Origin of the sequence: uncultured Gilvimarinus sp., from assembly GCF_963975215.1 — a bacterium.
Lineage (GTDB): Bacteria > Pseudomonadota > Gammaproteobacteria > Pseudomonadales > Cellvibrionaceae > Gilvimarinus.
Genome location: NZ_CAXBFW010000017.1, coordinates 1 through 56,572, shown reverse-complemented (window position 1 = coordinate 56,572; position 56,572 = coordinate 1). Strand labels below are relative to the sequence as shown.

The window sequence follows — 56,572 nt, the reverse complement described above, 5'->3', positions numbered from 1 at the left end:
GGGCTTTACGAGAAAGGTGGTTTCTCGGCCCGTTTGGCGTACAACTGGCGCGATGACTGGGTCATTACCACCGCCGGTAATGGTACCGGCAATCTACCCATCTATAACGATGCCTACGGTCAGCTGGATGCCTCGATCAGCTACGACTTTAGCGAGATCTGGAGCGTTTCTATCGATGCCGTCAACGTGCTCGACGAAAACAACTTTACCTATCAAGCCTACCCCAACCGCCCCCGCGATTACGTACTCAATGATCGTCGCTTTGGGGTTCGGTTACGGGCTAATTTCTAGCGCAACCTGTTAGTCGTGTTCGCTTCGCTTTGGCACCCACTGGGTGCCTTTTTTTGTTTTTTGGCGCCAAAGCTTTACTTTTTTATATAGAAATATATTTGCGCCAATAAAAATAATGGGTTATAAAGTAATCATATATAAAAGCAGTTTTGGTGTCATGCGTGCGGTGGGTAATGCCCTATTGTCCATATCCGACCTTTGCCTTGCATGACGCCAATCGCAAATCTGACCAATAGCGGTTGCCAGCCGCATGATAATAAAAGAAGAGGAGTATTTTCGTGATAACACATGCTAATCAGCAGCAATTTTTTGGTGCCCAACGATTTATTAAAACCAGTGTTTCGGCCGTGGTATTAACTGCGCTCGGTGTGGTTGCCCCGGCTATGGCGCAAACGGATGACAGCAGCGCGGAACAAATGGCGTTGGAAGAAATTGTCGTCACCGGCCAGCGCGCCAGTATTGAATCCGCTCAGGCCATTAAGCGTAATGCGGATGGTATCGTCGATTCCATCGTTGCCGAAGATATTGGCAAACTGCCTGATCGCAGTGTGACCGATGCTTTGCAGCGTGTACCGGGTGTGGCTGTGTCGCGCTTTGATACCCCGTCCGACCCCGAGCACTTTGCCGGTGAGGGCGCTGGTGTGAATATTCGTGGTTTACCACAAGTGCGCGGTGAGCTTAACGGTAGGGATATTTTCTCGGCAGATGGTGGCCGGGGGCTTAGCTTTGATGACGTACCGGCCGAGCTGATGGCTGGTGTGGATGTACACAAAACTCCCACAGCCGACATGATTGAGGGTGGTCTGGGGGGTATTGTTAACCTGCGCACTCGCATGCCTTTTGACTCTGACGGTCAAGTTATTAGCGCAACCGTAAAAGCTAACTATGGCGATTTAATCGAAGAGGGCAACCTAGAGTATTCTGGTTTGTACAGTAATCGCTGGGACACTGATTTTGGTGAGTTTGGGCTACTATTAGATTTCTCCTCTTCAACGATTCAGTCTCGTGCTGACAACTTTTATGTTCGCGCTTTTCACCCTCGTGTGCCGGGTACCGAGACCGAGATTGAGGCAGACCGTACCGTGTACGTGCCACGCGGGGCCGATTGGCGCCGCAATGATTACGAGCGTAAGCGCGACGGTCAGTACATCGCTTTACAGTGGGCGCCCAACGAAGATGCCGAGTTCTTTCTTACAGCTTTTCGCAGTGAGGCTGAGCGCTCTTGGTTAGAAAACGGCTTTTTTGTTGACGCTGGCGGCAGCTTCGCCACCTATTTACCATCTAAAGGTGCGGACGACTGGACCTATGACGGCAACGACGCCTTGATTAGTGGCACCATCACCACCGCACAAGGTAATGGCGTACCCTTTGGTACCAGTACCCGTCTGTCCGATAACACATCTGAAACAACCGACATCTCAACCGGTTTTAAATGGCATTTGTCGGATCAGCTGTTAATCAGCGGTGATTTTCAATACGTAGACTCAAGCTCTGAAGGCGAAGACAACACGCTGGGTCTGGTCGCCTACCCTGATCAGATTACGGTGTCCGACCTCAATACGACCGACGGCACCCCTTCGGTTGGTGTGCAGGACGGCTTCTTGTCGGATTACCGCAATTATAGCTACGGTCAGATGATGCAAATCCTGTCAAAGAACACCGCCGACTCTACCGCAGGGCGCTTAGATGTGGAGTATAGTTTTGACGACTCTATCGTTAAGTCTGTTAAGGCCGGTGTGCGCTTTTCCGAAAAATCAGCGGATAACCGTGGTGGTAATACCTGGTCGGCCCGTTATCAGCCTTGGATGGTCGGCACCTCCTGGGAGCCTTTCCCCTCAAGTGACGCACTACCTAAAATCGATAACCCACAATACCTGACAGAGTTTTCGTTCGACGACTTTCAGCGCGGTGACACCAGTGTTCCTACCACCGGGATGATGTTCCAGCGCGAATTGTTGAATGACTTTGAGAGTATTACCGACGCTATTGTGGCGGCCACCCCAAGCGGTAGCTCGGCACCCGATTACAGCTTTGTGGACTTTGACTCGCCCGATAACATCAATACTCAAGAAGAAGAAACTCAAGCCGCTTATGCCCGTATGGATTTCGGCTTTGATGAGCTGAGTATGCCTATCCGCGGTAATATCGGTGTGCGCTATGTGCAAACCGACAACCTGGCCAAAGGTCAGTTAAGCTTCCCGACGTTTTCGGTGCCAACCGGTGAGTCCGATGATCAGGGCGCTGCCATCAGCGAAGAGCCTTTCTACCAACCCGATCAGGTGTACGAAGGCCAAAACAGTTACTCCAACGTCCTACCTAGCTTGAACTTACAAATGGAGGCGACCGATGAGCTGATGTTTCGTTTCGGTGCTTCAAAGGGTATTTGGCGGCCTGAGTTCTCCCGCCTGAAAGCCGTTTTAGCACTAAGCGCGGCATTTAAAGATAACGTCGAGCAGCCCGAGACAATTGACGACTTTGACGAGAGCATGGTGAATTTCACGCTCGACTCGCAGGAAACCAACCCCTACTTAGAGCCAATGGAGGCCAATCAATACGATTTGACCGCCGAGTGGTACTTTAATGAAAACGGCGGCATGGTGTACGCAGCGGTATTCCGTAAAGATGTATCTGATTTCTTCCGGGTCTCGACCACGACGCTGGACGAATTTGAAGGTTTTCAGGATGTAACGGCTACTCAGGTTATTAATACCGGCGAGGCAGAAATCAATGGCCTTGAGGTGGGGCTGACAAAGTTCTTTGATGAACTCCCGGAGCCTTTTGACGGCTTTGGTGTGCAGGCGAACTATACCTACCTGGATTCAAGTGCTGACGTTGATGAAAGCACGGCCCCGGTGGATACTGACGGTGCGAGCTACGGCGAGCAGCCTCTGGAGGGCATCTCTGAGCACACCTACAACCTGATGGCGATGTACGAAAAGTACGGTTTTTATAGTCGGCTGGCCTATAACTGGCGCAGCGAGCAGCTATTATCGGTAGGCCCAAATGGCTGGAACGGCACCAATGAGGGTGTCACCTGGAACTTGCCGGTCTATTCTGACGATTACGGCCAGCTCGACTTCACCATGGGTTACAACTTCAACGATAACTGGTCGATTAACTTTGAGGCCTACAACCTCAGCCAATCTAAGCAACGTGGCATTATTAAGCAGACCGGCGCAGGCGAGCACACCGCCTTTGTTTACAGTCAGGATACCCGCTATTCTCTGGGCATCAGAGCTAGTTTTTAGCGTATTCGCTCGCCCGGCCTAGTGCCGGGCGCACTGTATAAGCGGTGATCGTATGCTTTATAAAGTGAATAAAGTAGTGATCGTTGGTGGCGGTACTAGTGGGTGGATGGCCGCTGCGACACTCGCCGAGCGCTACCGCCAGCACAACTTACGTATCGAGCTAATCGAATCCGACCAGATTAGTACCGTGGGGGTGGGAGAGGCAACCGTTCCCGGGCTGATGCGGTTACATCAAAACTTAGGTATTTCTGAGCGCGAATTCATTAAAGCCACTCATGCGACCTTTAAGCTCGGCATAGAGTTTATTGATTGGCAGTCAGTCGGTAAGCGCTTTTTTCACCCGTTCTCGGCGTTTGGCGCGCCCATCAATGGTCAGCCTTTTTATCCCTGTTGGCTTAAGTCCCACGACAATGGGTGTGCACATGAGCTGGAGGCTTTTAGCCTGTCTACCACCATGGCGCGTCAAGGTCGTTTTGCTCAGCCCGACGAGGCGGCTACCAACCCACTGGCTTTTTATGATTACGCCTACCACTTTGACGCCACTCGTTACGCACAGTTTTTGCGCAAGTACGCAGAGTCGCGCGGCGTAAAACGCACTGAAGGTAAAGTCACACGTGTCGACAACCACGCCAGCACAGGGGCGATTACGGGTGTGCAGCTTGAACAAAGTGCGTTTATCGAGGGGGATTTGTTTATCGACTGCACAGGTTTCGCCGGTGTGCTGATTAAGCAAAATCTGGGCGTTGATTTTGATGATTGGTCACACTGGCTAGCTTGCGACCGGGCCGTCGTGGTACAGACACAAAACACCAGTGCACCGATACCTTATACCCAATCGATAGCCCGCGACGCTGGCTGGCAATGGCGGATTCCGTTGGAGCAGCGCAAAGGTAATGGCCTGGTGTACTCCAGTGACTACTTGAGTGACGATGAAGCGGCTGACAGTTTGCTTAAAAATCTCGATGGCACCTTGCTAACCGAGCCACGGCAGTTGCGCTTTAAGGCAGGTATGCGCCGCGTATTTTGGCAGCAAAATTGTGTTGCGCTGGGCCTTGCCGGCGGGTTTATCGAGCCACTGGAATCTACCTCTATTTCACTGATTCAAACCGGGCTTGAAAAGCTTATGCAGTCTATGCCCGAGCTGGAGGTCACCGAGTCGGCAGTAGCTCAGGCAAATCGCCTCAATCGCGCGGAATACGAGCGTATCCGCGACTTTATTATCCTGCATTACAAAGCCAGCGGCCGGCGCGATACGGCGTTTTGGCGTGACGTCAGTGCCATGGATGTGCCGGACACATTGACCGAAAAGATGCGTGCCTTCACCGAGGACGGATGCATTTTGCTTGGCGAGCAAGAATCGTTTACCGAGCAGAGCTGGATTGCGTTGTTTCATGGCTTGGGGTTACGTCCGAGGGTGCTGCCCGCTCCGGTACAGCGGCTCGATACCCAGAAACTCACCCACATGGTGGATGGGATGGCTCGCTCTATTATTCTCGGTGCCCAGTGTGCGCCGTCACATCAAGAGTTTTTACGTACACTCTAGGCTACTACTTATTCGTGGGACGAAGCTTGCCCGGTCCGTCTCGGCCCGGGCTTTTTTGTAAATCTTACGCACCTGTTCGCTGACCGCCATGCTATTTTGTTGATCTCGTTGCTAGCACCACCGCTTAGGCGCGGCCGATTACACCGCTGCGCAACCGCTTAAGTGTGCTGCGCGTGATTGTCAGCAGCCTAAAGCGGCAAACGGGCGTAAACTTTGCTTTACTAGAGGCCTATACTCACTTATGTAATCATTCTACAAATCAATGAGCCAAGGGAGACAACCGTGAGCGACAGTTTTCGTGCGAAAAGTACCCTCACCGTCAATGGTCAAGACTACACCTACTACCGGTTAGGTGCGCTAGCCGATCAGTACGACTTAAAGCGCCTGCCGTACTGCTTAAAAATCTTGCTTGAGAACCTACTGCGCAAAGAGGACGGCAAAAACGTAACGCGCCAGGATATCGAAACCCTATGCCGCTGGAAGGGCTCGGACGAAGCCTCCGAGCAAGTCAATTTTACCCCGGCGCGGGTGGTACTGCAGGATTTTACCGGGGTGCCGGCGGTGGTCGATTTAGCCGCTATGCGCGCGGCCATGCGCGATTTAAAAGGCGACCCGGCCAAAATCAACCCGCTGGGGGCCGTCGATTTGGTTATCGACCACTCGGTGATGGTCGATTATTTTGGCAGCCCCGACTCACTGCAAAAAAACACCGAGAAAGAATTTGAGCGCAACAACGAGCGCTACCAGTTTTTGCGCTGGGGCCAGCAGGCGTTTTCCAACTTTCGCGTGGTGCCACCGGGCACTGGCATCGTGCATCAGGTAAACCTCGAGTATTTGGCCAAGGTGGTATTGCTCGAGGAGCACGGCGACGAGCGGGTGGCACTGCCCGATACCTTGGTAGGCACCGACTCGCACACCACCATGATTAACGGCCTGGGCGTACTGGGCTGGGGCGTGGGCGGCATTGAGGCCGAGGCCGCCATGTTGGGCCAACCCATTACCATGCTGATTCCCGAGGTAGTCGGGTTTGAGCTAAAAGGCGAGCTGCCGCCGTCTGCTACCGCCACCGATTTGGTGCTCACCGTGACCCAAATGCTGCGCGAGCGCGGCGTGGTAGGCAAGTTTGTTGAGTTTTACGGCCCGGGCCTGGCAAAGTTACCGCTGGCCGATCGCGCCACCATCGCCAATATGGCGCCCGAGTACGGCGCCACCTGCGGTATCTTTCCGGTGGATGGCGAAACCCTGCGCTACATGGAGCTTACCGGTCGTGACCAGGAGCAAATTGATTTGGTCGAGGCCTACGCCAAAGAGCAAGATCTGTGGCGCAACGACGACGACCCGGTCGCCGACTACAGCGATACCCTGCACCTTGATTTGGGCGATGTGGTACCCAGCCTGGCCGGCCCCAAACGCCCGCAAGATCGCATCGCGTTAACCGATGCCAAATCGGCGTTTGCCACCTTGCTGCAAAGCGAGTTTGACGAGGCCGACGAGGTGATTACCACCGACGCCGATTCGCGCTTTGTGGGCGAGGGTGGCCAAACCGCCATCGACAATACCAACCTGCACGAGCGCGGCGCGGTGCCGGTCGAGATGAACGGCCAGGAGTTTATGCTCAATCACGGCGCCGTGGTGATTGCCGCTATTACCTCGTGCACCAATACCTCTAACCCCGCCGTGTTGGTGGCCGCCGGTTTGGTGGCCAAAAAAGCCCACGCGCTAGGGTTAATGACCAAGCCGTGGGTTAAAACCTCGTTTGCCCCCGGCTCGCAAGTGGTGCCGGCCTATATGAAAAACGCCGGCTTACTCGACCCGCTGGCCGAGCTGGGCTTTGATATCGTCGGTTTTGGCTGCACCACCTGTATCGGTAACTCGGGCCCCTTGCCACCCCCGGTGCAAAACGCCGTGCGCGCAGGCGATTTATTAGTCGCCGGCGTACTGTCGGGCAATCGCAACTTTGAGGGGCGCATTCACCAGGATGTAAAAGCCAACTACCTGGCCTCGCCGCCATTGGTAGTGGCCTACGCGTTAGCGGGCAACATGAATGTGGATTTACTCAACGAGCCGTTGGGGCAAAGCAAAGACGGCGAGAATATCTACCTGCGCGATATCTGGCCCACCCCGCAAGAGGTGGCCGACACAATCGCCAGCGCCATGACCGAGGGCATTTACGCCGATAAATACGCCGATGTGTTTAAAGGCACCGAGGCCTGGCAAGCGCTGCCTGTGCCGGAAGACGAAATCTACTCCTGGCCGGAATCCACCTACGTGAAAAAGCCGCCGTACTTTGATGGCATGACCATGGAGTTACCCGAGGCCAAACCCATCAAGGGCGCGCGCTGTCTGGTAAAAGTGGGCGACTCGATCACCACCGACCATATCTCGCCCGCCGGTGCCATTAAGCCCGACAGCCCCGCCGGGCAATACTTGCGCGACAAGGGCGTCGAGCCCGAAGACTTTAACAGCTACGGCTCGCGCCGCGGCAACGACGAAGTTATGGTGCGCGGCACCTTTGCCAACGTGCGGCTTAAAAACCAACTGGCCCCCGGCACCGAAGGCGGCTGGACCACGTACCTGCCCACCGACGAGCAAATGAGCATCTACGAGGCATCGCAAAAGTATCAGGCCGATAAGGTGCCCTTAATTGTGCTCGCCGGTAAAGAGTACGGCACCGGCTCTAGCCGAGACTGGGCCGCCAAAGGCACCAATTTGCTGGGTATTAAAGCGGTAATCGCGCAAAGCTTTGAGCGTATTCACCGCTCTAACCTGGTGGGCTTTGGTGTGTTGCCGCTGCAGTTTAAAGACGGCGACAGTGTGGAATCGTTGGGGCTGGAAGGTACTGAAACCTTCGACTTTGAGCCCATCGACGGTGAGCCCAAAACCTTAAAAATCACGGCGCAAAAAGACGGTAAAGATACAACGTTTGAGGTGCGGGTACGCATCGACACCGCCGTCGAGTGGGACTACTACCGCCACGGTGGCATCCTGCATTATGTGTTAAGGCAGTTGGCGGGCTAAGTCAATTCGCACCCCGTATGCTCGCTAAGCTTAGGCGTAGCGAGCATATTCTTCCCGAACACCGTCAAAAGGGCTTATCACGCCTAGCTTTCCTTGCTTCACGACATGCGTATAAATTTCAGTAGTCTTTACATCCGTATGACCCAACAACTGCTGTATGGTTCTAAGATCATAGCCCTGCTCTAAAAGCCTTGTGGCAAATGAGTGTCGGAAGGTGTGGCAAGATATATGTTTAGCAATCGAGGAGCTATTAACACAGGTGGTTAAATGCTTTCGTACCGCGCTGTGGTGCAAATGGTGTCGACGAATAACGCCCGTGCGTGGACAAGGCCCTGGCCTACTGGATGGAAATAAATATTGCCACTTAGTTTGAAACGCTGCGCGGGGATACTTTCTGGCGAGTGAGTCGGGTAAATAAACCTCGCCAAAGCCCCGTTGCAAGTCCATCGCATGAATAGCGCTGACGTGTTCTATTTGCTGCTGGATATCAATTAGCAGCGCTTTAGGTAACAGGGTTGTTCGGTCTTTACGCCCCTTGCCATGGCGAACTACTAACATAAGGTTTTCAATATCTATATCCAGTATGCGCAATGACAAACACTCTGCTTGTCGCAACCCAGCGCCATACATCAGTGCAAACATAAGCCGATAAGGGTTAGTGGCTAAATCAATAATCGTCTTAGCCTCCGTATGTGAAAGCACGGTAGGGACTCGCTGCGACTGCTTAGCTCGCTTAAAATTCATATTCTCAAGTGGCTGACGTAAAAATTGACGATAAAGAAACACTATCGCATTAAGTGCAATTTTCTGGGTTGCCACCGCGTTGTTTCGTTCGGTGGCTAAATGGGTAAGCCAAACTTCTACCGCTTTTTCATCAAGGGTCGATGGATGGGCCTTATTGTGAAAGCGTATAAATTTTAAAATCCAGTGAACATAAGTTTGCTCGGTGCGGTAAGAGAGCTGCCTAAATCGCATAAATGCACGTAGCTGATCCATAAATCTGGCCGATTTTTCAGGTACATACACTGGGATATCCGAGGGTCTCTCCATGATTAGCTCCGTGCTTATGCTGTGTTTATATACAGTTTAGTTGGGGGTCACACTCCGGTCAAATCCGTGTTCAGGGGAAACCCTTGAACAATGTGAGAAGATAAGTTGAGTGCAAATAATATTTTCTTAATTAATTCAATGGGTTGAGCGGCGCTTGCGCAGTACAGAAAAAGACATTACATTAGGCTTTCAATTAAAGTCAGTCGCACTTTCCCCAGACAAGGAGCTGTCAGAATATGTCTATTTCCCCTGTGCTTTCAACAGCTTCCATCTCCAACTTCATCCAGTTTCTACTGGGGATAGGGTGACAGGCGAAAGTGCGACTGAGTCGCATGAATTAGCTGTTAGGCTAGGGAGCTTCTGACTAAATGGCCAAATTGGCTAAGTACTTGACAATTGCTGGCATGCTGTTCAACGTTGCGTGGTTCCTGTGGAATCCTGCGGACTGGACATTCGAGTGGGAGCCTGTGGTGGCTTTTACGCTTACTCTAGCGGGCTTCATTGCCGCAGACGTCCACGATTCGTCGAGCATTAGCGGAAATCTCGCTAAGCAAGGGCACCCTAACGACGTTGCGTTGGCGAAGAAGCTGCTGGATGCTCTTCCCTCCAACGGCATCATAAAGTTTCTGAAAGAACATGACTTTCTAGGTAGCTTTAGAAGCGAAGAGATACGCCCCATCAATCAGTTTCTCTACGAATGGGATAACCCAGAGCATGAGTTTCTTGACAGCGATCTCGAGTCCTATAGAAAAAGCTTACTAGAAAGCGCTGTCGAGTTCGGTATGGCCGTGGCTAAATACACAAGTCCAAATCTGGCGGGGCTGCAGGCTGTGATCGTAAATGGGCATAGAAGCGACTCTGAGCATATGCAGCGCTTCGAAGAGGAGGCAAAGATCATCAACGAAGCAGCAGATTCAGTAGTGGAAGCTCACATATCTTTTGTTCGTGCTGCTCGTACTAAACTTAACTTAGCCAAGGCCTAACAAAGGTATTATGGCGCCGCTGCGCGGCTCGGACGGCTTCCATTTCGGTCGTTCCTCCCTACATTTCAGCCGCCGCATATACCGGCGTTATGGCTACAAGGAAACTCCGAATGTTTAAATGGATATCTTCGCTCTTCAGTAATAAAAAAAACGAACAGCAAGATGCAAAAAGCCCATATGCCTCTGTAAAGGTGTGGTTTGACGAAAATAATGCGTGGGTGCATTGGCCAGAAAAGGAGCCTCAGTCTATTGCGTGGAATGGACTTATTGGCGTTGCAGTCGAAACAACTGATGAAGGTCCATTTGTTGAAGATGTGTGGTGGCATTTGGCAACTAAAGACGGCGTTATAACTTATCCCAGTGAGGCCACTGGAGCCGGTGAATTACTGCAGCGCCTTCAGGATATTCCAACTTTTAATAATGAGCGACTCATAAAATCAATGTCATCCACAGAAAATCAAACCTTTATTCTTTGGGATCATGAAGGGCGTCATGTGTAAAGCCATAACAAGGCAAGGCAAAATCGTTCCGCTTCGCTCCACTGGACGCGCTAACGCGCGCCTTTGCTTGCGGCGTTAGCAGTTCACCCGTTCATTCACCGAGGCTGCATTCAAGGCCTCCTACGCAATAGGAACTACGACATGGAAGAGTTTTGCAAAGCTTGCTTTAAGAACAAGATGGGAATTGGTATTGCCACAGGTGTAGCCGTTGGGGCAGGTTTCGGTGCTGCCTCCGGTGACATGGCACAAGCTATGGGGTTTGGCACCGCATTCGGCGTAGTGTTAGGTGCAATCTGGACCCGCCGTGCAAATGGCAAAGTCTGCTAACAATCACATTAAGTCCGCTCACTTCGTTCGCCCGACGCTCGTACCTCGCGCGGCTTATGTGAGGCGTTATGCGATAAATTGAGAATTGAGCATGGAAGAAAAACATTGGTTAGATTTTGTTACTGCAATTGGAAGTATTGCAACGCCTATAATTGTCCTAATAATCTCATCTATTGGCTGGAAAGCAAAAAATAGCATCGAGAGAAAAATAGATCTCGAAAATAAGCTACGAGACGATCGGATTGAGATTTACAACAAAATACTAGAGCCTTTCATAATCTTACTAATGTCAGATGCTGCCTGGGAATCTGACAAGAAGAATAAAGGCAAGGATAAAGGCGATGTTGCAACCAGCGCCATGTTGACCCTTGAGTATAGGCGTCACGGCTTTAAACTTGCGTTAATGGCAAATGATTCTGTCGTTAAAGCTTACAACAACCTAATGCAGTACCTCTACAACATGGAAGAGGCTCAAAAATCAGGTGAACTAGACTTTCTCAAAGATATGATGGAGCTATTAGGTAACTTCCTAATAGAAATCCGCAAGAGTATGGGCAATGAGGCTACTAAATTGGACTTTTGGGATATGTGTGAGTGGTGGATGTCCGATACTAGGAAAGTTAAAAATGGCACGTACAGCGCATAACAAGGCAATGAAAAATCGCCCACAAAAAACGTGGGCTGGACTCGCTAACGCTCGCCTTTTATTGCGGCGTTATGAGTCCAAGTTACCCACAAAAAGTAGACACCCTGTATAGTTATATTTGCCCTATATGGAGGTGTCCAAAATGGCACGTAAAAAACATCAGCATTACACTGAAGAGTTTCGTAAAGAGGCCATAAAACGGTCTGAGAAGCCGGGTGTCACGCAAGCCCAAGTGGCCAAAGAGCTGAAACTTTAGGGTCAGGCCTTACATTTTACACTTCGGTGTGAATTGTAAGGCCTGACGCCGATGCGTTCGATTTTTTAGTGAAAAGACGATAAAAAGGTGCCGGAGTTTGTGTTGTTTAAACGAAATTCCGCCTAATACACTGTTAGAACGAGTCGAGTATGAGCATAGAGCAGGAATTATTTAACTCGGCCAAAGAATTAATCGAGTCGAGATATCCAGTTGGATTTGGTGGCGCCGCTTCGGTTCGTCTCAAGGACGGGCGTATTTTAACAAGCGTTGCACCGGAAGTTGAAAACGATGCATTGTCGTTGTGTATGGAGGTTGGGGCACTGCTTGAAGCGAATAAGCTCAATGTGCCAGTGACTCATAGCTTGTGTCTGTGCCGCGAAAGCGAAGCGGATGACTTTATGCTATTAAGTCCATGCGGCATTTGCCAAGAAAGGCTTATATACTGGGGGCCAGATGTCCTAGTAGCTATTAGCAATCCAGGCAACGCAATTAAGTTTGTCCCTTTAAAACAGCTTATGCCACATCACTGGTCACAGGTAAACGGCAATGTGTTCTAACAAGGTGTTCCTGTTGAAATTATTTCCGTTGCTCCTTTTGTGTTTGGTAACACAAAAGCATCCACTCCAAAAATTCAAAAGAACACGGCGTTAGTGTTACAAGACTTCGAGCCATCCATGGAAGACAGAATATTCATAGCGAAATATGTCGTAGGTAAATTAAATACTGAAGATTTGGTCCAATTTGCAGACCAAAAACTTACAGACGGTGTTTACTCGGAGCATTTACTTAATATCATGGATGACGGACCTGAGCACTGGAATCCTGTATCAGAGTATTTCGAAAGCTTTGTAGAGGAAAAAGGTTATGCGGTTCCAAGTTTCGAGCAGGCAGTGTGGGTATTGTTGAGATATCACATATTGCTTATTAGCCAGGGAAATGTAAGCCCTTCAAAGCAGTTTCGGCAACTGCTTGATGACATTGAAAGTTTCGATCTTCACAAAGGCATTAAGAAGTACGTGGGCGACAACATAGGAATAGAAAACATGTACGGCTGGTATCACTCAGACTGTTCCACTATCGAAGAGACTGATTCAGGTATATTCAATGAAAGTCTTGATTGGGTGGAGAAATTTAAAAATGAACACTAACAAAGCAACCCAACACCGCCCGGCAAAAACACGCCGGGCTGGACTCGCTACACGTTGTTTCGCTCGCCGTTGGTTGCGGCGTTAAGCCTCTGAGAGCAACGTATGCTATCTAAACTATTTGGCAGGAAGAAGCATGAAAAGGTTATCTACACGCTTTTTGATAAACCTATGCATCGTGAAATTCTCGGTGTGTGGGAAAAGCATATGTGGCATTACACTGAGGTAATTGGGTACTCAGCAACAGGGGCAATATTTTTATTCTCTCCAGAGTCTAGTGAATATTTGGTTTTTTACCCAAGTATGCCGGGAAACAACTGCAAAGGTTATGGTGTATTCGAGAGCCTGCAAGAATTTAAAGAAACCATCCTAGATGAGGAGAGTTTTCCTGAGTATTGTTTGTACCCAATTAACCCTAGAGACTTAGAAATTCTGGAGAATAGGTTAGGGCCTTTAGGTGAATTACAAATCTATTACCCTAAACTAGACCCCGCACTTGGAGGGTCGTTCGACCTAGAAGGTTTTGACAAAGGTAACATTTGGATTCGAACTGAAATATTAGGTCAAAATCGTGGCATCGAATAAAGGCTTAACAAAGCTATCAAAAATCGTTCCGGCCAAAAAGATGGCCTTCACTGGACGCGCTAACACGCGCCTTTTATAGCGGCGTTAAACGTCAAGTAGAAATCGATGCGAATAGAAACATCAGAAAGCCCAAAAATCGAAGTCGCAGAATACAGTATTTCATTTGTCGCTAACTTCGAGTTTACTTATGCGGCTCTTTTGCTTAAAAAAAGATTGGTCGCTCTATTTATTGATGGCTGGAGCGGAGATCTACCTTTTGTAGGCAAGGTGTATGACTTTCAGGGAAATGAGATAGTTCAAATACCTTTTCCATCAAATGGTGTGGGTGGCCGGCAAAATTCTTTTTGGTATGCTAGCGAAACTGAAGAAGGACTCTGGATTGGTTTTCACCAGCAAAGCGAAAGAGATTTCGGTGGGGTATTCAGTCTCAATGAAATGGAGTTTATTTCTTTTAATGAAGCACGGTAAGCGTTTAACAAGCGCAGTCACAGCGATGGCTTTTCCGTTGCGGCTTCGCCTTCATGAACTTGCACCACTTTCACGGACAGTAACTCACTGTTCAATCTAAGTGGTGATAACATGGGAGTAACAAGGAAAAACCAGTACGACAGCTACACATTGGCTTACAAGGTCCACGCGGTCAAGATGACCCAGAAGAAAGGCGTTAAAGCCGTAGACGTAGCAGCGTCTCTGGGGATTCATCCCGTCATGCTCTATCGATGGCGGCAGGAGTTCAAAGAGGGCCGCCTCTCGGAGAACAAGCACATGCGTCAGAAAACCAACCCTCCTGAGCGCCGTCCAGAGGATGCGCAAGCACTGAAAGCGGCGGAGCGTCGAATCAAAGAGCTAGAGAGACGTCTCTCCGCCAAGGAAGAGGAAGTCATTATCCTAAAAAAGGCAAAGCGGTTCTTCTCGGATCAGCGCAAGAGCGATACGCGTTCATAGAGAAGAACCGCCACCAGCATAAAGTAGTTCACCTTTGCCGGCATTTAGGTGTCTCGGCCAGCGGCTTCTATGATTGGGAAGATCGGGGGCTGAGCCAAAGAGCGCTGGAAGATGAAGCGTTGCTTGAAGCCATTAAAGTCGTTCATGTCGGTCATAAGCGTAACTACGGAGCCCCTCGCGTTCATAAAGCCTTGAGAAATCAGAACGTTAGTTGCAGCAAGCGCCGAGTGAACCGTCTGATGAAGGCAAACGGCATTCAATCTACGTATCACGCTTCCAGGCCGGGAAGGCGTAGCGGCGGTTACGCTGAGGTCGCTGATAATCTGCTTGCGGATTCGCCCAAAGCAACCGCAGCGGGTCAGCAGTGGGCAGGCGATATGACCTATCTGAAAACGGCGCAAGGCCCAATCTACATGGCGGCCGTTTTGGATCTGTTCAATCGAGAGGTCATCGGCTGGGGCTTTTCTCGGGCCCATGATGCCGACCTGATCAAAGGCGCGCTTGAAATGTCTCTGGCGCTGCAGGAGAATGAAGCGGGCTGCTTGTTCCACAGTGATCAAGGGTCGGAATACCGCTCTGACATCTACCAAAACACACTCAGAAAATCTGACCTGGTCAGCAGTATGAGCCGAGCGGGTACGCCAACCGACAATGCGTTCGTCGAGTCGTTCTTCGGAACATTAAAAAACGAACTGGTACACCAGATGAAATTCAGTTCCTACGTGGAGTGTGCGGCCAGAGTCATTGACTATGTGGAGTTTTACAACGAGGAACGCCTGCACTCTTCTTTGGGGTACGTATCGCCAAAAGCCTATCAACGGGTGGCGTCATAGTGTCCGTGAAAGTGGTGCAAGTTCATCACTACAAAGCCACGCGTGCTGCGGACGTTATGTTTCCACGTGATTCAGAGTCAAACCAGAAGAATGGAAAACGAAATCAAATTTCAGAATCTACGCATGATCGCACTGGAAAAAGATGGGGACTACTCGTTGAATATTTCAATTGCTAGCGGAATTGTAGATTTTGGCGTCACCGTTTCTTTGGAAAAACGTGATTTTGAGGTAATTTCAACTAATGAATTGCGAGCGGCATTGCTTCAAGCCGCGATGCATCATCCATTTCAGCTTAGACAGACTGCTCTGAGCGAAAATCAGCAAAGGAAGTATCTGGATGTGGTGCTCCACGCACCAGAGTCTGAGGTCGAAGATTTCCTTACAGAGTTGGATCATGGTCGGGCAAATGGAGCTATTTCAAATATGGTTCGCATTACTACCAATCAAGATTACCAAAGTTTACGCAATGGTAATTGGTTCAATTAGAAAGTTCCAAAACATAACAAGCAGCGGCAGAGCGACAGCCAACACTACGCGTCTTTTGCGTTACTCGCTGTCGCTCAAACATTAACACAAAAGGCACTCCGCGTTGGCTGCGCCTGCGCTGGGCGTTATGGCTACAAGGAAACTCCGGATGTTTAAATGGATATCTTCGCTCTTCAGTAATAAAAAAAACGAACAGCAAGATGCAAAAAGCCCATATGCCTCTGTAAAGGTGTGGTTTGACGAAAATAATGCGTGGGTGCATTGGCCAGAAAAGGAGCCTCAGTCTATTGCGTGGAATGGACTTATTGGCGTTGCAGTCGAAACAACTGATGAAGGTCCATTTGTTGAAGATGTGTGGTGGCATTTGGCAACTAAAGACGGCGTTATAACTTATCCCAGTGAGGCCACTGGAGCCGGTGAATTACTGCAGCGCCTTCAGGATATTCCAACTTTTAATAATGAGCGACTCATAAAATCAATGTCATCCACAGAAAATCAAACCTTTATTCTTTGGGATCATGAAGGGCGTCATGTGTAAAGCCATAACAAGGCAAGGCAAAATCGTTCCGCTTCGCTCCACTGGACGCGCTAACGCGCGCCTTTGCTTGCGGCGTGTGTGCCAGGCATGGCACTTAACTCGCGAGGTGAAAGTCCTCGTACCAGGTATTCGCAGAGCCGAAGGTTAGCCAAAGGGCAAGGTTAGTTTCGTGATGAGCTGGCTGGAGGAAGCCCAAGGCGAAATCGCGGGGCGATGAACAAGAATCGGATATGAGGTGTGACATAGGTGGGGCCAGCGGGCACGTGACTGCTAAGCCCTCCATCTGCAACTGGCTTATGTTTTATAAATCCGGCGTCTACGCGAGGAAAGTTAAGTGTCTTACCCTGGGAGGTCTGCATTGTGTTGAAGGAACAACTGACAGGAAAGCAATTCTCTGTGATCGCGATGCAGAAGTCAGCAGAGGGCATAGTAGGTGTATTTCTCGGCACTGAAGGCCTGAACATTTCTGGTATGTATAGATTGTAAGAACATGGACATAGCACCTGACCAACCTCGACAAGGGGCACCGCTATCGGCGGTGGGTGAAGCCTGTGTTATTGAAAATCCCATCCAATTACCAATTATCGAAACATCGTTGATGGAGCAAGTGCTCGACAGGAATAATCTGGCACGAGCTCTGAAACAAGTCAGACGTAATAAAGGCGCAGCGGGTGTAGATGGTATGACAACAGAGCAGTTGTCGAGATACCTTCACGTTCACTGGCCACAACTCAAGGAAAGCCTGGTCGAAGGCCGTTACCAGCCTAATGCGGTCAGGCGTGTCGAAATTCCCAAGGCAGACGGGAAATTGCGCAAGCTGGGCATTCCAACGGTCGTTGATCGTTTTATCCAACAAGCAATTGCGCAAGTCGTCAGTCGACTCTGGGAGCCGACCTTCCACCCCAACAGTTACGGCTTCAGACCGCACCGAAGCGCCCACCAAGCCGTTCGGCACGCACAGAGCACCATCGTGCAGGGTAAGCGCTGGGTCGTGGATCTGGATCTTCAGGCGTTCTTCGACACCGTTAACCACGACCGGTTGATGCATCGACTCGGACAGCGCATACAAGATCCGGATATTCTGAAGCTGGTCAGGCGTTATCTGAAGAGTCCGGTACAAAACGGTCAACAAGTCACCAAGAGCAGAGAGGGCGTTCCGCAAGGAGGGCCGCTGTCACCGGTGCTGGCCAATATTGTTCTGGATGAGCTGGATTGGGAGCTGGAAAGACGAGGTCATCGCTTCAGTCGGTACGCGGATGACTGTCAGATATTTGCGGGCAGTGAGCGAGCGGCGGAGCGTATTAAACGCAGTGTACAACGTTTTATCGAATACCGTCTTCGGCTCAAGGTGAACGACGAGAAGAGCGCTGTAGACCGCCCATGGAAACGGAGCTTACTGGGTTTTACTTTCAGCCCCCGGCGAGGAAACCGCATCAAGGTGAGTGATAAAGCGCTCATCAAGCTGAAGGGCCGAATCCGGGAGTTGAGCCGTCGAACGAGAGGCCATCAGTTGTTGAGTGTCATCGCAGATTTAAAGAAATACCTGCTTGGTTGGAAAGCGTACTTCGGCGTGGCTGAAGTACTGAGCCCGCTGCGGGACATCGACAAATGGATCAGACGGAAATTACGTTGTTATATCTGGAAACAATGGGGCCGTAGCGGATACCGTAGACTACGTCGACTTGGAGTAGATCAAAAAAACAAAGACACCCACAGTTTAAAAATCCCCCTCTCTATTCATCCCAGTCGTCAACGGTTTTTGGCTATATCGATTCGATGATGGCGAGTGGCGAGTTTTTCTCGCATAGGGCGTATTTCGGACACAGGCGTTCCTGCCCGCAGGAGCACAAAGGGGCTTTTGATAGGATTGGCGTCAGCCGGTTTGCGAGTAGAAGCTTCGGCAGTGTCTGATGCCGTGTATCCAGTGTAGATTCAGTGCTTCGCACAATTCACTGACTTTAGCGACCGGGCCGATGGCTCGGCCAAAACGCTGCTCGATATGGCAGCATGTGTCCAGCCAGTCTTTTGTAGGAAGGCCAAGCCGATCCAGAATTTTCGGCAGGTTTTCGTTTATGGCCCCGCGCTTGTCGTTGCGAATGGCGCGTCCCGTCCAGTCTACCAGCTCCAGGTAGTCGCTTAGATCAAAGGGCAGGTGGTTGGGTTGGCGGTCTTGATGCTCACGGCCAGCAAATGGCATCAGCTCGGCCAGAGCCAAGGGTTTTTCTCGATCCGTTTCGGCAGGTGATTCGACGAGGGTGGTGGGCTCGATACCCAGACGCTCCTGAATGCTGGTAAAGTCCGAGTTCTCGGGGGTATCGGCCATACTGGCCCGGATGGGGTTTAAGTCCACATAGGCCATACAGCTTAATACGGCTCGCTCATCCAACAACGCCTGGCTTTTAAAGCGTCCTTCAAAGAATCGCCCGGTGCAGTTGTCCTCACGGTTGGCCCAGCGGGCAATGGGTTCATTGAGGCACCTCATGAACCAACTGATATCCGCTAGGCGCTGGCGCCAATCATCGACAATGCCATCTATGACTTCCAGTTCCGGCGGCGATAACGTCTCGCCCGCTCGGAACCGCTGCACCAATGGAGGCCCTTTAAAGAGTTGGCACCAGCGTTCAATCACTTCATCCCGAGTTAAGGCTTCGGCCTGCTCCCGGTGAACACGCAAGACCAAATGATAGTGATTGGACATGACCGCATAGGCGGCCACGTCGATGGTAAAGACCGCCGCCAGTTGTTTAAGTCGACGGACGATCCAGCCCCGGCGATGCTCGAAGTCATAGTCCTTGCCAGAGCCACATAAAAATGCGCGTCGAACACAGCGGGCAACGCAGTGATAAAAAGGGGTGTCGTCAAGAGAGATAAGGCGCTTACGGGGTTGAGTCATGGTTCCTCCTTGAACGTGCGGTGCAGTGAGCTCCTTGAATTTACTTTGGTTTAGAGGTGTGGCATTGTCAAGTTTGTGGGTGTCCCCAATGTCAAGTTTGTGGGTGTCCCCAATATTGTCATTGGTTTAGAGGTGTGGCATTGTCAAGTTTGTGGGTGTCCCCAATATTATATTGCTATTTTCACTACAAAGCTGCGCGTGTTGGCAGCGTTATGGCTTTAGAAGACTCGGCTTAGCATCCATTCTTTTGTGAAGTATTCGGACTATTTCTATATGGGTGTCTGAAACTTTCCGATAAAATACTATATGGCTCGTAACAGGAAACTTCCTGTACCCAGGCCTTACAAAGTCACAGGTTATGCCTATGGCCGGAGTTTCAGCAATTGAATGGAAAGCGTCATCAAATTGCCGAAGATAAATTCGTCTTTGAGCTTTCCCCCATTTATGTTGGGTATAGACGGCAATGGTCTTTAGGTCATTTTTGGCTTGGATCGAGAGCTGGAATGTTCCCATTAGCCAAGCTCATCATCAAGCTCTTGCATAAAGCTATCGTAGCTGTATTGAGCAACACCGCTATTCTCACCATCTTCAAGCATTCGACGCAGCGTCATAAGCTTTTGCTCATTTACTTCGAGCATTCTAAGGCCTGCGCGTATAACCTCGCTCGCAGAGGCATAACGACCATCTGCAATTTGCTGCGCTATAAAACCATCAAAGTGGTTACCAAGGGTCATACTCGTGTTTTTAGACATAACGGCACCTCAAATACCAAATATAGGTATATAATGGTATATGGCCATAACATGGCAGTCAACCCGACGCCGCATACTACGTTCCGCTTTGGGGTGGCCCTGCCACCTTACCCCAAAGCTTCACTGCGCATGCAGCGCAGGTTACTTCGGCGGTAAGGCAAAAACATGACTCAATTTATAAATGATTTCGGTCAGCGTGTCGGAGAGTCGCTTGCGGACTGGGTAGAGCCCGCGCGCCCTTCGCGGGAGTCGATGGAAGGCCGCTTTTGTCGCCTGGAGCCGCTTGCTCCGGAGCTCCATGCCGAAGAACTCTATGCTGCGAACGCGCAGGATCACGATGGGGGAAGTTGGACCTATCTTCCCTATGGCCCCTTTGGTTCCTTTGAGCGCTACCATGAGTGGCTTGATACAATGAGTCAGGGCGATGATCCATTGTTTTTCACGATCATCCAGAAGTCGGATGGGCGAGCCGTGGGTGTTGCGAGCTATCTGAGAATCATGCCCGCGAGTGGCTCGATCGAGGTTGGTCACCTTCGTTTTTCCGAGCAGCTTAAGCGAACTCCTGTTGCTACGGAGGCCATGTTCTTGATGATGAAAAGAGCTTTCGATCTGGGCTATCGGCGCTATGAGTGGAAATGCGATGCTTTGAATGCACCTTCGTGTGCTGCCGCTAAACGCCTTGGGTTTACGTATGAAGGCACTTTTCGTCAAGCCACAGTGTACAAAGGGCGAAGCCGGGATACCGCGTGGTTCTCGGTTATCGATACCGAATGGCCGGCTTTGTATCGGGCGTTTTCACAATGGCTAGCGCCAGATAACTTTGACGAGCTCGGCAAGCAGCGAGCCCGACTGAGCGAGTTAACTCAAAAAGCCCTTCGACAACAGCTGTGAAGTACAGCCAATACACGCAGCCAAGAACGCCTAAGTACTACACAACCTTCGGTTCTGGGCGCTCGTAGCTCGCGTCGTTTAGCTGGGCCTTATGCAAACAAGGAGGATCAAATGAAAGATACAATAATTGGCTTATTTATAGGGATCGCAATAGCATTTCTTGGCGTCTACCTTACCGGATTTTCCGCCGCAATAGCTGTTCCCGAACAGATCGGCAAAATACTATCTGGTTCAAGCTTTATAATCTGGGAAGTTGCTGTAACTCAGTTTCTGGGTTATGGGGTGGTTACATTTTTACTTTTATTCTTTGCGGTAAAGTTTTTTAAGCCAAATCCGTGGCTGATTGTTTTGTCCGCACTGATCGCATGTGAAGCTGTTTTGTTTATCGCATACTCTAGTTCTTACACTATTTATATTCCGCATTTTTTAATTGTTATTGGCTGTGCGGTTCTGGGCGCCTATCTAGCCGTCAGACAGAACAGTACATCAAAAGCCGCGGCAGAATAACACCTAACACTTCGCACCTTTGTGTTACTTTCTGCGGTCAAACTATTGACCCATAAATCGCTCCGCATTGGCATTGTCTGCGCTGGGCGTTAAGCACGGAGCCCCAACTATGGTGGATATTAACGGAAGTAAGGATTGTGGTAACTCGCCAAAAAACACACTGGTGGAGAAAGTGGCCGTTGCATTAGAGGCTGGTGATACTGAATTTTTGAGTGAATATCTGGCTGATGGCGCTATTTGGGAGCTTTCTGATAAAAGAGTCGCAGCAGGGAAAGATATCGGGCGTGTCTTCAATGAAAGCGATGCTGAAACTGTTTTCGTAAGTATTGATCACGTAATGTCGCATGGAAAAGTTGGCGCCGTAAATGGCTTTAGCCAAAATAACAAGGGAAAGAAGGTCGATTTTTGTCACGTCATAGAGTTTTCTAGCGTAAAATTTACCAAAATTAGCAGGCTATTAAGCTACAGCAAGTTATAGGATGCACAGCAACTGACAAGCTTTGCATCCGTCGGCCAAAACTATCACTGGTTTTTAGGCAACCCAGTACGTCGGAGCATCTTATGAATGCCGATACAATAAATTTATTGGCGAGGGCCACGCTCGATGGCTCGATGCCTTTTCCTGTCATCATCAGAGAACTCATTGCCGAAGGTGTTGAGTACTATTACGTTGACTACGCTGCTTGTACATTTACTTTTTACAGTGACGATCACTCAACGGTAACCGTTCCGCTGTTATTTGAAGGCTTGCCATCTGTTTCGCAGAACTTTGATGTGGCGGCTTTAAAATCGGCCATTTTTGATAGCCAGCAACATGACCAAAAATTTCGTATTTTTTGCGAGCGGGCCATGCACGCAGGAGTTGGTGGTTATTTTGCGTTTCTTCGCGGTCAGCGCGTTGTTTACTTTGGGCGGCAGGGAGACCAGCATACCGAGTGGTTCCCCTGAGCACCGCCGGAGAATAACTCGCAGGCAACGCCCAGTACAAAAGATAATTTGTGTCTACTTATAGTGTGGTGGTAAAGCTCGTCCGATTCGGTAGCCGCTAGTATTTTTAGAAGAAAGGGATTTTCTATGATTTCATCTGGTGTTTCTGTGTTGCTGCTTATTGTTATACACCTTGCATTGGTTGCCGCGCTTGGTTGTTTTCTTACCCGATTAGAACAAGATGACCCTAAAACCTATTCTGTGGTTGCTACGCCTGAGAAAATTCATTTTGGTTTTTCAGGTTTTTATTTTTTGGGGCCTTTGGCGTTTCTGCTAGATCAGATTGTGCCAAAACGGTATGAGTTTTGGAGTATAAAAGATTCTACCCGAGTTTACGCCGATAGGTTACGGTGGGGGGCTATCGTGGCAGTAGTATGCCAGTTGATCATAGTAGGTGTTTTACTGTTATCCTGGGTATAGTTACGATTTTGCGGTTTTTTTGTCATGGATTATGGCGTTGGTTTACTTGAATGGGACAGAGCTTATGCCATAAACATAACCGAGTTATTAATGAACCCGAGTAAACGTGCGGCTTGCTACGTAATTTTAAAACTTAATAATTTCATATAACTAACTATTCGTTGGGGCAGGAGGCGGGCCATGGATTCTATTCAGGCGGCACAACAGGATATGAGAGCGGCATACTTTAACGGAGTGCCAGGGATAGTCTCGTCGGGCACTGTTTGGCTGGCGGCGGGTTTGGTGGCGCTTTGGTTTGGGCCTATTAAAGGTGTGATTACTTTGCTTGTTGCGGGCACATTAATATTTCCTGCATCGGTAGTCTTGTGTAAATGTTTAGGGCGAAGTGGCAAGCATGCCAGCGGTAATCCGCTAGCGCCGTTAGCAATGGAGGGAACAGTATGGATGCTGATGTGTATGCCGGTGGCAGCGGCTGTGGCGTTGTACCATATTGAATGGTTTTTTCCGGCGATGCTGTTGGTAATAGGTGGGCGCTATTTAACGTTTACAACACTCTATGGGCTACGTGTGTATTGGTTATTTGGTGGTGGCGTAGGTGTTTTAGCGCTTACCTTAGCGGTATTGCAGCCGCCTGCGTTTGTATCTGGCCTGGCCGGTGGATTGGCAGAGTGGATGTTTGCCGGGATAGTGTTTGCGGGCCGTTCGAAATAGTTGTTGTGACCTTTATGGGTTAAGTTTGAAAACTGGTGGGGTTTTGGGTGGGGTAGCCGGGGTGAATAACTCACACCGGCTTTTTAGTTGCTCTACTCTAAGCATAAGTTGTTCCCGAGTTGGGGTAGCTATTTCTTAGAGTATTTAATCGGCTATATTCCTTTAGAAGAATAAGCTTTCGACTTTTTCGCCAGCGAATTTAATGTCACATTTGTCGCCAGATTTAGCGTTAGAGGATTGAATGGCACCAGCCACCACACCAAAAACACCGCCTTGATTGTTTAGCACAGAGCCGAAGTAGCAATAACTGGAAACATCCAGGTTTTGATATTCACTGGCTAGGTTAAGGGTGGGCGTGTAGGGCGGGAATCTGCCCTTCATGATCGGGTCGCCATTTACGGTAAGCTGAAGCTCATTGCGATCGGTATCGTATTGGCCGCCTAGCACGTAGTCTTTACCTTCGTGCGAGACGGTTTTACTTTGGGCCTGGATCGGTGGGGTTGGTGTAGAGGCGCAGCCGGCAATGACAACTAAAGGTAGGATGCTGAGTAATAAATGCTTCTTTCTCATGTTGGTACTTACTTCCGTATAATAAATTGGGCGAAAAATATACCCTAAAGGACTTTAAGTTTCAATCTAGGTTCTTTGTTTTTTGTGTCGCAGATGCGGCGCCGTTAATAATGGGTTTATGGTGTTACCGTTTAGTGGCACCTATATTTTTAGTTGCTCCGTGTAAAGTGGTTTCTGATGGTTATGATCTTTGCCGCGTCATCAGGTGTGCCCCAACAATAGTGGTGTTAAATCGCATGAAAATTAATAGGCCGGCCTTAGTGATTGCCATCGCCTTTTTTATTTTTTGGTTATCTGTGCTTTATGCCGGTGCCGATCACCCGCCTCCGGCGGGGTTTGCTTGGTTGATACTGATTGTCGCAATATGCTCGTTAGTGGTGTATTTGCGTCTGCCGTGCTATTGGCAATGGGCTTACACTCGGCGATCAATGCGTAAGTGCCGGGTGTTGCTAGACGGCGCGATCGCCGGCGCCACATTGGCTATTGGCTTTTTTGTGTTTGCTCCGCCGGGTGATGCCCATTTTGCGGCTGCAGGTGTGTTTGATTATTTGCTGTGGGTGACGGGACTGACTGTGGTTGGGGCGGTTAATGCAGCGGCTGTTTACGCCATCACTGTGTTGTTAAAGCGTTGCAGGTTAATGCCATATTAAGGGTTATAGGCTTAACGTTGCCGCCAGACGTTGGCGCATTGAGCAGGTCTCTGTGCGGGGGGATACGCCAGGGTCAATACCAAGGGCCGTGTAACGGCCGCTTTAGCTCCCTAAGGTGGCGTCTAACTCCTTATTGGGCGTATAGTAATAGGGTTACTCATAGGCAAGCGGTTACCGCGATGAATGCTGTTATATTGCATCAAATAAAACCATTAGAGACTACAGCCGTATGAAGGCCGGCGAGCCAATCGATTTGGCTGACGTGCTGGATTTAATGCTCAATGCCGTCTGTGTGGTTGATAAAGCCGGAAACTTTCTCTTTGTTAGCGCCGCCTTTGAGTCGATTTTTGGTTATCAGCCCCATGAAGTTATCGGCCAGCCGATGATTGATTTAGTGCACCCCGATGATCGGGCCCGCACCTTGAGTACCGTTGACACCTTGCTGGCAGGCGAGCCAAACCCGCATTTTGAGAATCGCTGGGTGCGTAAAGACGGACGCGTTGTGCATGTACTGTGGACGGCACGTTGGTCAGAGAAGCACCAGGCACGTATCGCTGTAGCGCACGACATTACCGAGCGTAAACAAATGGAAGATCGGCTTAGCCATATGGCAGGGCACGATCAGCTTACTAATTTGCCCAATCGCGTTTTACTGCAAGATCGCTTGTTAACCGCACTGGCCACGGCAAAACGCGAGCAAACCTGTTTGTCGTTGCTGTTTATTGATATGGATGGCTTTAAGCCTGTGAATGACACCTATGGTCACTCAGTGGGGGATAAATTATTGCAGCACATTGCGCAGCGGCTGAGCGCTAGTGTGCGAGTTTCCGATACTGTTGGGCGTTTGGGGGGTGACGAGTTTTTGGTGCTGCTAAACGGTATCCCCGAGGCGGCGGACGTGCTTAAGGTGGCTGAAAAAATCCGCAATGAGCTAAACCGGGCCTACACCATTGATGACTTAAACCTGACGCTGGCGCCCAGCATTGGTATCGCCCATTTCCCCGAACACGGCATTAACGAACAGCAGCTTATCCAGAGGGCCGATCGCGCGATGTACCGGGCAAAAAGTGCTGGCGGAAACTGCTCGGTGGTATTCTCGGCAGCCGATAGTGAGCGGGATGAAGCCTTATAAGAGTTGCAGCTACGCCCATTTTGCCTCGTGTAAGGCACTGCTTTACTATGCGCTACTGAATTGAATGCGCCGATGGCCTGCGCTTAGGCACGCCTGGATTGATGTGGAGCCCTTTTATGCCGAGTAACCCGTTTGCCTCATTAGAATGCTTAACCCTGGAAAACCCCAACGCCGGCGATAGCGATGCCTGTGTTATTTGGCTGCACGGGTTAGGGGCAAGTTGTAATGATTTTGCCAACCTGTTGCCAGAGCTTAGCTTGGCGCCCGGAGCGCGTATTCGGTTTGTGTTTCCGCAGGCACCGACGTTGCCGGTTAGCGTTAACGGTGGGTATCAAATGCCCGCCTGGTACGATCTGCTGAGCTTGGATGTCGATCGCAAATTTAATGCCGAGCATTTGGCCCAGGCCAGTGCGGCGGTTGCAGAGCTAGTCGAGCAGCAAGTGGCGGCGGGTATCAAAAGCGAGCGGATACTGCTGGCCGGTTTTTCTCAGGGCGGGGCTGTGGTGTTTGATGCCGCCTTAAACTTTGCCAAGCCGCTGGCGGGTTTGCTGGCACTTTCGACCTATTTTGCCACAAGCGAAACATGCAGCTTCAATGCGGCGAACCAAGCTTTGCCTATTTCGATCCAGCACGGGTTAAACGACGAAGTGGTGGTGCCCGCACTGGCTGCGCGGGCCGAGGCGGTATTGCAGGCGCATGGGTATCAGTACGAGTCGCACCGCTACCCGATGGCGCATGAGGTATGCCGCGAGCAAATAGCGGATATCAGTGCGTTTATTAACCGCTGTTTGCCGGTACTGGCCAAGGCCTAGCGGTTTTTGGCCTCTTGGCGCGCACGCACGTTGGCCAGCAGTGTTTTTAGCTCGGCTTCGGCCCAACTGGTTGCCTCGGCTTGAGTGGCAAACCCGTCCTGCGATTTGGACACAAGGGTTTTGCGAGCGGTGGCGCGGCGGGTTAGCTCGGCGCGCCAGGCGCCATCTACTTCGGTGACGCGATAGTCAAATTTTTTGCCAGTGGCCATGGTTGCTCCTGCACCCCGGGGTGCTGTTGCGATACATTAATAACAGTGATGCTAGCTCGCACCGGGTGGGGGCGTTAGAATTGCCCCAAAACAGGTGGTGCGACGTCAGTGCGTGCATTATGCACGGCTATAAGCGTCTGGCAACCGCTTTTACTCCCTTAGCGCTTGCGTGTGCGGCTAATGCGATTGATCGATTCCGGCTGTCGCGGAATATTCCGGGTAATTTGCCGGTGTAGGCCTTAACATAGGCGGCGCTAAAACCGGATAGCAGAAGGTGAAATGATGAGAATTTGTGGTGTGGAGTTAACCGGCAACGATGCCGTTGTGTGTTTATTAGAGCTGGCGCAACAGCAATTTACTTTGCCCGATTGCCGGGTGCGTAAAATTAGTTTGCCCAAAATGCACAGCCGGGATGATTTGCAAAAGTTTCAGGCGACCTTTGCCAAGCTTATGCAAGATTATCAGGTGGATAAGGTGGTTATTCGCGAGCGCCTGACCAAAGGTAAGTTTGCCGGTGGGGCGGTTAGCTTTAAACTTGAAGCGGCGTTGCAACTGATGAACGATATTGCGGTCGAGCTTTACTCTTCTGCTGCCATCAAACAGACGCTGGCCGATAAACCGTTACCGATTCCGTTTTCTGAGACTGGCCTTAAAGGGTTTCAGGAGCAGGCATTTGTTGTCGCCTATGTCGCTCATATGCAGGATTAGCGGGCGGGTTACAAAGAAAGAGTAAAATCTATGAGCCAGGAACAGCCGAACAATCCGTTACATGGTATTACGTTAGAGCAGGTGGTAACCCGGCTAGTGGAGCACTACGGCTGGGAGGCATTGGCCGAGCAGATTAATATCAACTGCTTTAAAAAAGACCCTTCGGTAAAATCATCCCTTAAGTTCTTGCGTAAAACCCCCTGGGCGCGGGACAAAGTCGAGGCGCTGTACGTCTCGACCTTTGCCCCGCAGGGTTAAGCAAATCTAATGATCAGTCCAGGGTTTCGGTGATAACAGTATCAATCACATGAATGACGCCGTTAGTGGTGTAAATGTCGTACATGGTAACCACCGAGCCTTGCACTTGCAGTTGTCCGTCGACAATGTCGATGCTGACGTCTTCGCCCGAGGCGGTGTCAACGTTAGTGCCGTTGAGGGTGAAGGCGCTTACCGAGTTAACCGCTGCCCCCTGAATAACGTGTTGCAACAGCACGTCGGTTAATGCCGGTACATCCGCGATCAGAGCATCCAGTGTTGCCGAATCAATCTTGGCAAACGCGTCATCGGTTGGGGCAAACACCGTAAAGGTTTCCGACTCATCGGCCAGCACGCTATCGAGGCCGGCGGCCTGCAGTGCCGTCACCAAAGTGGTGAAGTTGCCGGCATCAACGGCGGTTTCGACGATGTTGCTGGTGGGGCTGCCCATCTCGGCCGGTGGCATTAATACCTGATCAAGCGCGTGGATAATGCCGTTTTCGGCCATGACATTGGCCGTGGTTACCATTGAGGTGTTTACGTACAGCGCTTCGTTGGCGTATGACAAACCGGTGTTGTTGCCATTAGCCATTTCCAGCATTGGCATATCAGATTGCGCTTTCGTAATAGCGTCGGCAGCCATAATGCCGGGGCCGCCTACTACGTGATAAAGCAAAATGTTGCTCAGTGCCTCGGTATCCATCAGCAAGTTATCGATGGTGTCTTGGCCCAATTTGGCAAAGGCTTCATCGGTGGGGGCAAACACGGTGTAGTCACTGTCCATATCGGCCAGTGTCATATCCAAACCGGTGGCCTCAAGGGCGGCTACCAGCGTGGTAAAGTTGCCGGCTTCACGGGCGACGTCGACCAGTGACATTGGTGGCGCCGGAAGTTCAAGGTCACCTACGATTACGGCGTCGATGACGTGGATAATGCCGTTGCTGGTATAGATGTCGAAGGTTTCGACGGTGGCGCCGCCAATCGTGAAGTGATCATCGACGATGTTAGCGTCAATTTGCGTGCCGGCCGCCGTGGTTAATGAGGTACCGCTGGCGGCAAATGCTTGCACCGAATTAATTTCGGCATCGCCAATCACATGTTGCAACAACACGGCGTTTAACGCCTCTGGATCGTTAAGCAGGGCGTTGATGTTTTCTTCGCCAACCATGGCAAAGGCCGCATCGGTTGGTGCAAACACGGTAAAGGTGGCGTTTTCATCCGCTAAGGTTGTGTCCAGGCCAGCCGTTTGTAGCGCGCTTACCAGCGTTGTAAAGTTGCCGGCTGAAACGGCGGTTTCGACAATATTCATGTCGGGCGTGCCGCGCTCGGCCGGCGGCATTAACACGGCATCCAGTACATGGATAACCCCGTTGCTGGCTTCAATGTCGGTGCTGGTGACCTTAACCAGATTTAACCGCAGAGTCTCGCCTTGCAGAGAAACCCCGGTATCCATGCCGTTGGCCATGGTTAATGTGGTACCGGCCGCCGCAATGGCTGCGCCCGAGTCGATCTCGGTATCGGCTACGACGTGGTACAACAAAATATCAGACAGAGTGTCTGTGTCGGCCAGCAGGTTGTCGATGCTATCCTGCCCTAGTAGTGCAAAGGCGTCGTCGGTGGGTGCGAACACGGTAAAGGTGGCACTTTCATCATCGAGGGTTGCATCCAGGCCGGTGGCCTCAAGCGCGGCTATTAATGTTGTAAAGTTGCCGTTTTGTTCGGCGACATCAACGATCGTGTTAACTTCTTCCGGTGGGTTGTAGTCGTCGTCATCATCGCTACCGCACGCGGTAACACCAAGAACCATGACGGCCATCATAAGATAACGCAGTAATTTGTTCATAGCGACGTTTCCATGTTTAGTTGTGGGTTGAAAGTCAATGTGATTACGCCGGCGCTATGAAGGTGGATCAGTGTTTTTTATAGAACATTTCTATGTAATAGGATCCTGCGTTAATGTAAAAAAGGTATCGAGTAAAATACGATAAGCTGGAGTTAATAGTGATCTTTTATGAGGTGCGCGGCGTATAACTTGGCTGGGTAAAATTCTAGGAGGTGAGTGTGAATCGTTTATGGATTTTTATTTTGGCATTGTTGACCATGTCTTGTGTGGGAAGGCCCGAAGGGGTTAAGCCTGTCGATGATTTCGAGTTGCAGCGCTACTTGGGTAACTGGTACGAGATCGCCCGTTTGGATCACAGCTTTGAGCAAGGTCTAACACAGGTAACGGCACACTATAGCCTTAACGATGACGGCAGTGTGAAAGTCATCAATCGCGGCTACGATGCGAATAAAAACGAGTGGGATGAAGCCGAGGGCAAAGCTAAATTTGTAAACGATGAAGACACCGCCTTTTTAAAGGTTTCTTTTTTTGGGCCTTTTTACGGATCTTACATCGTGTTTGAGTTGGATGATGACTATCAGTACGCGTTTGTCTCGGGCCCCGATACCGGTTATTTATGGTTGTTATCCCGCACCCCGACGGTATCCGAGGCGGTGATTAACCAGTTTGAGCAACGTGCCAGCGAGCTGGGTTTTGCCACTGATGAGCTAATTTACGTCGAACAAAATAACGCGCAATAATTGCTTGTTTGCCTCTACAAAAAAGCCCCGGCCTATCGCCGGGGCTTTTTTATGTCTGTATTGCTACTAGGGTGCACAGTTACTTTGTTGGGTGGTGCTGAGAAGTGTCTGCCATTGCCCTAAGCCACTGCCGCTAATCCAGTCAGTGGGGCGGGCGTTGCCATCGGCACGCTCCTGAGCGTGGGCCAGATAACGGCAGGCGGTGGTGATGCGACCACGCTGCTCATGCCACGCGGCCTTTTGCAGCAGGCCGTAATACAGCAGGGCATTTAACGGCTGTAAAAAGTGCCAGCGCCCGGCACCGGTTATGGTTTTATTTTGCAGCAACGTGCGTAATTCATCGTTGAGCATAGCGATGCTAATTGCAGGCGTTTGCGCGACATTAAAGCTTACGATAAGTGGATCGTGGTCAGAGGCGCGCACGGCGCTGGCGTCATTAAAATAGCCGGGGTCACGGCCGAAATCCAGGTTGTAGTCCAACGCGTCGGCTTCATCGGCGTTAATATGCCACACCGCGGATTCGGAATATTTATCGCTAAAATCGCCGCTAAGCAAAATATAATCGAGCGTGCCCACCTGACCGTCAAACACGTAGGAGTAATCCTGTTCACCCTCTGGGTTGACGAAGCCTTGGTTTAATAAGTATTGCACCGGCGCTTCCAGGGCGTAGGCATTTAGGTCACCGGTGATGGCGATGTCGCTATCGGTTAGCCCCGTTGGTGAGGTTTCGAGCCAGCTGAGCAGTGCGCTAGCGGCATCAAGGCGGCGTTGATTCCAAAAGCCTGCGCCATCGTTTTGGTCATAGTTGGGGCTGGTGGTATCGCTTAGGCTAGAGCTGCCTTTAGATTTAAAGTGGTTAGCCGCCACCGTAAACTGCTCGCCACTGTCTTTATGGGTAAAGCTTGCCGCCAGCGCTACGCGGTTGGTGGCAGGGCCGTTAAAGATTGGGTTGGCAGTAAAGTCGCGGCTGGCAAATACATCAAGTTGCGCAGCGGCGCTATCGTCCAGCAGGGCGGGGCTGCTGCCTGTGGCAAGTTCAGTGGTTTGCGTATCGTAAATTAAGGCAACAGCGATGGCATCGGTACCGACAAAGCGCTGCCCCGGAAACACATAATCGTAGCGCGTGTTACCAAGCTTGGCATTGATGGCACTTACCAGTGTTTCAATAGCGGTCGAGCCATCGTTAACGGAGTCAAAATCATTTTCGATTTCTACCAGCGTCAGTACGTCGGCATCCAGCCCGACAATGGCATTGATGAGTTTAGCTTGTTGGCGTGCTAGTTCATCAGGGTTGTTGGCGCCGCGTGGGTCTAACCCGACGGCGGTGGTCGCGCCGTTATCGAGCGTGGTGAAGTAGTTAAGTACGTTAAGTGAGGCTAACGTTAGCGCACCGCTAAGTTCTGGCGGGGCTGAGCGGGGGTTAGTTGAGTTGCCTTGGGCCACAGAGCTAAACAGGTTGCTGCCGTCTTGATGCGAGCGAACACGCCAGGTGGCACCCGAGGCGCTGTTGCCTGCCCACTTGTAATCGAGCACGCCACTTAAGCCGCTAATGGTATCACCCATGCGTTTGGCGCTGGCCTCGTTGTAGGGTGCATAGCCATCGAGGTTATTGATGCTGGCGTTTTGCGTGTTTAAACCGTCGTCGTAGGTAATGGTGCGCGCCCCCACTGATTGTAGGTGTTGCGCCAGGCCTGTAACGCTGGGGGTATTTTGCTGAGTAAATTGATAGGGGCGTGCGCCGGCCACTAACTTTATCTCGTTGAAACGGTCGAGTTGGTATTGCTCGGTTACCGTTAAGGTGTCGGCAAAGGTGACCAGCATACCCTCGTAAGCTTCGAGGTCGGGTTGCACATTACCGTTCTGCCCCGTGGTGGTGGCGGTGTTGCTTGCTAACTGAATCGTGGCCGGTGTTACGTCGGTCAGACGGTTGCTGTCGAGTACGGTTAACTCAGTGATGTTGCTGAGCTGAGTCTCGCCGTAGTACTGATCGACACGGGCGGTTAGGCGTACTTTATCGCCCAGGGCAACATCGGTACTGTCGCCAAATACAAAGATACCTTCGGATGACAGCGGGTCGCCGTCTTCATCGCTGGTTTCTTCTTGCAGATAAAAACCGTTTAAGTTGCGTGCGGTGTCGGCGTCATCGTCTTGAAAATCTCCCACCACAATTGCCTCGACGGTGACGATGCTGCCCTGCATGGGGCTTACATCGGTCTCGCCAAAACTATTGCTGGCGTAAGTGCCGGGGTTGCCTTGAATGGCCGAAATTAATGTTAGCTCGGCAATGACAGGGCTGCAGTTGTTGGCGGTGCCTGGGCTAGGTTCGGCCTGAATAAAACTGTCGGTGTTGCGTGCGCCGCCGGCGCCATTGGCGCAGCGTTGGTTGGAGTCTAACGCGCTGCCGCTGCCGGCACTTTCATTAACCTGGGGTTGATTGGGGTTTAATAACGCTAAAAGCTCGGTGTCGTCGGCATCGTTGGTGCCATACACCAGGGCATCGACAATATTGTTGTCTGGCAGGGCGGTGCCATTGGCAAACGCGCCAGCGCTAACCAGCACGGCGGCATCGGCACCATTTTGTAGACCGTTATCGGGCAAAATAAGGTCGGCGCTGGTAACGGCGGCATTGCCCAGCACAAAATATCCGTCGGCATCGGTGGTGTAGCCGGTTAAATCGACACAGTAATAGCTAGTATCGCCAATGCCATTAAACAATACCAGGGCCAGGCCGCTGAGGTCGGTGTGGCCGGTGCCACCGTCGAACAGTTCGATAAACTCGGCGGTATCCGCGCCCTCGGTGTCGGCGTCCAGCTCGTTGATCAGTACATTTGCCGGGGTGGGCTCGGGCTGACTAAAGCTGAAGCTGGCTAAGGGAACGGCGTTAGCGGCACTGGCGTTATCGCTGGCGCCGTCCAGCGCATTGGCGCCGCTAAATTGCCAATCGCTGACGTTAAAGCTTGCGGCGGTGTTAGTACCACTTTTGCGGTACGCCCAGCCGTCGAGGTACTCCCACGCCTGATCGGTGCCATCCACGTCTGGCTCGCCAAACTGATCAGTAACAACACCGTTGTAAAACAGCTCAATGGCGTCGTCACCGTTGATGCTCATAGCGCTGGCGGCGATGTAATCGGGGGCAAAACCAAAAAACTCGCTAAAGCCGTCAACTTCGCTGGCCACGGTAATGTAGCTGCCTGCGGTAATGGCTTCTGGCGGAAAGACAAACTCTTCACCATTACTGCCGCCGCCATTGTTGGCGCTGCCCAATCCATAGGCGCTTAAGTCGGTAATATCTTCGCTAACGTATAGCTCTACGCCTTTGGGCAGGCCGCCGGGCAGCGGACCATCGTAAACCCCGGTAATCGTGAGTTGTGCGCTAGCATTGGCCGCGAGCAGCCCCAGTAAAGAGGCAAGCAAACTTTTCTTCATAACAACCTCGGTTATCCATAGTGAGTAATGGTTGGTGTGGTGTAACAAGAGCGCTTATGGAAGCAGAGCAAGGTGACAAACACTTAACGAAGTTGTGGCAGTTTTAGGAGACTTTTATGACAGCGCCGGCAGCAGGTTGGGGAATTTGCTATGCTGTGTAAGGCGATAGAAAATCTGTGACCTCGGTACTGGAAAATCACTGGGAAAGGTGCAGCAAACACAATGACAAAATTTAGCATACGCCAGGAAGTTTCTGATGATATAGGTGCCATTAGCGCGCTGTTAAGGCAGGCTTTTAGCGATGTGCCTGCGTCGGCTCAAACAGAAGAAGAAATAGTGTTGGCCCTGCGCGAGGCGGGTGCCCTAACCGTCTCTTTGGTGGCCGAGATTCAGGGGCGCCTTGTGGGCTACGCCGCCGCTTCACCGGTAAGTTTTAGCGATGGGAGCGAGTATTGGTATGGCTTGGGGCCTGTGGCGGTTGCGCCGATGTATCAGGGGCGTGGCGTGGGCTCGCGTTTAATACAGGGCGTGCTCGATAATCTACGGCATCATGGTGCCGCCGGCTGTGCGGTATTGGGTGACCCTAATTATTACGGCCGCTTTGGCTTTCAGTCGCTGCCGTATTTGAGCTTTCCCGGTGTGACGGGAGAGTATTTTCAAGTGTTGCCGCTTGCCAATAACACACCCAAAGGTGAGGTAAGCTATCACCGCGCTTTTACGTTAGCCAGTGCCTGATGCCGATACTGTAGCGGCGTTGCCTTAAACCACCGTTTAAAGGCCCGATTAAAATTTGCCTGATCGGCGTAACCCAATAAATAACTCATCTCGTTTAAAGACAGCTGCGATTGTTGTAGGTAATCGCTGGCAAGGTGTTGCCGCACCCGATCTAATAAATCGTTAAAGCTCGTTCCCTCTGCCTGTAGCCGGCGCTGCAATGTGCGGCCGCTTAGGGCGAGGTCGTGAGCGATGAGTGATGCGCTCACCTCACCGGTGGGTAAGTACTTTACGATAAGCTCGGCAACGCGCGCGGGGAGGTTGTCGAGCACCAGGCGGTTGAGGTTTTCTAGCGCGATCTTTTCATTGAGTTGGGCCAGCTGCGCGTTAGCAGCCGGCAGGCGAATATGCGCCTGTTGCGCATCTAGCGCAATCGTTGTGTGTTGCGCTTTTGCTTGAACTGGACAACCAAAAAAGTCGCCAATGGCATTTTGGGGGTCGTGATAGGTGTGCTTTAAATCGATGGCTACCGGTGCAAAGCTTGGCCCCAATAATGCGCGGCACATAGTGACAGTAGCAGCCACAGCGGCCAGGTTGGCAGAGCGTTGCGGGGTTAGCTCGGCATCAAAGCTTAATAGGTACAAATTTTGTTGTTGCACCATATCGACTTGTAAGCCGTTGCTGATTAGGCGAGCGTAGCGCACCAAGCGCTCCAGGGCATCGTGCAGAGTGTCGCTGGCCAGCCAGGCAAAACCCAGTGCATTAAAGGTGGTACTGTGCCAGCGTTTGCCGGTTTTTAGGCCCATTAAATCATCGTTAAGTGTCGTCTCGGCAAGCTCCCACAGCGCGTGCATCTGATCGGTTGGGTAGCGGGCAAGGCCATCGCCCAACTGCGCCGGGTTAAGCCCGGATTGGGCAAAAACCGGACGCGGATCGACGCCCTCATCTTGTAACGTTTCCCACAGCAGCTGAGCCCAACTGGTGAGTGTGGAATAGCGCATGCCTGACTCCTTAAGTAGGCTTAATTGTACGTCAGCCGGGGTGAGTCGCAAAGTGGCACCTAAAGCTAATACATTGGCGTGTTCGGCCAAAAATAATGGGCCTAAAGCTCTTAATCTGGTTATACCAGAAAGGAGATAAGGCCATGAGTAAAGATATTGAATATTTTCAGCACACCTTAAACGAACCCGTTACCTGTTTTGGCCGGGGGCTGCACACGGGCTTACCGGTGGTGATGCGGATACTGCCCGCCGAGCCAAATACCGGCTGGACATTTGTGCGCCGCGATTTGCCCCAGGGTGAAAATGAGATTAGAGCCATTTGGTTTAACGTGCGCGACACTCAGTTGAGCACGACCCTGGGTAACCGCTTTGGCGCTACCGTTAGCACGGTAGAGCATATTATGTCGGCGCTTAAAGCCCATGGCATCGACAACGCGCGCATTGTGCTAAACGCGCCGGAAGTTCCTATTTTAGAGGGCAGTGCACGGACTTTTTCGGATTTAATTTTATCGTCCGGGGCCCGTGTTCAGGCGGCCAGACGCCGGGTTATGGTAGTGCGTAAGACTATTGAAGTGGTGGAGGGCGATAAGTTTGTGCGGTTGACGCCGGCACCAGACGCTACGGCGGATGTTGAAATTGACTTTCCGCCGGCCGCTATTGGTCGGCAAAAGTTAACGGGGGTAAAACTCGACGAGAGAACGTTTGTAACCCGTATTCGCGATGCCCGCACTTTTACCATGAAGAGTGAGGTCGACAAGATTATGGCCGAGGGCCTGGCGCAGGGCGCATCGTTGGCCAACGCTATTTTGGTGGACGATGAAAAAGTCATCAACCCCGAAGGGCTGCACTACCCGGATGAATTTGTGCGCCATAAAGTATTAGATTTGTATGGCGATTTGGCTCTGGCCGGTGCGCATATTGTTGGCCATTTTAGTGGCCGAAAAATCGGCCACACGCTAAATGCACGGTTAGTGGCAAAGCTTGTAAGCAATGCTAACAACTTTACCTTTACCGACCGCGAGTACGCCGAGACTTACTGGACGACCATTAACTATCGCAACAGCGCTTAATCGGCAAAGGCATTAAGCTTTATCTAATCCGGTGCCACGGTTAACTCGACCGTGGTGCCGGTAAGGGTGGCACTGTACGCGGCTTCGCGATTGATTCGTTCGGGCGATAATTTATGCTCTGTTAAGTCATTAATGATGGCCTGTGCGCGAAGCTCGGCCAGTTGTTCAAAGTCTCTTTCAGAGAACTCTAACCTCGCCGCCAGCTCCTTAAATGCCTGTTCGGCCAAAATAACCCGAGCTTGATCCTCATCTACGTTGCGTTCTTGCATGGTTAACTCAATGCTGTCACTGAGCTTTTTATCGGTTTGTTGCCGGTAATAGCGCTCAATGCTCTTGAGGGTTTGAGGGTTGTCTAGTTCACTGTCTAAATCAAACTCCATTGCGGCGAGGGTTGTTATGTCGGTGGCGGTATTTGGATCGTTTAATTCTAGAAGCAATCGGCGCCCTTGCAGGGCGGTACGATCCTGCAGTTTGTCGGCGTTGCCGCGCACCACTAAGTTTAAGTTGTTCTTTTTGTTCAAAGCTTTTATGAGTTGCTTGAGTTTATGTTGGTTATCGCTGCTTAATTGTGCCGACCCGCTGGCAAAGGCAATCTCGCCCAAGTTGTCATCGCTACCCACCAGTGACCCCAATAAAGTAAAGGGTGACGCGGCCGCTTTGACAATAATATTAACAAAGGTTTTGGCAATGAGTCCTGGAATGTTAAAGCTCGGATCTTGCATGTCGCCACTGATATCCAGATCCAAATCAATATTGCCATCTAAATCGCGCAGCAGCGCCAGCCCCAGTTTAATGGGTGCGTTAATGGCTTGCTCGCTGTCAACCGACTGACCCAAGTGAAATGACTCGGCCAGTACATTGTTTTGCCCGTTAAGTTGGCTGCCATCAATGGTGTAATCAAAATCGTAGTTCAGTTCACCTTCAGAAATTTTATAGCCTATGTAGGTGCCGCTATAACTCGACATGGGCGCTAACTCCAGGCCTTTTAGGTTGCCTTTTACCTCCATATCTAAGTGCTCGGGGTTAAGCCCTAGCTCGCCCTGTAGTTTAAAGGGAGCGTGTTGATTAAACAGTGCGGTTAAGTCGACTTTTGTCGGCTCTGTGGCCGTGGTGCTAAGCCCGCTAACATCGAGCGTCATGTCGTTAACGCTGGAGACAAATTTAGGGCTTTGCAGTAGATCGGTAAAGCGCAGTTCGCCCTGGGTGACGGTTAGTTTGTTTAAGGCAAAACTTGGTGGGGTTTGCCCGGCGGCCTCGTCACTATTGTCGCTTGTGTTTTCAGCGGCAGTGGTTTGCTCCGGCGTCTCGGGTTTATTGCTGGTACCGTTTTTGTCTGCCAATAATAACCAGTTAGGTTGAGTATCGCGTACCAGTGTCATAATGGGCTGGGTGATGCTAATGGTATCGATGCTGGTATTGAAGCTTGGAATATTAAACTGCGCGTTGTTTACGGCTAGCTTTTCTACGTTGAGTAGCTCGCTGTTGCTGCGGCTATTGATAAAGCTAAAAGACTCCACCGTGGAGTTGGCCTGTATATCAATGGCAAGTTCAGGCTTTAACGTTAGCTTAAGTTGGGTTTGGCTGGCGATAGTGCCTTGGGCAATAGCCGCTTGTAGGCCTGTGGCTATATACGGGTTAAACACGGTTAGATCGAGCGGGCCATGGTCTATGTCGACATCTACCTCTAGTGGCACGGGTGTCAGTACACCGCCGATGCTGAGTGGGGTGTTTTGATTGATCAGAGCACTGACTGTTACATTGGCTTGTTGCGGTTCGGTTAGGTGCAGCGGCGCGGCATGGATATCAACCTCACTCAACTGCCACTCTACCGCTGGGGTGACGTGTTGATCGTTAAAGTTCATGGCGCTATCGGTTAGCGCAAAATCGTCGATCACAATAGACCACTGTTCGGCCGGAGCTAGCTCTTGCGTGGCATCGGATTTTAGGTTGCCGTCGGTGCCGGTTTTTACCAGTAGAGATTCGTAGCGAAACTCGCCGTCTTTAGTCTGCCACTGGTTTAACCGCACGCCGCGATACTCTAGCGCGCCAATACGCAGGCTGCGCTCGAGTAAGTCCAGCGTTATCTCGTTGGCACCGAGCTTGTTAATCCGCACCATGGGTGGGTCTTGTACGTCGTCATCCAGGGCTAGCTCGTCGATTTCAATCGAGCCTTGCTTTAGGGTAACCGTGGTGTTTTCTGTGTCCAGGTTGTGAGCGATATGTATTTGGCCGCTGGCGGCGAGGGTGCCATGGGTTAAGTGGGCGTTGATGGTATTGCGTAAAAAATCGGCAAACTCAGTAAGGTTTAGGTGTTCGGCATTAACATTAATATCAAACAATAGCGGTTGCAGACGGTACTCACCGCTCAAGGATAATTGCCCACCATCGCTTAGGGCGGCATTGATGGTAAACGGGTTGAGCAGTTCATCGCCGGTGGCAAAATACAAATCGTTAAACGTGACGGATAGATCATCGATATTCACGTCAGCATTTACGTCGCCGCTGCTATCCCGGTACAGGGCGTCGCCCTGATTAATAACCAACAGCAAAACGGTAAACGCAAAATTGGATGACTCGGCTTGCTCAGCTTTAGGCTCGGGTTTGGGGTCATCGCTGGGTTGGGTTAACCGCGCGATAATAGCGTCAAAATTAAAGCCGTCTTCGTTTTGGTGGATGTAGGTGTCGGGTTGGTTTAGCTCAATCTCTTGGATAACCAGATGACGGTTCCAGAGAGTTGCCCAAAAGCCCGCGTTGACACGCAATTGTTGCCACTGCAGCAGCGGGTGCTCGGGCTCATCGGCTATGGCAAAGTTCTGGCTGGTGAGCTCAAAGGTAAATGGGTTGTACGAGAACGCCTCGGCGCTGACGGTGCGCCCGAGCAATTCACTGCCCTCGGTTTCGGCCAGCGACTTTAATTTGCCTGGCAGGTAAAAGTAGCCCAGCAGTATATAAAGTAAATACAACACAAGCAGGACGACGAAAAAGACCTTGGCGCTTAAGCGCAGCAAGCGTCGGCGTTGTAGGGCATCCATGACAAAACCTCAGTAACAGCGGTGGCCACTTGGGCCGGTAGTTGGGTGGTGCGGTTTGCGGCGCACTGTTTGCCTTAATAGGCGGGAACAAATCTTTACGCGCCGGCTCCCGCTGGGCGTATGCGCCAATGGCTACACTGTACTATAGTTCGCCGCTCACCATTATTAAACCGGATCTTCCATGTCTACACCGGCTGTAACCGTATCGCTATGGCGCCGCGTATTGCTATTGGCGCTGCCCGTGGCAGTGCAAATGCTGTTGCAGTCATTTTTGGGCATGGCCGATGTACTCATGGTGGGCAGCCTGGGCGCCGAGGCGGTAGCGGCAGTGGGTATGGCCGCCAAGCTGCACTTTTTAATGTTGGTGACCATGATGGGCGTTGCCACGGCCTGCGCCATATTAGTGGCTCAGTATTGCGGCGCTGGCAACCAAGCCGAGGGTAAGCGTACCTTAGCCATGGCACTGGTGGTGGGCGCCGTGTTTATGGTGCCTTTTACGCTCGCCTTTGCTCTGGGTGGCCAATGGCTGGGGCTGATTAACCCAGACGCGGCCGTGGTGCAGCTGGCGGTAACCTTTTTATTGATCACCGCGCCGGTACTGTTACTGACGCAGCTTATCACCATTTATGAAGCCGCCTTAAGGGCACTGGGTAATACCACCGTGCCGTTGTTGATGGGCGCGCTGGGGGTCTTGCTTAATATTGGCCTTAACTATGTGCTGATTTTTGGCCACTTTGGTTTTCCGGCGCTGGGTGTTGCCGGGGCCGCCTGGGGCACTTTAATCTCGCGCATTGTGCAGTTAGCCGCGACTTTGCTGTGGCTGTACGGGGTAAAGCATGACTTTGCCCTGCGCCTGCTGGATTTTATTAAAGCGTTGCACTGGGCACCGCTTAAGCGATTTTTGTGGTTTGCGCTGCCGCTATTGGTGAATCACGTGGTCTGGGCGGTGGGCAATACCGTGTATCACATAGCCTCGGGCTATGCCGGTACCGATGCGCTGGCGGTGATGGGGGTTATGGTGCCCATCGAGAGCAGCTTTTTTGCGCTGTTTGTGGGGCTCGCTAATGCCGCGGCCGTGCTGGTGGGGCAAACCCTGGGCCGTGGCGATATGCCGGGTGCCTGGCAGTTGTACCGGTTTTTTAATCGGTTAACCCTGGTGTTGGTATTTAGCCTGGCGGGCGCCTTGTGGCTGGCCAAGCCCTGGGTGCTGGCGGCGTTTGATCATGTTGATGCGCAAACCACATTGCTGCTTGAGCAAACCATCGCGGTATTTTGCCTGGGCGTGTGGGTCAAAGTATTAAACATGCTGCGGATATTGGGGATTTTGCGCGCCGGTGGTGATACCCATTACTGTTTGGTTGTCGATGTGATTGTTATGTGGGTCTTTGGTGTGCCCATCTACCTGGCTGGCGTGTTTTGGACGGACTACTCGTTTGCGCTGCTGTACGCGCTGACCTTTACCGAAGATGCCCTCAAGTGGCTGCCCATCCGCTGGCGCGTCGGGCGCGGGGTTTGGGTTAAAAATCTTACGCATTAACGTCATTTGCGTGGGGCGTTGTACATGGTTTAACAGTTTGTGCGATACATTTTGCTACAGTACGCGCACCTATTGATTACATGGATCGTTACCATGGCAACTGCACTTCGTTACGGTATTACTTGTTGCTTATTACTGCTCAGCCTGACGCTGTTGGTGTTGGCCAATAACAGCTCACGCCTGACCGTGCAAAACCTACAGTTAGAGCAGCAAAACCGTACCACTGATCTTGCAACTTTGCCGTTGCAGCAAAATATCATCGGCCGTTACTGGGTAAGCCTGGAGCTTAACCCCGGCAACCGTGCGGCGTTGGAGCTGCGGGTTGTCCCCGATGACGAGCTGCTGGCCGTAGAGGTAAACGGCCAGCCGGTTTCATTGCAGGGTATTAGCCGCCAAGCGCTGCGCGACTACAGTAAGGGTGTTGTGTTGCCTCTTAGTGGGTTTACCCCCAATCGTTTTAACCAAGTGCGCTTTGCGCTGCGCAACCACAGTAATCCCGCTGGGTTTGATTTGCGCGCGGCGTCCCGATTGGGCTCCGGGCAACTGCTTTTGATGCTGCCGGCGTTTGCCTTTTTGCTGTGGGCACTGGCGCGCCATTTACCGCTCAGCCGGTGGCAAGGGGTTATCCTGCTGGGCGGTTTGGCGGCCTCCGTCACTTACCTAAGTGTGACGGACTCTTACACCCGCACCTTTGATGTGTACGAGGGCGGCGGTCACCGCGATTACATTCACTATCTGGCTGATAACCACAGCTTGCCGTTGGCCTCCGAGGGCTGGGAGTACCACCAGCCACCGCTGTACTACACCATTGCCGCCCTGACGAAGAGCCTGCTACCGGATACCGAGGTGGTGGATGATCGCTGGGCCCAGTGGCTGGCGCTGTGGTTGTGGGTGATATTTTTATGGGCCTCGCTGGCGACGCTGCGCATAGCATTGCGCGGGCACCGCTGGGCGCTGTGGCTGGCGAGCTTTAGTGTGTGTTTTTGGCCGTCGGGCATCGTGCACAGTATTCGCATCGGCAATGATGTACCCCTGTACGCGTTTTACGCGTTGGGGTTTTATTTTACTTTACGCTGGTGGCGTACCGGGGCAAGCAAGCCTTTGCTGTGGGCCGCTGTTTGGGCCGCGGCGGCGCTATTAACCAAATCTAACGCGCTGGCGCTGTGGGCGGTGTTGGGTTGCTTGTGGTGGGCCCGCACGCTGCACTTGGGGCGTAATCCGCTCAATCGGGCTTACCTTAAGCGGCGCAGTAGCGCGTCGCTGGCCATTTTGGCGGTATTTTTTACGGTGGCGGTGGCGCTTAATCTGGGCGATAACATTTGGCATTATTATCAGGGTCAGTCGTCCGACTGGTTGCTCTCTAACGTTAGCACCACCATTCACAGTGGCCTAAAAGTGGGTAACGAGCCCGAGAACTACCTGGTGTTTGATCTGGCGACGTTTTTACAACAGCCGTTTATCAGCACCTGGGAGGACCGTTACGGTCGGCAATACTTTTGGAATTTTGTGTTTCGCTCAAGTTTGTCGTCGGAGTTTTTTTATACCGGTGATGCCTTGCAGTGGTGGGGTAAAGTGTGCGGTATCTTACTGCTGGTGATGCTTGTGGGGCAGCTGTACTTTACCGCCGTAAATAATGCCGTGTTAAGCGGGCGCAGCCGCCTGCGCCGTGTTTATCGTGGGTTGCCGTGGCTGTTGGCCATTGTGTTTCCGCTGCTGTTATTGCTGGCCTATCGCATAAAAGTGCCGCTGTCGTGCAATACCGATTTTAGGTATATCTATATGGTGTTGGTGCCTTTGGTGTACTGGTCGGCCTTGGCCTTTAAACGGCGGGGCCGGGGGCTGGCGACGTTATTCGCGTTAAGTGCCCCGGCTATTGGTGCCCTAAGTGTGCTGTGGTTGTCGCTGCTGGTTAGCCAGGCGTGAGGGCGCTAGGGCTGAGGTTGTGGCTGGTAAGGATGTCGCGGTTGAGCTCGGCAATGCTGGTGCAGCCGGTGAGTGCCATAGCCACCCGTACTTCGCGCTCGTAAATAGCGATAATATCGCTCACACCTGCGCCGCCGCGCGCGGCCAGGCCGTACACCCAGGGCCGGCCGATGATCACGCCGCTGGCGCCGAGCGCCACCGCGCGGACGATATCCAGCCCCGAGCGCACGCCCGAATCCAGTAAGATGTCCAGCTCGCCGGCTACCGCCTCAACGATGTGCGGTAGCGCCACAATACTGGAAGGTGCGCCGTCTAGCTGACGCCCGCCGTGGTTGCTTACCACAATGCCATCGGCGCCGAGCTTGGCCGCCTCGCGGGCGTCGTCCGGATCGAGAATACCCTTGATCACCAGCTTGCCATGCCAGTGTTGGCGAATGGTCTCCAGGCTTTTCCAGGTCACACTGGCGTCGAAGTTCTCGCCCAGCCAGCGCCAAAACTCATCAATGCCGGCTTTATCGCCCAGGGCCGAGGCAATATTGCCCAGTGATAACGGCTGGCCCTTAATGCCCACATCCAGTGCCCAGCGCGGCCGGGCCAGCACCTGACAAATACGGGTGAGTTGCCGCTGTAAGGCCGTGCCGCCCGAGAGCCCCGAGCGAATATCGCGATAGCGGGTGGCGGGTACGGGCATGTCTACGGTAAACACTAATGTGCGACAGCCGGCCGCCCAGGCGCGATCGAGGGTGGCCTGTAAAAAGCCGCGATCGCGCATCATATACAGCTGAAACCAAAAGCCCTCTTGGGTGCCGGTGCGCACCTCTTCAATCGAGCAGGCGGATACGGTGGATAAGCAAAAGGGTACGCCGGCTTGCTCGGCGGCCTGCGCCGCTTGCACCTCACCCCGGCGGGCGTTAAAGCCCGCAATGCCAACCGGGCCCAGTGCCAGCGGCAGGTTAACAGGCTGGCCCAATAAGGTGCTGGCGGTGCTAACGTTACTGACGTCGCGCAATACCCGTTGGCGCAACGCCAATTGTTGAAAATCGCTGTTGTTGCGCGCTAGGGTGGATTCGCTAAAGGCGCCGCCATCGATGTACTCGAATAAGAATTTTGGCAATCGTTTTTTAGCAAGTAGGCGATAATCGCTGACGCTGGCGGGTATCATGGGCGGTGCCTTTCACTATCCATAGAAACGGTTGGATTTAGTGTAACACTTTATCGCGAATATATTTTAAATATAAATTGCATTTTACATGTAAAGCTGCCCATGGTATATAAAGCAGCATAATAATGGTCGTTTGGGAGTCTGTGTGGCTGCCAGTGCGAGACTCCCAGGAGGAGCAATGCCTTATAACAATAAACGGGCGTCTGATCTAACCGGCTTAGTGGTGTGGATACCGTTGTTTTTAATTGTCAGCCTATTTTTTATGTGGGGCGTGGCAAACAACTTAAACGATATTCTGATTACGCAATTTAAAAAAGCGTTTGTCTTGACTGATCTGCAATCGGGCCTGGTGCAGTCGGCTTTTTACTTTGGCTATTTTGTGTTTGCCATCCCCGCGGCTTTGGCCATGAAGCGCTTTGGCTATAAAGCGGCGGTGATCGTCGGGTTGTTGTTGTACGGCGCCGGGGCGCTGCTGTTTTACCCGGCGGCGCAGGCGCATGAATATTTATTTTTTTTGGCGGCGCTGTTTGTGATTGCCAGTGGTTTGGCGTTTTTAGAGACCTCGGCCAACCCGTTGATTGTTGCCATGGGCGATGCCAACACCGCCGAGCGGCGGCTTAACTTTGCGCAATCGTTTAACTCGCTTGGGACCATATCGGGGGTGTTGATCGGCCGCGAGTTTATTTTATCGGGTATCGAGCACAGCCCGGAGGAGTTGGCCGCTTTGTCGAGCGCCCAGCAAACGGCTTTTTACACCGCCGAGGTGCAAGCGGTGCAGGGGCCCTACCTGGTGATTGCCGCCGTTGTTATCGTGTGGGCGCTGCTGGTGGCCTGGGCAAAATTCCCGGTGGTTGCACAAGAGCACGATGACACCGAGCAGGCGCTGCGCTGGCGGGACTTTTGCGCCCTGTTACAGCGCCGCTACTATCGCTCGGCCGTTATTGCGCAGTTTTTGTATGTGGGTGCGCAGGTGTGCATCTGGAGCTTTATGATCCGCTACGGGCAAGAGACGATGCCCGGTACGGGTGAAAAAGCGTTGGCCATGTACCTAAGCTTATCGCTGGTGGCGTTTATGGTGGGGCGTTTTGTCGCCACCTGGCTTATGGGTTATATCGCACCGGCAAGGCTGATGTTTATTTACGCGTTGATCAATATTGGCCTTTGCGCGGTGGCCATGCTCTGCGCCAATCACACAGGTTTAGTGATGTTGGCCGCTACCAGCTTTTTTATGTCGCTGATGTTTCCGACGATTTTTGCCTTGGGTATTAAAGGTTTGGGGCGCGAGGCCAAAGCGGGCTCGTCGCTGTTGGTAATGGCTATTATCGGCGGCGCTGTTTTGACGGCGCTGATGGGGCTGGTATCCGACCTTAGCAGTATCCACACGGCGGTTATTGTGCCGCTGCTGAGTTTTGCGGTGATTGCCCGTTTCGCGTATATCAGTGAGCGGCACTATCGTTTGCAAGCCGCAGGCGAGTGATTGGCCGGGTTTATGTGGGGCGTTTGCATAACGCGCGTAATGATACCGGATACATTAACGCCGACACTGGTATTTGTCGTTTAATTCGGCGATATTGACGCGAGCGTCACGGATCTAGACCTCCGGTGCGCGTATTGATAATACGATGGCAGACATAGCGCTGCCGTTAGCGAGCTTTATGTTCGGGCGGGTTTGCACTGGCCCGGACCTGTGATGGCACACCGAGTGTCGCCATTAACCCTGTATTTTTACGCGGCGGGGTTGAGTTAAAAACAAGAGACTAGTTGAGCACACACAATGACTGATAACGCACAAGAACAAGCCGGCGATTCTGATAACCGCAAATATAAAGCACCGGCGCTAGAGAAAGGGTTGGATATTCTCGAGCTGTTGGCCGCCAGCGGCGAGCCGCTAACCACCTCGCAAATGGCCGCGCAGTTAGGCCGCTCGGTGAGCGAGCTGTTTCGCATGGTGTTGGCGCTGGAGTATCGCGGCTACATAGTGGCGGCCGAGGACGGCCGCGATGGCTACACCTTAAGCAACAAGCTCTTTACCCTGGGTATCGCCCGGGCGCCCACTAAAACCCTGCTGGAGGTGGCCTTGCCGGTTATGAGTGAGCTGACCCGCCAGATTGGTCAGTCGTGTCATATGGCGGTTGCCTCGGGCGATCAAGTGGTGGTGATCGGCCGTATCGAGAGCCCCGGGGATCTGGGTTTCTCGGTGCGCGTTGGCTACCGCCGGCCGCTGATTCAGGCCACCTCCGGGCGCCCGCTATTCGGTTTTCAGTCGCCCGAAACACGAGCCTTGATGCTGGCTAAAATTGACGGTGCCAGCGCGGCCGATATCGAGTCGTTTGTACGGCAGGCCGACGCGACTGTAGAACGCGGTTATGTGAGTAACGCCAGTGATTTTGTCGACGGGGTGACCGATTTGTCGGCTCCGGTACTGGGCTCGCGCGGCGCTTTGGCGGCCATCACTGTGCCCTACGTTAAAACCAAGCCCCAGGTGTGCACCCTGGAGCAGGCGCTCGAGCACCTGCGCGTGGCGGCCGAGAAGGTGTCGCGCCAGATGTCTGAATACAGCTAGCCGGTAGCGCCTGCGGGGCGCGAGCGGGGCCGATCAAAACGGGTGGGTACTCTCAGGAGGCCCACCCGTTTTTTTATGTCTGGCGGCCTGTCAGGGCACGCGGCGCGATAACGTTGCTCAATCAACAGTTTTTATTTATGATTGTGTTTTCAATTATAAAATTAAGTGTGTGGTGGCAAACGCCGCAAAAAACCGGTTAATCCGGCTGAGAACGACGGCGTTTGCCTCTGGTTTAGGGCCTAACACACCCAGCGCTTGCGGTAAGTTAACTGTCTATGAGTAACACAGTCTATGAGTGATGCGTCCGGCCGTCCCCAAGTGCTGCTATTGCACCCGTCGGATAATGTTCTGATTTGCGTTCAAAGCCTCGCTGTCGGCCAACAGATCGACATCGAGGGCGAGCCTTACGTTATTGCCCAGAACCTGGCGGTGGGTCATAAAATCGCCCGCTACGATATGTCGGCGGGTGAAAAAATACGCCGCTACGGGGCACCGGTGGGCTCGTTGTCTCAGCCGGTTAAGGCGGGTGAGTGGGTTCATATGCACAATTTGCAAAGCGATTATTTAGCCACCCATACACGGCAAAGTGTCGCGCGCCAAAGGAGTCCGAAAGGTGAGTAAATCTGAGCCAGCTCTGCAAGGTTTTTTGCGCAGCGATGGCCGCAAAGGTATCCGCAATGTGATTGTGGTCGCCTATTTGGTCGAGTGCGCACATCATGTTAGCCGCCGTATTACCAGCCATTTTAACGATTTGGACATTCACCTTATCGGCTTTCCCGGTTGTTACCCCAACGAGTACGCCAGCCAAATGATGCACGCGGTGTGTACCCACCCTAATGTGGGGGCGGTGCTGCTGGTCTCGCTGGGGTGCGAGAGCATGGACCGCGATGCCCTGCGCGAGCAAGTGGCGGCCAGCGGCCGGCCGGTAGAGCTGTTGGTGATTCAGGAGCGTGGCGGTACCCGCGCGACTATCGACCAAGGCATTGCGCTGGTCGATGGCATGCGCCAGCAATTGGCGCAACAACAGCCGGTGCCGATGGCGTTAAGTGAGTTAATCGTGGGCACCATTTGTGGCGGTAGCGATGGCACCAGTGGCATTACCGCCAACCCGGCGGTGGGCCGCTGTTTTGATCGCTTAGTCGAGCAGGACGTCGCCTGCGTATTTGAAGAGACCGGCGAGTTGATTGGCTGTGAAAACATTATGGCCGAGCGGGCGGTAAATGCTGAGCTGGGTGAGTTGATTCAGCAGTGCGTGGCCAAAGCGGAGCACTATTATCGCACCATGGGGTTTGGCAGCTTTGCGCCGGGTAACGCCGATGGTGGCCTCACCACGCTCGAAGAAAAATCCATGGGCGCTTACTCAAAGTCCGGCTCGTCACCCATCACGGGTTTAATTAAACCGGGCGACATACCGCCCACGGGCGGCTTGTATTTACTCGACGTGGTGCCAGATGGCGAGCCGCGCTTTGGCTTTCCCAATATTGCCGATAACGCCGAAATTGTCGAGATGATTGCCTGTGGTTGTCACTTAACCTTGTTTACCACCGGGCGGGGCTCGGTCGTAGGCTCGGCGATATCGCCGGTTATTAAAATTTGCGCCAATCCCGAAACCTATCAGCGCCTGGCTGACGATATGGATATTAATGCCGGGCGTATTCTAACGGGTGAAGCCAGCCTCGATGAGGTGGGCGATGAAATTCACCGGGCAGTGTTGGCGGTGGCTGGGGGTGAGCGCAGTGTGTCCGAGGCGCTGGGGCATCAGGAATTTATTTTAACCTACAAATCGTTTGAGCCCATTGGCCCCAATTGCCTGCCCGTGCGGCATGTTTCTTAACCACAACCGGCTAGACTATGGCGAGATTACAGAATAAGACTGCATTGGTTACCGCCGCGGCGCAAGGTATCGGCCGCGCCACCGCCGAGCTTTTTTTAGCGCAGGGCGCGCGGGTTATTGCCACGGATATCAATACGGCGCCGCTTACCGGTTTTGCCGGCGAGGTGCACCAGCTGGATGCCACCGATGAAACGGCCGTGACGGCGCTGGCCGATGCAATTGGCACAATTGATATTTTGTTTAACTGCGCCGGCTACGTTCACTCGGGTACCATTTTAGAGTGCGAGCCGGCCGAGTGGCAGCGCTCGATCGATATCAATGTTAATTCAATGTACTACACCATTCGGGCGTTTTTACCGGCTATGCGCCGCGCCGGCGGTGGCTCGATTATTAATATGTCATCGGTAGCAAGCTCAATTAAAGGCGCGCCCAACCGTTGCGCTTACGGCATGACAAAAGCGGCGGTGATTGGTTTAACGAAAGCCGTGGCCGCCGACTATATTACCGAGGGCATTCGCGCTAATGCGATTTGCCCCGGCACCGTGCAAACCCCCTCGCTCGAGCAACGTTTGGCCGCAACGGGCGATTATGACTCGGCCTACAAAGCGTTTGTGGCCCGCCAGCCTATGGGGCGCATGGGGCAGGCCGACGAGATTGCCAAGCTCGCGCTGTATTTGGCCAGTGACGACAGCGCTTTTACCACAGGCACCATTAATATTATCGACGGCGGTTGGAGTAATTGATGAGCGGGTTCGACGTTTAATGGGGAGCGGGGAACGGGGAACGGAAAAGAACGTTGGGTAAACCTAACCTGACGCTTTTATTAATTTGGTAAGACACAATTCACGATTGACGGATTAGATTATGAAATTACTGCGTATTGGTGAGCCGGGCAAAGAGCGTCCGGGTTTGATTGACTCTCAACAACAGATTCGCGATCTGTCGTCGGTGGTGGATGATATTAATGGCGAGACGTTAGCGGCCGAGAGCCTGGCAAAAATCGCCGCCTGCAATATCGAGTCGCTGCCATTGCTCAGTAATACCCAGCGCCTGGGTCCCTGCGTGGGCAACGTAGGCAAGTTTATTTGCATTGGTCTTAACTACGTCGATCACTGCGAAGAAACCGGTCAGGCGGTGCCAGAAGAGCCAGTCGTTTTTATGAAGGCCACCAGCGCCATTACCGGCCCCAACGATGGCGTGGTTAAACCGCGCGGCTCAGATAAACTCGATTGGGAAGTGGAGATGGGTATTGTGATTGGTCGCGAGGCCAGTTACGTGGACGAAGCCGACGCGGCTGAGTATATCGCCGGTTACTGTGTTGTGCACGACGTATCCGAGCGCAGCTTTCAGTTGGAGCGCGGCGGCCAGTGGGACAAAGGCAAAGGCTGCGATACCTTTGGGCCGATAGGCCCTTATTTAGTCACCGCTGATGAACTGGACGATCCGTTAAATTTAGATATTTGGCTCAGTGTTAATGGCAAGATGTATCAAAATTCCAGCACCAAAAATATGGTGTTTGGCCCGGCTAAGTTAGTGTCTTACTTAAGCCAGTTTATGAGCTTGCAGCCGGGTGATATTATTTCGACCGGTACTCCGCCAGGTGTTGGCCTGGGGCAAACCCCACCGGTGTATTTAAAGGTAGGCGACAAAATTAACTTGGGGATTACCGGGTTGGGCGAGCAATCGCAAACGGTATTGCCGTCGCCTTAATGTTTATATCGTTATAATAAAATGGGTTCTGCGTAGATTTGGGTGGAGCAGCTAAACGTCTGATTCCATTTTTTGTTTGATCTGTGCTGGTCTGTGCACTAGATTCTGTGGCGTAATCGATAAAGAGCTGGAGTTGGTTGCCGCTAACGCGGACATTGTTTATAAGCTCGCATCGCCGAGCGTGCCGAGTGACTTTTCTTTGTTTGGCCAAAGCAAAGTAACCCAAAGAAAGGCCACCCCGGCAGCTCAGCCCGTCGGGTCTCCTCGCTCCAGCCGATTTTAGAGGGCCGCATCGACAGGACGTCCATGTCCTGACGATGCTTGCGCAAACGTCCTGTTTGCTTACCCCCTAAAATAGGCTTCCGCTCGGCTGGCTGCAGGGGCCCAAAAGGCGGTACTTTGTAACTGGCTTTAGCATTTCAATAAGAGCTTGTTAGCACGTCACTCTATGCCTAACAATGCGGCCCTATCGAGGGTGATGGGGTTGAATTGCCACACAAATCTACGAAGAGCCAAAAAAGGTAGCGACATGTTAAAAGTATTAATTATGAGCGCGGCGGCTTTGACGTTAACCGCCTGCTCGAGCGTGACCCATAACAACCAATCGGATGCCGTGGCGTTACTCGCGGATGATGTGAGCTTAACGGTGTTTAACCACGACGAGCGTGAGCCCCTAAGCTCTGGCTCCTTGACGTTGGGCAATGCCGAGCGCGCTATTCACATTAAGCGGGTCTCTGGCGGTATCGAGGCGAGCTGGCACGATAGCTGGTGGACGGGGTTTGAAGTGGCATTCCCGGCGCCTAAAAATTTAACCCACTATCGCCAGGGTGCCTATGTGTTTGATCTGCACCTGGAGCAATTTGAGAACGCCGGTTTTGACTTTGCCCGGCTGTGTGAGGGCGGTTGCGAGCGTCGCTTGTCGCTTGCCAATCAGGTACAGCCTCTGCTAAATCAGGGGCCGCAAACCGTGGCCGTGCCTATGTCGTGCCTTGTACGCGATAGCGACACCCTAGTGGCCGAGCGCACACCACTGCGTTTTGCTACCGGTGGCACCGGGCAGTTAACCCTAAGTGATATGCGAATCGAAGCGCGTATGCCGCAGGTAGATATTGTTTTTAATTGTCCCGATTATAAAACGGCATCGGTTACTCCGGCACCGCTGGACGAGCACTGGGCCAAAAGCTGGTGGATACCGCGGCACGAGCAAAAACTAAAAATCGCGTCCGAAAGCGATCCGCAGTTAGTGTTTATCGGCGACTCTATTACTCAGGGTTGGGAGGAGTCGGGTAAGCCCGTCTATCAGCAGGCCTTTGCCGAGTGGCCCAGCTTAAATCTGGGTTTTAGCGGCGACCGAACGGAAAACGTATTGTGGCGTTTGCAGCACGGTGAGGTGGCCGACATAGACCCGCAGCTAATCGTACTAATGATTGGCACCAACAACACCGGTCACCGCCAGGATGAACCGGTTGCCATTGCCCGCGGTGTCGAGCAAATTCTTACCGAATTAAAGCGTCGTTTACCCGATAGTAAAATACTGATGTTAGCGATATTCCCGCGCGGCGCCACGGCCGATGATTACGCCCGACGCAACAATACGCTTGCCAATGCAAGGCTGCGCAACTTTGCCGACGGCGAGCAAGTGTTTTTTACTGACCTTAACAGCGTATTCTTAGGTAAAGACGGTAATTTATCGGAAGAGATCATGCCCGATCTACTCCACCCGAATGAATACGGTTATCAGTTGTGGGCGAATGAGTTAGTGCCGCTTATTCGGGAGCATATCGACCGATAAACTACTAAGCTAGTACGATAACGCTATAAAGGCGACCAGATACAAAGTTTGGTTGCCTTTTTTGTTTAGGCTTCTCAACGCCTCCCATACCTCCGCGCCGTGCCTCGCCAAAGCCGGTTTTTATGACTCCAATCGGATAGAGGGTGCACGCACTTTGGTTGACTGTGAGGGCCGTAACGTCATGGTGTCAATGTCTGACCCTGACGAATTCGGTAACACCGACTCAGCGCTAACCGCAGAGCCTGCCCAGCCTGATTTAAGTGCCGGTGATCGTAACACCGAGGATGATGAAGACCTGCTGTACTCAGAGGTGGTGGCGTTCGTGCGAGAGAAAAACAGCACCTCGATATCGTCAGTGCAGCGTGGCCTCAGAATAGGCTACAACCGCGCTGCGCGTATGATCGAACAGATGGAAGCCGACGGTGTTGCGTCGGCTATGAAGGATACCGGTACCGGAGAGGTGTACCAGAATGATTCGGCGGATTAGCCGCCTTCGTGCGTTTTTTACTCTATGTAGGTCTCGAATGGCCTAATCGCTTCGTTAAACTTTCTGAGCCATTTATCGTGATAATCTTGGGATTCTGGTGTTCTTAGCGCCAGCCTATCGCTCATAGAGATGAGGCTCTTCTTACATACTAGGGCGCCGGTTCTGTTAGATCGCAGAGCTAAGTTAAAGCACTCTAGATACTCTGTAATTCGATGCATGTAGTCTTCGAGTTCTTCTATATTCGTTGCTGTGTCTTGCCCCCAATGAACTCTAGCGAATGGTAGTTGTTTTTCTAGGCTGACCCAGGTTTCTTTGATTTTTATAATCTGATCTTCATGTTGTTTGATTACGTTCTCTTTATGTTCATCTGTGATTTTAAGGGATTCAAAAACTTTTTCTAAGTCAGAGTAGGTAATCAGTAGAGTAATCCACCAAGGTTTACTCATTCTATCAATTTGGCGTTTGAAAGTATAAATATAGAGTGTTATGTCTTTCGCTATATCGTACTTATCCTTACCCTTATGCTCTTTGATCCACTTGTTGTAACTCAAAAGAGCCAGAGTAAACCCTCCTCCAGAGCTCAAAGTTAATACTATGTTTCTTATGGTTTCCCAGAGCCCCGGCCAGTCTATAGAGCAAACCCATTCGTCAAAAATCATCCTATTGTCCTTTAGTTTTATATTTTCTTAGAATTACGCTTCCAAATGCGTCTCCAACTTAACTTTGCTGCAGTTTGGCTGGCTTTCAAAGGGGCCATTGCTCGTTTTTCAACTTCGTTCTTTTGTGCATCAAACGCATTGATCAAGCTGGATGCGTAGGAATCTTGAGTACCTGACCTTTGATAATGAAGGGTCTTGAAAGGAAAGGTGTTGAAAATAATTTTGTGTCTAATGGTCTTATCGGTCTCATCTTTTTCTGGGTCTAAAATTACAAGTACGCGTTGGTAGGTGTCAAATATTTCGTCCAAGATTCGTAGGAGCTCATCATATAATGGTTTAATTTCTTCATCAATGGTGATGCTTGCATCCAGGATTTCTGAATAGACGCCTTCTTTTAATTCGTTATAATCAGATAATTTTTTCTTGATGAAATTGGATAACGAATCGTGGTGGCGCTGATCGACTGTATGCCTGCCGAGAAATTTGTTTAGATTGTCAGCTTGTGTTACAAGTTCATAAAATTTATTTTTATCTTCTATGGTGTCTATAAAGCTATCTAATCTAATAGTTGCTAGCATTGATTGAGGTGTGGCCCCTTGCAGGGTTTCTTGTGGATTCTTTAGGAGATTAAGGGGGACCCAAACCGAAGATAAAATGGTGGAAAATTTGGATATCTTGTGAAGAATTATCGATATTTTTTTTGCCGCATCAATCTTGGCTATTCCTTCGTGCTCGGTCCTCCACGCGTCTAAACCCTTGTATGCAGCGCGGGTGCCCAGTGCCGCGCAAATGGCAATAGTACAGCTGGCAAACGTTTGTATTATGCCTGTCCAATTTTCTGCGAGTATCATGCCGTATGAAGCAATGTTAATTAGTGCAACAAAAGCTTCAAGTAAAAGAGTGAATAAATCCATATTTCTGTGCCTGTATAAGTGAATTCCTGTTCAGGTTATTAGGTCCATGCAATACCGTGGTTCGGTTGCTTCCGAATAAACCCTGAACTACCAGGAATATTCTGTAGCTGGTCACTTCTGTGGCCAGCTTCTGCCGGCATTTTTATCAGTATTTATCCCTTCCGCCCTCGGTAAAACATCAGCATTGATAATTTTAACCGGACAAGCGAGCGAACATGAAGCGCATTAACATATTAATGGCAGGTACCCATACTAGCGCCGGAGGCGCTACCTTGAGCTTTAGCGAGGCTGATTTGCAGGCCTCGGTGGATGCCTATGATCCCGCGTTACACAAAGCCCCCATTGCCGTAGGCCACCCCAAGGACAATCTATCGGCTTACGGCTGGATATCTGGTTTGGCATTTTCGGAGGAACGCGGCCTTGATGCAACCCCGCACCCGGTCGATGAAGACTTTGCCGAAATAGTGAGCAAGCGCCGCTTTAAGGCGATCAGCGCAAGCTTTAACGGGCTCAGTAGAGACACCACCATGACGCCTGAAGAAATCGCACAGCGCGCGAAAGACCTTAAAGCGCGAGAAGAAAAGCTAGCGGCCAAGAGGCAGATAAGGTGCCATATCTAAACCTTACACATTGAATATGGCGTATTCCTCAGTCGAGAGCGTATCCTGTTGTCAAATTTGTGAATGCCCTGAAAACATTTCCGAAAATATAACGGGTACACTAGTAGCGTAAAATAACAACACGGCCCGCCCATGGCCTAATAAAACACGGAGATCATAAAAACCATGTCTGTCACCTATTTACTCTCGATGACTGTCGCCAGCATCGCGTTGCTGCTGTTTCTGATTATTGTGTTGCGCTTGCAGGCATTTGTTGCGCTGCTGCTAGTGAGCATGGCGGTGGCTATTGCCGGTGGTGTGCCTTTGGCGGAGGTGGCCGGTGTTATTCAGCAGGGCATGGGCGGCACCCTGGGGTACATTGCCATTGTGATTGGCTTGGGGACCATGATTGGCGAGATCTTGCAGGTCTCGGGCGGGGCGCAGCAAATAGCCAATACCCTGACCCGCAAGGCCGGTACCGAGCGAGCGCCCTGGGCGCTGATGATGCTGGGGTTGATTGTCGCCATACCGGTGTTTTTTGAGGTCGCGCTGATTCTGTTTATCCCGCTGGTTTACAACCTGGCCCGGCGCACGGGGAAATCTCTGTTGCTTTACGGTATGCCTTTGGTGGCGGGTATTGCCGTGGCCCACTCGTTTATTCCGCCTACGCCCGGGCCGGTGGCGGTGGCCTCTTTATTAGGTGCAGATTTAGGCTGGGTGATACTGATTGGTCTGGTGGCGGGCATCCCCGCCGCGATTGTGGGCGGTATTGTGTTTGGGCGTTTTATTGGCGGGCGCATCCACGTGCCCTTGCCCGAGTTTGCTCACGAGCAGCTTGAGTCACAGTGTCAATCGGACAGGCCCCAGCCGGGCTTTGCGCTGGTGCTCAGTATTATTCTGGTGCCGCTCGCGATGATTTTGCTTAACACCGCCTCCAATGTCTGGCTGGCCGAAGAGCACCCGCTGGTAGACGTTATGGCCTTTGTCGGCCACCCTTTTACGGCTCTGCTGACGGCTACGTTGCTCGCATTCTATTTTCTGGGTACCCGGCTGGGTTTTAGCCGCGATGAAGTCCAGCGCGTGGCCACCCGCTCTATGGAGCCGGTGGGCATGATCATTCTGCTGACTGGCGCCGGCGGGGTATTCGGCAAAGTACTGATTACCGCCGGTGTGGGCGATGCACTGGTACAGGCGATGGCCGGCTCCAACCTGCCCGTAGTGCTGTTTGCCTTTTTGATTGCCACCGTGGTGCGGGTGTCGCAGGGCTCGGCAACCGTCTCGATGGTAACTGCTGCCGGGCTGATAGCGCCGTTGGTTGACGCTGGCAACTATTCCGAGCCAGTAGTGGCCTGTGTAGTGATCGCCATTGCCTGCGGGGCGACGGTGCTGTCTCACGTAAACGATTCCGGCTTCTGGCTGGTAAAACAGTATATGGGTTTAACCGAGAAGCAAACACTCGCCTCCTGGACCGTACTGGAAACCATTCTGGGCTTGGTGGGGCTGGCCGTGGTGGTGGTGCTTAGCTTTTTGCTTTAGGCGATTTTTGCCATGGCGTTTGTTAAGTGGGTGTCTCGAAAAATCGGGGCCAAGCCTTGAAACTTAAGTTCACAATTCAAGACTTCGTATATTGACCATGCCGATGATAGTCAGGATGATACCCCTGATGCAGCGGCCA

Annotated in this window: 56 protein-coding genes (1 of these 56 cut by a window edge); 43 read left to right on the top strand and 13 right to left on the bottom strand. The window is 51.8% G+C overall.

Translation table 11 applies throughout. The features are described from left to right. The 4 genes from AAC019_RS11960 to acnA all read left to right on the top strand — a co-directional run. A protein-coding gene (locus tag AAC019_RS11960; RefSeq protein WP_339899151.1) for a TonB-dependent receptor crosses the window boundary here: on the top strand, positions 1–291 show its end. It extends 2,493 nt beyond the left edge of the window; 291 of the gene's 2,784 nt are visible here — the last part of the coding sequence; its start codon lies beyond the left edge, outside the window; its stop codon occupies positions 289–291. Between the two features lie 278 nt (positions 292–569). After that, on the top strand, positions 570–3,539 hold the full coding sequence (locus tag AAC019_RS11955; protein WP_339899150.1) for a TonB-dependent receptor: 2,970 nt from the start codon (positions 570–572) through the stop codon (positions 3,537–3,539). 52 nt (positions 3,540–3,591) lie between these two features. Beyond that, entirely contained in the window at positions 3,592–5,082 is a 1,491-nt protein-coding gene (locus tag AAC019_RS11950) for a tryptophan halogenase family protein (RefSeq protein WP_339899148.1), read from the top strand. Between the two features lie 282 nt (positions 5,083–5,364). Continuing rightward, positions 5,365–8,100: an aconitate hydratase AcnA gene (acnA, locus tag AAC019_RS11945; protein ID WP_339899147.1), complete on the top strand. Its 2,736-nt coding sequence runs from the start codon at positions 5,365–5,367 to the stop codon at positions 8,098–8,100. A 30-nt stretch (positions 8,101–8,130) separates the two neighbouring features. On the opposite strand, the gene AAC019_RS11940 is transcribed toward acnA, so the two are convergent. Then, entirely contained in the window at positions 8,131–9,150 is a 1,020-nt protein-coding gene (locus tag AAC019_RS11940) for an integron integrase (protein ID WP_339899146.1), read from the bottom strand. A 368-nt stretch (positions 9,151–9,518) separates the two neighbouring features. Here AAC019_RS11940 and AAC019_RS11935 point away from each other — a divergent pair, with 368 nt between their 5' ends. The 13 genes from AAC019_RS11935 to ltrA all read left to right on the top strand — a co-directional run bounded on the left by AAC019_RS11935 (position 9,519) and on the right by ltrA (position 18,174). After that, positions 9,519–10,133 (top strand): hypothetical protein, encoded by a 615-nt coding sequence (locus AAC019_RS11935; protein WP_339899144.1) that lies wholly within the window; start codon positions 9,519–9,521, stop codon positions 10,131–10,133. Between the two features lie 110 nt (positions 10,134–10,243). Then, positions 10,244–10,633 (top strand): hypothetical protein, encoded by a 390-nt coding sequence (locus tag AAC019_RS11930; RefSeq protein ID WP_339899134.1) that lies wholly within the window; start codon positions 10,244–10,246, stop codon positions 10,631–10,633. A 141-nt stretch (positions 10,634–10,774) separates the two neighbouring features. Then, positions 10,775–10,960 (top strand): hypothetical protein, encoded by a 186-nt coding sequence (locus tag AAC019_RS11925; protein ID WP_339899143.1) that lies wholly within the window; start codon positions 10,775–10,777, stop codon positions 10,958–10,960. Positions 10,961–11,051: 91 nt separating this feature from the next. Next, positions 11,052–11,606 carry a hypothetical protein gene (locus tag AAC019_RS11920; protein ID WP_339899142.1) on the top strand — a complete coding sequence of 185 codons (555 nt, stop codon included), beginning with the start codon at positions 11,052–11,054 and terminating at the stop codon, positions 11,604–11,606. Between the two features lie 405 nt (positions 11,607–12,011). Further along, on the top strand, positions 12,012–12,419 hold the full coding sequence (locus AAC019_RS11915) for a cytidine deaminase (protein ID WP_339899141.1): 408 nt from the start codon (positions 12,012–12,014) through the stop codon (positions 12,417–12,419). Between the two features lie 117 nt (positions 12,420–12,536). Continuing rightward, the gene (locus tag AAC019_RS11910; protein WP_339899140.1) at positions 12,537–13,010 is read left to right on the top strand and encodes a hypothetical protein; all 474 of its coding nucleotides are present in this window, start codon (positions 12,537–12,539) and stop codon (positions 13,008–13,010) included. Positions 13,011–13,112: 102 nt separating this feature from the next. Further along, the gene (locus AAC019_RS11905) at positions 13,113–13,592 is read left to right on the top strand and encodes a hypothetical protein (protein WP_339899139.1); all 480 of its coding nucleotides are present in this window, start codon (positions 13,113–13,115) and stop codon (positions 13,590–13,592) included. A gap of 105 nt (positions 13,593–13,697) precedes the next feature. Beyond that, on the top strand, positions 13,698–14,060 hold the full coding sequence (locus AAC019_RS11900) for a hypothetical protein (RefSeq protein ID WP_339899137.1): 363 nt from the start codon (positions 13,698–13,700) through the stop codon (positions 14,058–14,060). A 111-nt stretch (positions 14,061–14,171) separates the two neighbouring features. Further along, a complete protein-coding gene (locus AAC019_RS11895) occupies positions 14,172–14,537 on the top strand; it encodes a transposase (RefSeq protein ID WP_339899136.1) in 366 nt (121 codons plus the stop codon). Next, the gene (locus AAC019_RS11890; protein ID WP_339899178.1) at positions 14,534–15,370 is read left to right on the top strand and encodes an IS3 family transposase; all 837 of its coding nucleotides are present in this window, start codon (positions 14,534–14,536) and stop codon (positions 15,368–15,370) included. The genes AAC019_RS11895 and AAC019_RS11890 overlap by 4 nt, the downstream gene beginning before the upstream one ends. Before the next feature lie 90 nt (positions 15,371–15,460). Then, positions 15,461–15,856, top strand: coding sequence for a hypothetical protein (locus AAC019_RS11885; protein WP_339899135.1), 396 nt, complete (start codon positions 15,461–15,463; stop codon positions 15,854–15,856). A 148-nt stretch (positions 15,857–16,004) separates the two neighbouring features. Further along, on the top strand, positions 16,005–16,394 hold the full coding sequence (locus tag AAC019_RS11880; protein WP_339899134.1) for a hypothetical protein: 390 nt from the start codon (positions 16,005–16,007) through the stop codon (positions 16,392–16,394). 490 nt (positions 16,395–16,884) lie between these two features. Beyond that, the gene (gene ltrA, locus AAC019_RS11875) at positions 16,885–18,174 is read left to right on the top strand and encodes a group II intron reverse transcriptase/maturase (protein ID WP_339899133.1); all 1,290 of its coding nucleotides are present in this window, start codon (positions 16,885–16,887) and stop codon (positions 18,172–18,174) included. Positions 18,175–18,267: 93 nt separating this feature from the next. Here ltrA and AAC019_RS11870 read toward each other — a convergent pair whose 3' ends face one another. The 3 genes from AAC019_RS11870 to AAC019_RS11860 form a co-directional block, all read right to left on the bottom strand. After that, entirely contained in the window at positions 18,268–19,287 is a 1,020-nt protein-coding gene (locus AAC019_RS11870; protein WP_339899132.1) for a transposase, read from the bottom strand. A 210-nt stretch (positions 19,288–19,497) separates the two neighbouring features. After that, complete coding sequence (locus tag AAC019_RS11865; protein ID WP_339899131.1) at positions 19,498–19,800, bottom strand: type II toxin-antitoxin system RelE/ParE family toxin; 303 nt, start codon at positions 19,798–19,800, stop codon at positions 19,498–19,500. After that, entirely contained in the window at positions 19,800–20,039 is a 240-nt protein-coding gene (locus AAC019_RS11860; RefSeq protein ID WP_339899130.1) for a type II toxin-antitoxin system ParD family antitoxin, read from the bottom strand. Before AAC019_RS11860 ends, AAC019_RS11865 begins: the two co-directional genes overlap by 1 nt. A gap of 165 nt (positions 20,040–20,204) precedes the next feature. Here AAC019_RS11860 and AAC019_RS11855 point away from each other — a divergent pair, with 165 nt between their 5' ends. The 6 genes from AAC019_RS11855 (at position 20,205) to AAC019_RS11830 (ending at position 23,555) form a co-directional block, all read left to right on the top strand. Further along, positions 20,205–20,930, top strand: a complete 726-nt coding sequence (locus AAC019_RS11855) for a GNAT family protein (protein ID WP_339899129.1) — start codon at positions 20,205–20,207, stop codon at positions 20,928–20,930. Between the two features lie 111 nt (positions 20,931–21,041). After that, positions 21,042–21,437, top strand: a complete 396-nt coding sequence (locus AAC019_RS11850) for a hypothetical protein (protein ID WP_339899128.1) — start codon at positions 21,042–21,044, stop codon at positions 21,435–21,437. Between the two features lie 109 nt (positions 21,438–21,546). Beyond that, a complete protein-coding gene (locus AAC019_RS11845) occupies positions 21,547–21,915 on the top strand; it encodes a hypothetical protein (protein ID WP_339899127.1) in 369 nt (122 codons plus the stop codon). Positions 21,916–21,998: 83 nt separating this feature from the next. Next, complete coding sequence (locus AAC019_RS11840; protein ID WP_339899126.1) at positions 21,999–22,385, top strand: DUF1398 family protein; 387 nt, start codon at positions 21,999–22,001, stop codon at positions 22,383–22,385. Between the two features lie 126 nt (positions 22,386–22,511). Beyond that, on the top strand, positions 22,512–22,844 hold the full coding sequence (locus AAC019_RS11835; RefSeq protein WP_339899125.1) for a hypothetical protein: 333 nt from the start codon (positions 22,512–22,514) through the stop codon (positions 22,842–22,844). Positions 22,845–23,024: 180 nt separating this feature from the next. Then, positions 23,025–23,555: a hypothetical protein gene (locus tag AAC019_RS11830; protein WP_339899123.1), complete on the top strand. Its 531-nt coding sequence runs from the start codon at positions 23,025–23,027 to the stop codon at positions 23,553–23,555. A 162-nt stretch (positions 23,556–23,717) separates the two neighbouring features. Here AAC019_RS11830 and AAC019_RS11825 read toward each other — a convergent pair whose 3' ends face one another. Further along, positions 23,718–24,125 carry a hypothetical protein gene (locus AAC019_RS11825; protein ID WP_339899122.1) on the bottom strand — a complete coding sequence of 136 codons (408 nt, stop codon included), beginning with the start codon at positions 24,123–24,125 and terminating at the stop codon, positions 23,718–23,720. 236 nt (positions 24,126–24,361) lie between these two features. Between AAC019_RS11825 and AAC019_RS11820 the strand changes: the two genes are divergently transcribed. The 3 genes from AAC019_RS11820 (at position 24,362) to AAC019_RS11810 (ending at position 26,719) form a co-directional block, all read left to right on the top strand. After that, positions 24,362–24,775, top strand: a complete 414-nt coding sequence (locus tag AAC019_RS11820; RefSeq protein WP_339899121.1) for a hypothetical protein — start codon at positions 24,362–24,364, stop codon at positions 24,773–24,775. A gap of 229 nt (positions 24,776–25,004) precedes the next feature. Then, on the top strand, positions 25,005–25,907 hold the full coding sequence (locus AAC019_RS11815) for a diguanylate cyclase (protein ID WP_339899119.1): 903 nt from the start codon (positions 25,005–25,007) through the stop codon (positions 25,905–25,907). A 116-nt stretch (positions 25,908–26,023) separates the two neighbouring features. Then, positions 26,024–26,719: a dienelactone hydrolase family protein gene (locus AAC019_RS11810; RefSeq protein WP_339899117.1), complete on the top strand. Its 696-nt coding sequence runs from the start codon at positions 26,024–26,026 to the stop codon at positions 26,717–26,719. Here AAC019_RS11810 and AAC019_RS11805 read toward each other — a convergent pair. Next, positions 26,716–26,928, bottom strand: coding sequence for a DUF3622 domain-containing protein (locus tag AAC019_RS11805; RefSeq protein ID WP_339899116.1), 213 nt, complete (start codon positions 26,926–26,928; stop codon positions 26,716–26,718). The genes AAC019_RS11810 and AAC019_RS11805 overlap by 4 nt on opposite strands. Before the next feature lie 279 nt (positions 26,929–27,207). On the opposite strand from AAC019_RS11805, the gene AAC019_RS11800 reads away from it, so the two are divergent. After that, the gene (locus AAC019_RS11800; protein WP_339899115.1) at positions 27,208–27,636 is read left to right on the top strand and encodes a DUF3010 family protein; all 429 of its coding nucleotides are present in this window, start codon (positions 27,208–27,210) and stop codon (positions 27,634–27,636) included. A 30-nt stretch (positions 27,637–27,666) separates the two neighbouring features. After that, the gene (locus AAC019_RS11795; RefSeq protein WP_339899113.1) at positions 27,667–27,894 is read left to right on the top strand and encodes a VF530 family protein; all 228 of its coding nucleotides are present in this window, start codon (positions 27,667–27,669) and stop codon (positions 27,892–27,894) included. Between the two features lie 13 nt (positions 27,895–27,907). Here the strand turns inward: AAC019_RS11795 and AAC019_RS11790 are convergent, their stop codons facing one another. Further along, positions 27,908–29,734, bottom strand: a complete 1,827-nt coding sequence (locus AAC019_RS11790) for a fasciclin domain-containing protein (protein WP_339899111.1) — start codon at positions 29,732–29,734, stop codon at positions 27,908–27,910. A gap of 257 nt (positions 29,735–29,991) precedes the next feature. On the opposite strand from AAC019_RS11790, the gene AAC019_RS11785 reads away from it, so the two are divergent. Further along, a complete protein-coding gene (locus AAC019_RS11785; RefSeq protein WP_339899176.1) occupies positions 29,992–30,474 on the top strand; it encodes a lipocalin family protein in 483 nt (160 codons plus the stop codon). 66 nt (positions 30,475–30,540) lie between these two features. On the opposite strand, the gene AAC019_RS11780 is transcribed toward AAC019_RS11785, so the two are convergent. Further along, positions 30,541–33,900, bottom strand: coding sequence for an ExeM/NucH family extracellular endonuclease (locus tag AAC019_RS11780; protein ID WP_339899109.1), 3,360 nt, complete (start codon positions 33,898–33,900; stop codon positions 30,541–30,543). Positions 33,901–34,122: 222 nt separating this feature from the next. Between AAC019_RS11780 and AAC019_RS11775 the strand changes: the two genes are divergently transcribed. Next, on the top strand, positions 34,123–34,635 hold the full coding sequence (locus tag AAC019_RS11775; RefSeq protein WP_339899107.1) for an N-acetyltransferase: 513 nt from the start codon (positions 34,123–34,125) through the stop codon (positions 34,633–34,635). On the opposite strand, the gene AAC019_RS11770 is transcribed toward AAC019_RS11775, so the two are convergent. After that, complete coding sequence (locus tag AAC019_RS11770; protein WP_339899105.1) at positions 34,605–35,615, bottom strand: AraC family transcriptional regulator; 1,011 nt, start codon at positions 35,613–35,615, stop codon at positions 34,605–34,607. The genes AAC019_RS11775 and AAC019_RS11770 overlap by 31 nt on opposite strands. Positions 35,616–35,758: 143 nt before the next feature. Between AAC019_RS11770 and lpxC the strand changes: the two genes are divergently transcribed. Next, positions 35,759–36,685 (top strand): UDP-3-O-acyl-N-acetylglucosamine deacetylase, encoded by a 927-nt coding sequence (gene lpxC, locus AAC019_RS11765; RefSeq protein WP_339899103.1) that lies wholly within the window; start codon positions 35,759–35,761, stop codon positions 36,683–36,685. Between the two features lie 23 nt (positions 36,686–36,708). Here lpxC and AAC019_RS11760 read toward each other — a convergent pair whose 3' ends face one another. After that, positions 36,709–39,717, bottom strand: coding sequence for a DUF748 domain-containing protein (locus AAC019_RS11760; protein ID WP_339899102.1), 3,009 nt, complete (start codon positions 39,715–39,717; stop codon positions 36,709–36,711). A 181-nt stretch (positions 39,718–39,898) separates the two neighbouring features. Between AAC019_RS11760 and AAC019_RS11755 the strand changes: the two genes are divergently transcribed. Together AAC019_RS11755 and AAC019_RS11750 are read left to right on the top strand one after the other, a co-directional pair. Next, entirely contained in the window at positions 39,899–41,254 is a 1,356-nt protein-coding gene (locus tag AAC019_RS11755; RefSeq protein ID WP_339899101.1) for an MATE family efflux transporter, read from the top strand. A 93-nt stretch (positions 41,255–41,347) separates the two neighbouring features. Beyond that, a complete protein-coding gene (locus AAC019_RS11750; protein ID WP_339899100.1) occupies positions 41,348–43,177 on the top strand; it encodes a hypothetical protein in 1,830 nt (609 codons plus the stop codon). Here AAC019_RS11750 and AAC019_RS11745 read toward each other — a convergent pair. Then, the gene (locus tag AAC019_RS11745) at positions 43,164–44,339 is read right to left on the bottom strand and encodes an L-lactate dehydrogenase (protein ID WP_339899098.1); all 1,176 of its coding nucleotides are present in this window, start codon (positions 44,337–44,339) and stop codon (positions 43,164–43,166) included. The two genes, AAC019_RS11750 and AAC019_RS11745, sit on opposite strands and share 14 nt — an antisense overlap. A gap of 178 nt (positions 44,340–44,517) precedes the next feature. Here AAC019_RS11745 and fucP point away from each other — a divergent pair, with 178 nt between their 5' ends. From fucP to AAC019_RS11705, 8 genes are all read left to right on the top strand, one after another. Next, a complete protein-coding gene (gene fucP, locus AAC019_RS11740) occupies positions 44,518–45,816 on the top strand; it encodes an L-fucose:H+ symporter permease (RefSeq protein ID WP_339899097.1) in 1,299 nt (432 codons plus the stop codon). A 297-nt stretch (positions 45,817–46,113) separates the two neighbouring features. Beyond that, positions 46,114–46,902: an IclR family transcriptional regulator gene (locus tag AAC019_RS11735; RefSeq protein ID WP_339899095.1), complete on the top strand. Its 789-nt coding sequence runs from the start codon at positions 46,114–46,116 to the stop codon at positions 46,900–46,902. Positions 46,903–47,193: 291 nt separating this feature from the next. Beyond that, positions 47,194–47,523 carry a UxaA family hydrolase gene (locus tag AAC019_RS11730; RefSeq protein ID WP_339899094.1) on the top strand — a complete coding sequence of 110 codons (330 nt, stop codon included), beginning with the start codon at positions 47,194–47,196 and terminating at the stop codon, positions 47,521–47,523. Next, positions 47,516–48,736, top strand: a complete 1,221-nt coding sequence (locus AAC019_RS11725; protein ID WP_339899093.1) for a UxaA family hydrolase — start codon at positions 47,516–47,518, stop codon at positions 48,734–48,736. Before AAC019_RS11730 ends, AAC019_RS11725 begins: the two co-directional genes overlap by 8 nt. A gap of 17 nt (positions 48,737–48,753) precedes the next feature. Then, positions 48,754–49,479, top strand: coding sequence for an SDR family oxidoreductase (locus tag AAC019_RS11720; protein WP_339899091.1), 726 nt, complete (start codon positions 48,754–48,756; stop codon positions 49,477–49,479). Positions 49,480–49,600: 121 nt separating this feature from the next. After that, on the top strand, positions 49,601–50,446 hold the full coding sequence (locus AAC019_RS11715) for a fumarylacetoacetate hydrolase family protein (protein ID WP_339899090.1): 846 nt from the start codon (positions 49,601–49,603) through the stop codon (positions 50,444–50,446). A 529-nt stretch (positions 50,447–50,975) separates the two neighbouring features. Continuing rightward, on the top strand, positions 50,976–52,238 hold the full coding sequence (locus AAC019_RS11710) for a GDSL-type esterase/lipase family protein (protein ID WP_339899089.1): 1,263 nt from the start codon (positions 50,976–50,978) through the stop codon (positions 52,236–52,238). A 190-nt stretch (positions 52,239–52,428) separates the two neighbouring features. Further along, positions 52,429–52,725, top strand: coding sequence for a DNA translocase FtsK (locus tag AAC019_RS11705; RefSeq protein WP_339899087.1), 297 nt, complete (start codon positions 52,429–52,431; stop codon positions 52,723–52,725). A 17-nt stretch (positions 52,726–52,742) separates the two neighbouring features. Here AAC019_RS11705 and AAC019_RS11700 read toward each other — a convergent pair whose 3' ends face one another. Then, positions 52,743–53,384, bottom strand: coding sequence for a hypothetical protein (locus AAC019_RS11700; protein ID WP_339899086.1), 642 nt, complete (start codon positions 53,382–53,384; stop codon positions 52,743–52,745). 17 nt (positions 53,385–53,401) lie between these two features. Further along, positions 53,402–54,298, bottom strand: coding sequence for a hypothetical protein (locus tag AAC019_RS11695; RefSeq protein ID WP_339899085.1), 897 nt, complete (start codon positions 54,296–54,298; stop codon positions 53,402–53,404). Positions 54,299–54,513: 215 nt separating this feature from the next. Here AAC019_RS11695 and AAC019_RS11690 point away from each other — a divergent pair, with 215 nt between their 5' ends. Both AAC019_RS11690 and AAC019_RS11685 read left to right on the top strand, forming a co-directional pair. Next, positions 54,514–54,918 (top strand): hypothetical protein, encoded by a 405-nt coding sequence (locus AAC019_RS11690; RefSeq protein WP_339899084.1) that lies wholly within the window; start codon positions 54,514–54,516, stop codon positions 54,916–54,918. A 165-nt stretch (positions 54,919–55,083) separates the two neighbouring features. After that, the gene (locus AAC019_RS11685; RefSeq protein WP_339899083.1) at positions 55,084–56,433 is read left to right on the top strand and encodes a gluconate:H+ symporter; all 1,350 of its coding nucleotides are present in this window, start codon (positions 55,084–55,086) and stop codon (positions 56,431–56,433) included. Positions 56,434–56,572 lie beyond the last annotated feature (139 nt).

What these genes read in the sequence shown, in the direction of transcription:
- AAC019_RS11690 (WP_339899084.1), top strand. Translation starts at nt 54,514, where the DNA reads ATGAAGCGCATTAACATATTAATGGCAGGTACCCATACTAGCGCCGGA.
- AAC019_RS11860 (WP_339899130.1), bottom strand. Translation starts at nt 20,039, where the DNA reads ATGTCTAAAAACACGAGTATGACCCTTGGTAACCACTTTGATGGTTTT.
- AAC019_RS11810 (WP_339899117.1), top strand. Translation starts at nt 26,024, where the DNA reads ATGCCGAGTAACCCGTTTGCCTCATTAGAATGCTTAACCCTGGAAAAC.
- AAC019_RS11835 (WP_339899125.1), top strand. Translation starts at nt 22,512, where the DNA reads ATGATTTCATCTGGTGTTTCTGTGTTGCTGCTTATTGTTATACACCTT.
- AAC019_RS11820 (WP_339899121.1), top strand. Translation starts at nt 24,362, where the DNA reads ATGAAAATTAATAGGCCGGCCTTAGTGATTGCCATCGCCTTTTTTATT.
- AAC019_RS11805 (WP_339899116.1), bottom strand. Translation starts at nt 26,928, where the DNA reads ATGGCCACTGGCAAAAAATTTGACTATCGCGTCACCGAAGTAGATGGC.
- AAC019_RS11815 (WP_339899119.1), top strand. Translation starts at nt 25,005, where the DNA reads ATGAAGGCCGGCGAGCCAATCGATTTGGCTGACGTGCTGGATTTAATG.
- AAC019_RS11900 (WP_339899137.1), top strand. Translation starts at nt 13,698, where the DNA reads ATGCGAATAGAAACATCAGAAAGCCCAAAAATCGAAGTCGCAGAATAC.
- AAC019_RS11885 (WP_339899135.1), top strand. Translation starts at nt 15,461, where the DNA reads ATGGAAAACGAAATCAAATTTCAGAATCTACGCATGATCGCACTGGAA.
- AAC019_RS11695 (WP_339899085.1), bottom strand. Translation starts at nt 54,298, where the DNA reads ATGGATTTATTCACTCTTTTACTTGAAGCTTTTGTTGCACTAATTAAC.
- AAC019_RS11880 (WP_339899134.1), top strand. Translation starts at nt 16,005, where the DNA reads ATGTTTAAATGGATATCTTCGCTCTTCAGTAATAAAAAAAACGAACAG.
- lpxC (WP_339899103.1), top strand. Translation starts at nt 35,759, where the DNA reads ATGAGTAAAGATATTGAATATTTTCAGCACACCTTAAACGAACCCGTT.
- AAC019_RS11925 (WP_339899143.1), top strand. Translation starts at nt 10,775, where the DNA reads ATGGAAGAGTTTTGCAAAGCTTGCTTTAAGAACAAGATGGGAATTGGT.
- AAC019_RS11685 (WP_339899083.1), top strand. Translation starts at nt 55,084, where the DNA reads ATGTCTGTCACCTATTTACTCTCGATGACTGTCGCCAGCATCGCGTTG.
- AAC019_RS11865 (WP_339899131.1), bottom strand. Translation starts at nt 19,800, where the DNA reads ATGGGAACATTCCAGCTCTCGATCCAAGCCAAAAATGACCTAAAGACC.
- AAC019_RS11950 (WP_339899148.1), top strand. Translation starts at nt 3,592, where the DNA reads ATGCTTTATAAAGTGAATAAAGTAGTGATCGTTGGTGGCGGTACTAGT.
- AAC019_RS11790 (WP_339899111.1), bottom strand. Translation starts at nt 29,734, where the DNA reads ATGAACAAATTACTGCGTTATCTTATGATGGCCGTCATGGTTCTTGGT.
- fucP (WP_339899097.1), top strand. Translation starts at nt 44,518, where the DNA reads ATGCCTTATAACAATAAACGGGCGTCTGATCTAACCGGCTTAGTGGTG.
- AAC019_RS11840 (WP_339899126.1), top strand. Translation starts at nt 21,999, where the DNA reads ATGAATGCCGATACAATAAATTTATTGGCGAGGGCCACGCTCGATGGC.
- AAC019_RS11935 (WP_339899144.1), top strand. Translation starts at nt 9,519, where the DNA reads ATGGCCAAATTGGCTAAGTACTTGACAATTGCTGGCATGCTGTTCAAC.
- AAC019_RS11845 (WP_339899127.1), top strand. Translation starts at nt 21,547, where the DNA reads ATGGTGGATATTAACGGAAGTAAGGATTGTGGTAACTCGCCAAAAAAC.
- AAC019_RS11710 (WP_339899089.1), top strand. Translation starts at nt 50,976, where the DNA reads ATGTTAAAAGTATTAATTATGAGCGCGGCGGCTTTGACGTTAACCGCC.
- AAC019_RS11775 (WP_339899107.1), top strand. Translation starts at nt 34,123, where the DNA reads ATGACAAAATTTAGCATACGCCAGGAAGTTTCTGATGATATAGGTGCC.
- AAC019_RS11800 (WP_339899115.1), top strand. Translation starts at nt 27,208, where the DNA reads ATGATGAGAATTTGTGGTGTGGAGTTAACCGGCAACGATGCCGTTGTG.
- AAC019_RS11730 (WP_339899094.1), top strand. Translation starts at nt 47,194, where the DNA reads ATGAGTGATGCGTCCGGCCGTCCCCAAGTGCTGCTATTGCACCCGTCG.
- AAC019_RS11855 (WP_339899129.1), top strand. Translation starts at nt 20,205, where the DNA reads ATGACTCAATTTATAAATGATTTCGGTCAGCGTGTCGGAGAGTCGCTT.
- AAC019_RS11770 (WP_339899105.1), bottom strand. Translation starts at nt 35,615, where the DNA reads ATGCGCTATTCCACACTCACCAGTTGGGCTCAGCTGCTGTGGGAAACG.
- AAC019_RS11850 (WP_339899128.1), top strand. Translation starts at nt 21,042, where the DNA reads ATGAAAGATACAATAATTGGCTTATTTATAGGGATCGCAATAGCATTT.
- AAC019_RS11700 (WP_339899086.1), bottom strand. Translation starts at nt 53,384, where the DNA reads ATGATTTTTGACGAATGGGTTTGCTCTATAGACTGGCCGGGGCTCTGG.
- AAC019_RS11905 (WP_339899139.1), top strand. Translation starts at nt 13,113, where the DNA reads ATGCTATCTAAACTATTTGGCAGGAAGAAGCATGAAAAGGTTATCTAC.
- AAC019_RS11920 (WP_339899142.1), top strand. Translation starts at nt 11,052, where the DNA reads ATGGAAGAAAAACATTGGTTAGATTTTGTTACTGCAATTGGAAGTATT.
- AAC019_RS11755 (WP_339899101.1), top strand. Translation starts at nt 39,899, where the DNA reads ATGTCTACACCGGCTGTAACCGTATCGCTATGGCGCCGCGTATTGCTA.
- AAC019_RS11720 (WP_339899091.1), top strand. Translation starts at nt 48,754, where the DNA reads ATGGCGAGATTACAGAATAAGACTGCATTGGTTACCGCCGCGGCGCAA.
- AAC019_RS11750 (WP_339899100.1), top strand. Translation starts at nt 41,348, where the DNA reads ATGGCAACTGCACTTCGTTACGGTATTACTTGTTGCTTATTACTGCTC.
- AAC019_RS11715 (WP_339899090.1), top strand. Translation starts at nt 49,601, where the DNA reads ATGAAATTACTGCGTATTGGTGAGCCGGGCAAAGAGCGTCCGGGTTTG.
- AAC019_RS11825 (WP_339899122.1), bottom strand. Translation starts at nt 24,125, where the DNA reads ATGAGAAAGAAGCATTTATTACTCAGCATCCTACCTTTAGTTGTCATT.
- AAC019_RS11915 (WP_339899141.1), top strand. Translation starts at nt 12,012, where the DNA reads ATGAGCATAGAGCAGGAATTATTTAACTCGGCCAAAGAATTAATCGAG.
- AAC019_RS11785 (WP_339899176.1), top strand. Translation starts at nt 29,992, where the DNA reads ATGTCTTGTGTGGGAAGGCCCGAAGGGGTTAAGCCTGTCGATGATTTC.
- AAC019_RS11760 (WP_339899102.1), bottom strand. Translation starts at nt 39,717, where the DNA reads ATGGATGCCCTACAACGCCGACGCTTGCTGCGCTTAAGCGCCAAGGTC.
- AAC019_RS11870 (WP_339899132.1), bottom strand. Translation starts at nt 19,287, where the DNA reads ATGACTCAACCCCGTAAGCGCCTTATCTCTCTTGACGACACCCCTTTT.
- ltrA (WP_339899133.1), top strand. Translation starts at nt 16,885, where the DNA reads ATGGACATAGCACCTGACCAACCTCGACAAGGGGCACCGCTATCGGCG.
- AAC019_RS11895 (WP_339899136.1), top strand. Translation starts at nt 14,172, where the DNA reads ATGGGAGTAACAAGGAAAAACCAGTACGACAGCTACACATTGGCTTAC.
- AAC019_RS11705 (WP_339899087.1), top strand. Translation starts at nt 52,429, where the DNA reads ATGTCTGACCCTGACGAATTCGGTAACACCGACTCAGCGCTAACCGCA.
- AAC019_RS11780 (WP_339899109.1), bottom strand. Translation starts at nt 33,900, where the DNA reads ATGAAGAAAAGTTTGCTTGCCTCTTTACTGGGGCTGCTCGCGGCCAAT.
- AAC019_RS11910 (WP_339899140.1), top strand. Translation starts at nt 12,537, where the DNA reads ATGGAAGACAGAATATTCATAGCGAAATATGTCGTAGGTAAATTAAAT.
- AAC019_RS11745 (WP_339899098.1), bottom strand. Translation starts at nt 44,339, where the DNA reads ATGATACCCGCCAGCGTCAGCGATTATCGCCTACTTGCTAAAAAACGA.
- AAC019_RS11830 (WP_339899123.1), top strand. Translation starts at nt 23,025, where the DNA reads ATGGATTCTATTCAGGCGGCACAACAGGATATGAGAGCGGCATACTTT.
- AAC019_RS11795 (WP_339899113.1), top strand. Translation starts at nt 27,667, where the DNA reads ATGAGCCAGGAACAGCCGAACAATCCGTTACATGGTATTACGTTAGAG.
- AAC019_RS11735 (WP_339899095.1), top strand. Translation starts at nt 46,114, where the DNA reads ATGACTGATAACGCACAAGAACAAGCCGGCGATTCTGATAACCGCAAA.
- AAC019_RS11930 (WP_339899134.1), top strand. Translation starts at nt 10,244, where the DNA reads ATGTTTAAATGGATATCTTCGCTCTTCAGTAATAAAAAAAACGAACAG.
- AAC019_RS11940 (WP_339899146.1), bottom strand. Translation starts at nt 9,150, where the DNA reads ATGGAGAGACCCTCGGATATCCCAGTGTATGTACCTGAAAAATCGGCC.